This is a genomic window from Nostoc sp., assembly GCF_036917515.1.
Classification (GTDB): Bacteria; Cyanobacteriota; Cyanobacteriia; order Cyanobacteriales; family Nostocaceae; genus Nostoc.
Genome location: NZ_JBALDE010000238.1, coordinates 1 through 54335, shown reverse-complemented (window position 1 = coordinate 54335; position 54335 = coordinate 1). Strand labels below are relative to the sequence as shown.

The following is a 54335-nucleotide window of genomic DNA, read 5'->3' as shown; positions in this document are numbered from 1 at the left end:
ATTAACCAAACCAATTATTGCATCTATTGCCCGAAGGCAATATATTTTAGAGGCACTATCTGTAGCCAGCTTTTAGAGAATTGGTATAATTGTGCTGACAATCCCCATAAAAGCAAAAAGATAACTAGTTTGTTAAGGACCCCAATTTAATTGCTGCTTGGACCATAAAGCCAAAACCCAAGACCAAAGGCTGCCCCGATTACACCCATGCCACGAGCTCGATTAGCTGGTGTGGTAATATCTGCTATGTACGCCTGAGCAGTGGCAATATTCCCTGACATAATCTCCGCAAGACTACGAGCAATAAACAAAATCCATAAGGAGTTGGCAAAACCTAAGCCTGCGTATGCAATTACCGAACTGAATAAAGTCAGCAATAAAATCGGACGGCGACCGTAGCGTTGGCGCAGCCCGCCGCAGGCATCGCTAAATCTGCCCCGTAATGGTGCAAATAAGAACTGCATTAAAGAATAAATAGCTATAAGTAGAGTCGCTTCATTAGATTTTGCAGCAAATTGTTCAGCATACAAAGGCAGTATCGGCAAAATAATTCCGAAGCCGAGTAAGTCTATAAATACAGTCAAAAATAAGACGAATATAGCCCTGCCATTATTTTTACTCTCCATCTGTGCAATTCCATTTTATAAAAAAGATGTGTAACTTGGATTAGTTTTAAAAACATCAGGAATGCTTGATTATAAAGAGCTATTAATTACAAACAGGAATTAGTACAAGCAAAATGTTTGAATTTCAGTGTGGTTGAGCAAAATAGCATGGAACAAACCCATGATAAAAATCAAGCCAGTAATACTACTAATGAAAGCAACTATGATTTCGTGCTTCCGTATGGCTTTTTGTATTTTAGTGTCTATGATGTTTTCTAATTCTTTGTATAACATTGAGTTGAATTTGGTTAAAGACAAGAATTATCTGGAACTTACGTTACGTACTTACATAAGTTTGAGTATGTCCGAAATCTCTAACTTATTAAATGAAAACTATTTCAATGCTGTGGGAGTGTTAAGTATGTTTACGTCGTTTCAAAACAGCACCTGAAACACCAAAAGCTAATATCACTAAGGTATAAGTTGGTTCGGGAACTGCAAGAATGCTTACCTGGTTAATAGCCAAGCCGTATTGTGGAGCAGAACTGCTAAAAACAAGTCGTGAGATGTTTGGAGTGTCACTACGAATCCCCAAGAATACTGCCGAATTATCTAATGCTAAGGACGAAATATTTGGAACTGAGAAACTACCCAATAAGTTATTGGCGTTATCAAAAGCAGCGATCGAATTTTCAATTTTTAATTTACTAGTGTCTACAGCTATCTGAGTTCCAGCACCAAAAACTGGCTGGGCAAAACTAATCGAAAAAGGCCCACCGTTCCCCTGAATATCAGGATCAGGAGTATCAGGAGGAAGAGGGATAAAACCTGTTGGGTCTATACCTCCGAAGAGAATAAAATCACCTAGACCGAAGTTACTCCGAATGCCAGGTGAAGGTAAAGTTTGAAAAATAAATGGTGGAGTAATTTGAGGCTTATTAGTTGGAGTTATATTTATATCCAAGCCTAAACCACGTTGCGATGTTGCTGAAAAAGAGTTAGGTAAAAAAGCAGAAAAATCAGGGGTAGAGGGATTAAATACTTTACCTAAACTTTCCCAATTAACTTGATCATTGGCTCCTAAACCAGCGCGCTCAGTTACTAAAAATGTAGCAGCTTTAACTGGTAATGGGAGAACTGTTATTATGGCTGTGATTGCTGAAAAATATTTTACAGATAACTTAAATAATCGATTGCTCGTAACTCCCACGAGGTTTACTCCTTAATTTTTTAAGATAATATCATCAAAATGCAACAATTAAATATTCATGATGAGACAATGCTTTGCTCAGATCAAGAGAGTTAAAGCAACTGCGATTATCAAGTCGACTGCTCTGAAATTTGTCATTATTCTCTCCAGCATCAATTAGGTTATCTCCAAGACTAGTAGAGATATTGTCATTACCTTCATAAGCAAAAATCCAATAGTCATGACTAGGAAACACCAATAAATCATCATTAGGAATACCAATAATAATAGATATGAAATATTCCTTGATAGTTTTGTATATCAAATATACTTGATATTTGTAATCCTTACATATTACAAATATCAAGTATATAAATTTCTGATGAAATATACCTCAAAACAGTTAATCCTATTTTATATCTCTGGTGAGAGAAAAATACAATAATTTATTTACTAAAATTATTTAATTTCTTCAAGGCTTTCAAAAAAGCGAGGACTATTGTCTTGGAAATATGGGGAAGCAATAAAATATAGGACTGATACAGCAGATTTCAACTTCTCTACGAACACAAACAGCGTGTTGCAGACAGAGGCTACGTCTACGTCAGGTACAAAAATACCCTACCAGCGCGATGCTCGCACACACCCGAACTCAACTCTTAGCGCACTGGTTAGGCAGGCAATGCCCGACTTGTTCGCGCTTCCCATTATGAAAGCAAGTGGGGTGAGGGTTGAATTCGGGTATACTTCCAACAAATAGATTATCCAATATTGTGGGGTATTTTTTTTGTCAGTCCCCTATGGCAATTTATAACTACCAACACGTAGAGTTAACTGACCTTGGCGCGGGTTATGGCTGAATATAAATGCACCTTCTTCACTTTCCCCACTAGATAAAAAGTCGATCTGTTGCTCTCCTGTTTCTGTAACTTTGCCGTTAATCAGTAACTCAGCCATAATCTGAACTGACTCAGCTGTGTCTCCTCCACTATTGACAACTTCAAAAGGAACATAAAACTGACCATTAATTTCTCGAATTGTTTGTTTTTTAGTAACAGAAAGGATCGGAGGTTGATTTTTTTCGTTCAGCCAAGTGTAGCCTACTAGACTCACAATGATTGCTAGGATGAATGAGGCGATGCTGAATGTTATCCACTCAGCTATTGAGCGCTTTGGTTGTTGTTCCGTTTTAGTCATATTGCTAACCTTCCGGCTGCACCACCAATAGTTGCAGGTAAACCCAGTATCAATGTATGATCTAACCACATTGTCCAGGGGTCGCTAAAAGTTAATTTTTGAAAGAACCATAGCATAAAAGCGCCTGCGAGCAATGATACTAGGTAGGACATAATGGTTTCGCTTGATGGCCGTTGAAAAATTCCCTTTTGGTCTTTACGTTTTTGCTGGTTAGAAAAACCTGCCTGAAATACAATGCCATAAGAAATCAGCAAAGATGCGGCGATCATTGCCAACTCCCAAGGTGGAGAGGTTGCGGCTGCAAGCATAGGGATTTCATCTGTGGGAGCAATATTAAATGCAATTATGGTTGCACCAATCAGGGTTCCACCCACATCAGCAAAGGTGGCGTGTAACTCATCACTTTTGTTCTTGGTTATGCTATTTTCGCGATCGCTTCCTTGTCCTTTTCCATTACTGTTTTCAGTATCTCCCAACAACTGATTCGCTAATGCTACACCGAGAGCAAAGGGCACACTTTCAAAAATGATTTTACCTAAAGACTCCCTTAAGGAGGTTTCTAGTGTCAATTCTCGCAATAGTAATAGCACAAAAGTAGAACAAGCTAGTCCGATCGCGATCGCTTCTACCGTATCCATTGCGGTTTGAGCAGCTAGCCAGCTATATCTGCGTTTGCGAAAGCCTTCTATCTGATTGAGCAAGTAAACCACAATAAACATTAATGCGATCGCCATCATTATCAGTTGTGCTTTTGCCAGCGATCCAATCCACCAAACCTCCATTGTGTACAGCAAGGGTATGCCAAACAAAAAACCTCCACAAGCACCTCGAATGATGTCATTAATCTCATTTTTCCAGATATTTTTTTGACTTTTTGTTGGCACTCCTTTATTTTCCTTTTATTTAAATTTTGCTTTAACTTATAGTTCATTTATTTGGGAAAAAACTATTTTTTTAATATATATAAATTTTATTTATTAGATTGTTATATTTTGCATTATGTGCTACAATTTAGATCGGCATCTATCTTAAGTTAATATAATTTACCAAAATATTCTATCGATTGATGGAAGTAAAAAACAATACACAACTGTTAGATTATTTAATAGCTTAGGGATTTCCAAGTAATAAAATAACTCAAATATTTTATTACTTGTAGGATGAGTGTCTTACCCGTGCTGGGAAATAGGCGGGCTTTTCGACCCACTTTGCAAGTAGTAGTAACTTAATTTTTGGAGTTCCCTGAATCAACTACAAGCCGGAGATAAAAATCATGAGTGCCGAAAAGAGAATAGAAGCAACTGCAAAAAATATTGAAGGAAAAATTCAAGAGGTTGTGGGTGAATTCACAGGTAATCCACAAGATAAAACTGAAGGACAAGCAAAGCAAGCTGAAGCCCAAGTTGACCACACCGTAGAAAATATTAAAGACGAGCTGAAAAAAGCTTTAGAATAATTTCGCTTGTTTAGTACAAATAGCGATTTTAGCGATGAGTGACTCCTAAATTTGTAACTTTAATTACTCCACTTTCTATAAGTTAGTGGGGTTTTTTATGGCGTAAAAACGCTGATTTTTTAGTTGTCGTTTCCATTTGTACATTAACTAATTATTTGTCAATTTCACAAAATATTGTCATAGATTATAAAGATCTAAAACTCTGACATAGCAAGGATTGTGTCAGGGTTTTAAATATTTAAGACAGTTATAACCATATAAGCCAACATTCACTAATTAGATGTCAAATACTAGAGATTTCACAATTTAATTGTCACTTTCCAGAAACTTGGAAAAATCATAATTTTTCATAAATTAACAAATTATTTGTCAATTTATTACTATAATACAATTATACTACAAATACTATACTGCCCAATTCTATCGCCAACGCCGCTTTTCTAAGCGATTTCCAGGTGGAACACACAAGTCATTAATTGATGTTGCTGCATCAATGACAAGCAGTTTTTGTAAAAAAAATAGGCGAACGCTAAGTTTTAAGGTTTTGTTTGCACTTAAGTTTCACAACGAAAACTAATCTAAATTTCAGATCACCACAGGCACATTAACAATTTGAGCAAACACCTGCATAAACAGTTCAATATCCAATACGCTTGGGTTAGCGCCAAAAACCTTAAACGGCGTAGGTTGGGTTGAGGAACGTAGCTTGCTTCCCGTTCGCGTAGCGTCTCCAAAGGAGAAGGGTAAACCAACATTTCCAGAGCTTTGTTATAGCCGTAGCCACATAGGTTAGGACAATGTTGATTGCTAAAAGCCTTGATTTCATGCTTATTTATACTCAGCACGGGCTAAACACCCCGCTACCGCTAACAGCACTTTGCTATATGTTGCGCTTTGCTTAACCCAACTGACAATTTTTCTTAACTGAACTGTATTGGTTCAGGGTTGAGGTTTTTATAGGTGTCGAAAAGATTAACCGTCCCGCCGATGGACTGGATAAGATTGCAGACCAAAGACAAGTGCAGCATTTTCTTGATCGCAACGCTGCGGAGCAAGTTGTAGGCTTTATCTTTATATAGACTATCGGAACTGGGAGAACCTGGTTTGATAGAATACATGGCGTAGAGATAGATCGGAATAGTCGATAACTCCACCTGAGCTGCTTGTTGAAGCAGGTCTTTAAGTTTTTGACGATCTTCATCACAAAGACTCATTTGTTTTCCTCTCTAACTTTTCATAATTTTGTCAGTTTGTATCAGTATTTACGAATAATATTAGCTAGATTAATAATTTGTCCTATTAGAGTATTTACCAAATATCATCAAAATTGGTAATTTGACAAGATGAAAGCATGAATATTTAAGTAATAAATAATTTGTTAAATCATTCTTAGTAAATTATTATTCTATCGACTCATTAAAGCACCTTTATTTACAATCCAACAAGAACATAAATGTCATATATTTAACTCTGCTCTAACGTTTCTTGAGTTCTTTTTACACTAACTAGTCTTTCTGTCAAGTTATAAATATCATAACTTTGACTATGTAATAGGCTATTTATAAACTCAATCTCAAGATAGGTAGTTAATTTAAATTGTAATCTAAAATACTGATTTAATAAGTAATATACATACAATCAATTGCTCTAAAGACTTATTGTATGGACTTAGCAGCGTTTTTAATAAAAATATGAATTTTACAAAAAGACAACTTTTATACAAATGTATATACAAATAATCTTTATGACATTGTAAAAAAAATCGGCGTTAAAAAAATCAACCTATATAATGAAATATTAAATCAGCAAACAGCTTACAAATAAGTAACTTTACAGCTTTTACAAAACTAAACATAGATGTATTTTATCATGCCGACCTACTTATCTTCAAAGTTATAATACATATCTATTGACAAATAAACTAGTCTGTAAGACATTAACTAAAAATATATGACATTCATGTGCTTGTTATGTCTCATATAAAAGTGCTTTAATAAACTGCTAAAGCAAAGGTATTTGCAAAATTGCTCTAAAAACTTATAACCGAGGTATAAAAGTTTTACTTCGCTTAAGACTGTTCAAGACTCAGTTGTACTTACGAATTAACTAAAAAGATACATAGCTTTGTAATTAGACCCTTAAGCAAATCATCACCCTCTAGAGCTGCTTGACCAGGGCGATCGCCTTATGTCAATAAAATAATTTCTTCTCAATAAGCTGAGAAATAGTCGCATTTATTGCTGCTTATTGACACAAGTATAATAATTACTTTGAATTTAGAGAACTAATCCAATTCAGAGCAGTTTTATGGAGCAGCAATTAGCATGATAACCCGGCAAAAATTGCTTTTGATAATGCCCGATTAGACTTTTATACAATCATCCCTTACTTAAACAATTTTTCCAATGACAAATCAACTTACGCATCACAAAATTATTCTCGACACCGACCCAGGTGGAGATGATATCTATACTTTCCTGTGGCTTCTTAGCTTGGTAAAAAGAGAACTCGTGGAACTTGTCGCTGTTACTTCCGCAGATGGCAATGTTGCTGCTAAATGCACGTTCTCTAGTGCTAGCCAGATTTTAAATTTAGCGGGATTCCCACATATTAAAGTGGGTCGCGGTGTGCTTGCAAAAAGAGAAATTATAGAAGATGCCAGCCATATTCATGGGTCGGATGGGATGGGCAATCTTTCTCATACTTTACCCCCTGCCACGCACACTTTTGAGGACGCTCCTTACTCCGATGAACTGATTATCGATGAGTTGAACGCTGCTCCGGGTGAAATTACTATTGTAGCGATCGCACCCTTGACCAACCTTGCAGCAGCGGAAACAAAAAGTCCTGGCATCCTGAAAAAAGCCAAGGAAATCGTGATTATGGGGGGTGCTTTCTTCTGTCCTGGTAATGTGACTCCCCATGCTGAATTCAATATTTGGTTTAATGCTGAAGCTGCTCAGACAGTATTTGATAGCCGAGACAATATTGTTGTGTTGCCGCTAGACGTGACCCGACGCTTAATTTTCACGCGAGATATGGCTGTGGCAGTCACTCACGCGAATCCAGAGAGTAAACTTTCTCAGTTCTTGATAAATCTTTGTGAGTTTATGATTGGTACAGCCTTGGGTTATCGAGAAACAGGAGGAATTTCAGGTTTCCTTGTTCATGATGCGGCAACATTAGGATACCTGTTTTATCCAGAAACCCTGATGTTGAAAAGAGCAAAAGTCTGGGTTGAAACAAAGGGACAGTGGACACTAGGACAGACATTGATTGATAGTCGTCCTGCCACGAAAACAGCAGCAAATGCCTGGGTAGCGTTGCAAGTAGATGAAGGCAAATTTTTTACTAGCTTCATTGAAGATTTGAAGCACCTATTCATAACTACTGATATTTAAGCATCTCTTATAAAGTCGCTACCTCTTGATTTTAGGTTAGTAGTTAGTGGCTATTATTCACTAGTTATTTCACAAATGTTACTACTGGCGATCATAAGAAGGAACTTATTCAAACATGGAATTATTTAAGCAACTAATTTTCTATTTAACATTTGCTTCACTTGGATTTGCTATTACAGACGTTTATCTGCGGGCTAACAAGCTCTGGAAGCGCAAGCATGATAAAACGGTTGCTGAGAGTATTTCGATTGCGGCGATGTTGATAACTTCTTGGCAACCTCTCCTCCAACTGAACAGATAATTCAATTATAGGACTTGATTAATATACTAATTAGGATTGATAAAAATATTTCTGAACCAGAAAGACTGATTAATATTGAACTGAATGGAATGTTTCGGCGTTATCTTAAGTATGACGAAATTTCCGAGGTTTTTTATACTATTGTAATTCCTTAAAACGAGAAGCAAGAACAGGCGACCGCTCAAAAATTTTCTGATTTGACCCGTTACAATATTGTTGAAGGATTTGTCTACCGTAGCCAACCTTTTTACTCTAAGGAATTTGCCAAAATTTTTAGTAATTAATATCGGGCGCTCAATCTATTTAGCATTGTGACGAAAATGCTGTAAGTTTTTCTACCGTCTAGATTAATAAGTTTGAAAGCTATTTACCCATTAAATGACTCTATTTTCTAGAGTAATATTTAATAGTTTTAATCTGCGGTACACTTGCTATTTTTAAATCAAAAAAAGATTAATTTATTAGTTTTATAAAGGTAAAAGATGAATTTCCGATAAACTCTGATCGCGATCGCATCCTCCAAGGTGAACGGCAAGCCGCTTCGATGCTGGAACTATATCAACAAATTTTAGACCAAGGACAGGTGAGAGCAGTTGATAATCAGGACGAACGAGAATTGATATTATCAGGGTTATTAGTTAAAGAACAGAATTATTTAAAAATCCACAACCGCATTTATGAATTAATTTTTAACATCTGCATCGGTAAGGGGATATGCTCTTCCCTGATGCCCATCTTCAATCAAAGTACGAACTGCAACGGCAGCAATATCCCGCACATCAATAAAACTTGTTCTACCATTACCAGCCCGAAGAAGCAATTCACCACGAACTTTGATGTCTTCTGTGTGTGTGGTATTAACCCAAGTTACGGGTTATTAAGTTCAGACACATCACAATAGAGCGATCGCACACAACAAAGTGGCGTGGCACTACGTGTCACTGCGCTTTCAGCTTGATTGAATATTCAGTTACTTAAATTATTTTAAGTTCTTAAAATTACTCACTCTCTGAAAGCTTGGTTAAGTGTAAAAGCAAAAATAAATGCTTATAACTTCAGTAAAAACCCCTTGTAGGTGACTGCATGTATTGATTTCAGGAAAATAGAGGTAATACTACTAACCTAAGTTGCGGGTTATCTAGCTGTGGATACTTTGCACTTGAATAGTCGTGCGATCGTTGACGACGAAGTAGCGGTTGTGCATTGTGCAACCGTCGCTTCAACTAACTCTAAAACACAAATACTGAATGAGATTAAAGCATTATATTTTACTCATTCAATAAATGCTTGTTTCAAAGTAAAAGCAAAAATGAATGCTTCTAACTTGAGTAAGAACCCTTTTCAGGTACAAGCATGGATTGACTTTGGAAAGATACAAGTGATGCTACTAAATACCGTTTCAATGTAATGTCGAGTACATTGCTTGATATACTGATTGCACGGCTCATCCTGACGTTTAGAGTTCATTTTCCGCATTACTTTCAACTTAATCTGAGATGAGTCAAAAAGGTCATCTTCAGCATGATAATCTGTATAGGCAGCATCACTATATACTTCACTACCGAATGGTAAATTTAATGGTAAAGCGTTTAACGCACGCACATCCGAAGCACTACCAGGCATAAATACAAATTCAACTGGAATACCATTTTTTGTAGTTAATAGCTGAACTCTCACCCCATAGAAATAGCGTTTTTTAGAGGCAATGTAACCCCTATATTCCTCGGACTTTATTAACTTGACGTTAAAAATCCGAATATTATCACACATTAGTACAGGAAAGGAGTCCAAAAGATACTCAGTACAATTACTGCTTTGTTTGAGAATCATACCTATTTGATGAAATAAATCGTTAATTAGCATTCCGACATTGTGTAATCGCTGATTAAATCGTGATTTTTCTAACATAGATGGGATTAAGTTGTGGTCTTTTATATAGCTACAAGCATTGCTATGATTACCATGAAAGAATATTGCTGCAACCAATGCCGTTGTAATAATTTCTGCATCACTCATCACACGACGAACATCGTCTTTATGCCTAATCGCCTTCAGCAGGTCATCAGTGATAGCATAAATTGTAATTATTTCGTTTAGCATTACCCCTCCCAATTTTTCCTCTGGAGGGGATTTTATTATTTATGCAACGCCATCTAAACACCTGCAACCATAACTAGCAACTTGGGTTATTAACTAGAAGTCTATGAACAATAAGCGTTTACTGACGCTGATTTTGGCATTATTAGTAATTGCTATTTCTTGGTGGAGAGTAATGACGGTACAGGCGTCTCTTACAGTAAAGCAAATGATCTGTGATGGTGTGCCGCTATTATACATAGTGTCAGAGAATGCAAAAAATGTACCTGGTGTTTTAATAGCACATGGGTATGCAGGTTCTAAGCAGTTAATGCTTGGGTACGCCTACACGTTAGCAGATGCAGGTTACGCAGTTATAGTATGGGACTTTGATGGTCATGCAGCTAATACTAAACCGTTGGGAAAAAATTCACTTCAGCAAAATCTTGATGTTGCTTATGAAGCACTTATAAAACAACCAGAGGTAGATAAATTGCGTTTAGCTACTTTAGGTCACTCAATTGGTAGCGGTGCAGTAATGTCTGCTGCTATCAATAATGTCAATCGTTATGCGGCAACCGTAGCTATTTCTCCTACAAGTGCTTCAGTTACACCAAAAGCTCCCCCTAATCTGCAATTGCAAGCAGGAAGCTGGGAAGGTAGATTTATTGCGAATGCAAAGCGGTTGCTTAAAACCGCAGGTGGAGAAAATAAAAATTTATTTCAGGGCAAGGGAAGAGAACTAGTAATTATTCCTAATGCTGAACATATTACAATTTTGTTCCGCGATCAAAGCCACCTTGCTGCTAGAAATTGGCTTGATGCTACTTTTGGAATCCAGCATCAAAGCAGCTATGTTGATTATCGAATGATTTGGTACGTTTTACACTTATTAGCGTGGTTAGTAATACTAGGAGCAATTACTCCGGTTTTAAGTACTTCTTTCCTCCCTAGTAAGGTAGAACAGCTAAAAAGCTGGGCAGGTTTGTTAATAGCGCCTTTGATCGCAAGTGGTACGCTTTTAGTAGGTAATCGACTCGGTGATATTGATAACTTAGGTGGAGTTTTAGTAGGCACAGCAATAAGTATTTGGTTTGGTGCAGCAGGATTAACTTGGCTTATGATTATGTCACGAATGCAACAACCTACAGTTAGAGGTTTAGGAATCGGCATTATTCTATTCATAGTGTTATGGATTAGTTTCGGAGCGATGGCTCAAGTAGTGTGGTTACAGTGGTGGCTAACTGGGATACGTTGGCAGTTGTTTCCTATACTTGCACTTGTGAGTTTTCCTTGGTTTTTAGCATCAGGTATAGCCCAACAAAATCTCTTGTTTGGAGAACGTGTTTTGTGGTGGCTAGGACAAAGTGTAGCCTTAATTGGAGGTTTTATTTTAGTACTTTACTTGCTACCAAATCTTGGATTTATTTATCTTTTACTGCCTTTGTTCCCTATACTTATAGCTATTTTTTCATTTACTTCTAGCTTATTTAACGAATATTGGAGCTATGCCATCGGTAATGCTTTATTCTTTGGATGGATGTTAGCAGCAACTTTTCCTCTAGCAAGCTGAAACTATGATAAATTTTGTGGTAATTCTTAGTCAAACAGAAACTGGATCTGAAGAAAGTGACAACCAATGAATGATCGCTGGTAAATCATCAACTCACTCTGAAGTTGTATTTGTATTGTTTAACTGCTTCATAACCGCCTCTGTGATTCGTCCATGCCTTTGCAGACTAAACTTTCAGGCTGCTATTTGTCCAATATCTTTTCTTTAGGAGCAAACCTATCAGTTAAATTAAGCCTTGGTGTAATTGAAAATATTGTAAAGTATAGAATTGTCCTAAGTATTGCCCTACGCAACTCCCCCTATGACTACCGCACCCCTAAGCTGGGAAGAACTAGAAACCCTCACGGATTATCAAATAGATACCGTCAATGGTCTTACCAACGCTAGAGCCAGGTTGCGCTTGTTTGGTCAGCCGGAAGCTGATGTGCGGGTAACGTTGTACCGCGATAACCACGCCTGGTGTCCTTACTGTCAAAAAGTTTGGTTATGGCTAGAGGAAAAACAGATCCCCTATCGGATTGAAAAAGTGACAATGTTCTGCTATGGGGAGAAAGAAAGTTGGTACAAACGTAAGGTACCATCAGGAATGCTCCCCGCAATCGAGCTAGATGGACAGATTATTAAGGAAAGCGATGACATTTTGATCGCTTTGGAAAAGGTTTTTGAGCCATTGAGCCAAGGGATGGAAGACCGCACGGTACTGACTCTACGTCAATTAGAACGACTTTTATTTGGAGCCTGGTGCGCTTGGCTGTGCTCTAGAGCAGGTTCGTCTCAACAAGAACAACGCAACCGAGAACAATTTATCGGAGTGGTGGCTAAGGTTGAGTCGGCTCTGGGCCACACCCCAAGCCCTTACTTTCTAGATAAGTTCGGCATCGTCGATGTGATTTTTACGCCATATCTCGAACGGATGAATGCGAGCCTTTACTACTACAAAGGGTACTCCCTGCGTTTGGAAAACCCTCGCTTGAGCGCATGGTTTGCGGCAATGGAAAGCCGACCGACCTACTGCGGTACCCAGAGCGACTTTCACACCCACGTACATGATTTGCCGCCTCAGATGGGGGGCTGTTGGGAAAACGGCGAAACCCAGATGCTTCTCAATAAAGCGCGGGTGGATAACGGTCCCTGGTTCGGGCTACCAGATGTTACTTATCCAGAACCCGAAAACTCCCGCATGGAAGCTCTTCAACGAACTATCAAGCACCGGATTAATATTATCCGAGTTAACCCCAGTGATGATAAATTGTTTGATCAAGCCCTACGTTGTGCTTTAACACACATGATGACTGGTGAAGACTGTGTACCTCCATTAGGATCTGATGTCGCTCTGCGATATTTGCGCGATCGGATTAATGTACCTCGAGATATGTCCATTTACGCAGCCAAGCGATTGAGGGAATCCCTGGAGAAAACCGCAGCCCTTGTGGGTGATGAGCAGCCAGACCCTATTCCCACTAAGCATCGACGAGATCAAGACCCGTTTAACTTTGTCATCAAGTAGGATTACCGCACTCATCCTGGCAGATCACGCGACTCTAATAGTGTACAGTTATCTTGGTATGAACTACCTCTAGCTCAAGCGAAGCTAGCTAGAGGTTTCTACATCCTCTAGTTCATTGACAGCAAAGTTACTTTGAGATTTTTGTCTGTATCAAAGACCTCGGCAGCCGCCCGCCGATTTGAGACGTTATGCAGATGTTGCAAGAGTTATATGTATGGACAAAGATCAACTAAAGCGGGTTTTAACGGAACGGATGGCAATCGGTCCTGGTCAGCCGTGGTTTGAGTCTAAGGTAGACCCTATCGACTGGTTCGTTCCTCCTGACTTCACGTTGAGTCAAATTTTCTTTACACAACAAACCGCTTGGGCGCTTGTGTGCGCGCTGGATGTATATGCGAATCCCTGTTGCCTTTGTACGCCTCGGCTTGCAGCCGAATGGTATCGACGAGGGCGCTGGGTGACGCTTCTAGACATCGACCCGAAGTTTGGCGAATTTGCGGAGTTTTTCCCTTATGATTTGCGGGAGCCGCAGCCGATTAACCGGGAATTTGATGTGATTATTGTTGATCCCCCGTTCTTTATCCCTGAGCCAGTGTCTCAGGCGATCAATGTTCTGACTGGGGATCGGCGACCGGATCTGTTCTTAGTGTTTGCCGTCGAACACGAAGCCAAACTGCTGCGGCTTTTTGCCGAGTATCGACTGCAACCAACAGATTTCAATCTGCGGCATAACAATGTAAAAGCCAGTCACCAGCCTTTATTTCGGTTGTACGGTAGTCAGCCCAATTTGCTCTATTGATCAGAACGAAAATTGACCGACTTAAGTGAAAGTCCTGGCAAGGCGATCGCTCAAACGGAGTGAGCGCCTTAGCGAAACAGAGCCGACTTCAAAAACTAAAGGCGAATGGCACGCAAGTCACAGCCATATAGTAGGCTTTCTTAAGGATGCTCCACGGGCAGAGGTCTATGGCAGGAAGCCCTAACGCGGGACTCTTGGGCAGAGGGGAAAGAACTTGTATAAGCCTCTCCTCTGCTCCCCTGCTCCCCTGCACAAGAGCTCCTCCGCAGCAACGTCAACTGGTGGGTAGTTCTATGGGGCGACGATACGACTTCAACTTCCAACAGCTATGATCAGGGATAGTTTGCACAGCAATACAGTTGAGTTAAAGATTGTTTGTAGAAATTTTATCCACGTAGAGACTAGCAATTGCAAGGTCTTTACATAGGTTATTAGTCAGGCAAATTAATTATGGCTAAATTATTAAATCATCAAGCTGGTCAGCAGCACAACCCCCGTCAGATTCTCAGTGTACAGGAATTAAGTGCTTTAAACGATCGCTCCAACTCTAAAGGGCTAGTTCAACTGGCTTTGCATCTAACTATTATGGGATGCAGTGGTTACCTGTGGGCGACAAATTTGGGCAATTGGTCGCTGGCAATACCAGCACTAGCGATTTATGGTTTTAGTATTGCTTCGATGTTTGCACCTATGCACGAATGCGTTCATAGAACTGCATTTGCTTTTCGTCGTTTAAATGATACTGTTGCTTGGTGTGCAGGTTTGCTCTCATTTTATAACAGCACTTTCTTCCGTTATTATCACAAATGGCATCACCTTTACACTCGCGTTCCCAATAAAGATCCAGAATTAACTGACCCGAAACCAAGCAACTTAGGTAAATACTTATTAATAATTAGCGGTTTACCTTGGTGGTTAGGAAAAATTCGTGGGCATTTTCGGATTGCATTCGGTCAACTTGACGATTGTCCATTTATCCCAGAATCAGCACAAGCTAATGTTATTCGCTCTATTAGATGGCAATTAGCTGTTTATGCAGCTGCGATTGCTGTTTCAATTGCAGTCGGTCAGCCTTGGTTTATACTTTATTGGCTACTACCGTTGATTGTCGGTCAGCCGATTCTACGTTTTATTCTATTAGCGGAACATACAGGTTGCACTCTTGACGCTAATCGGCTGACGAATACGCGGACAACATTAACACTCTGGCCTGTGCAATTTTTCATGTGGAATATGCCATTTCATGCCGAGCATCATTTATATCCATCAATTCCGTTCCACGCGCTGGCTGATGCTCATAAGCAGTTGAGTTTGCACTTTGCTCACATTGAACCAGGTTATATAAAAGTCAATAGGGATATTGTAACTAAATCGGGACAATCAGCAATATGACAAAATCGCCAAGTTTTCTAACGCTAGAAAACTTTAGGCTTGAGTGTGGTGCAGTTCTATCCGAAGCGAGGTTAGTGTATCAAACTTACGGCGAACTCGCAAGCGATCGCACTAATGCCATTCTCTACCCAACTTCTTACGGAGCGCAACATTGCGACATTGACTGGTTGATTCGTACTGATAGTATTCTCGACCCCAGCCGTTGGTTTATTATCATTCCCAATATGTTTGGTAATGGACTTTCGAGTTCGCCCAGCAACTGCCAAGATTGTGGTCTTAGCGAACAAGGCTTTTGGTTTAGCCATGTAGATAATGTTCGCGCCCAAGAGCAATTGTTACGAGAAGTATTTGGGATTGAACATCTGGCACTAATTTACGGCTGGTCAATGGGCGCACAGCAAGCATATCACTGGGGAGTATTATATAGCGATCGCGTCACTCGAATTGCAGCGCTGTGCGGTACAGCTCGTACCACCGATCATAATCGAATTTTTTTGCAAAGTCTGCGAACAGCGCTGACAGCTGACCCTACTTGGAATGGTAGCAGATTTGAAGCCCCTCCAGAGCGGGGATATAGAGCTTTTGCACGGATTTATGCTAGTTGGGCTGCTTCTCAAACATTTTATCGCCAGGGGATTTACTACAGGCTGGGCTATACATCTTTAGAAGACTACTTACTACGTGCTTGGGAATCTAACTACAGAAAGCGTGACCCACATAATCTGCTGGCAATGATTGATACTTGGCTACACTGCGATGTTAGCGATAACTCCATCTACCAAGGCGATTATAAAAAGGCTATGGGTGCAATTAAAGCTAAAACGCTGGTAATGCCATCCACAACAGATTTATACTTTACTCCGGAAGATTGTGCTGCGGAAGCTGCACTGATTACTGAAGCTAAATATTTACCAATCCCTTCTGTTTGGGGTCATAGAGCAGGTAATCCCTACCAAAATCCTACTGATGAAGACTTCATCCGAGTTGGAATACAGAACTTGCTGGAAGAATAACGAAATATAGCTTTGGTATGGTTCGATTTGGAATTTTTAATTGGAGCAAAGCAACTTGACTAACTCACTTTCTGAAATTGCCCGCCAAAAGAATATCCGTTATTTTTTAATTTCATTCACGGATTTGTTTGGGGTACAACGAGCAAAACTTGTGCCTGCTGCAAGCATTGATAGCATGGCAGCTAATGGTGCAGGATTTGCGGGATTTGCGGCTTGGCTAGATATGACTCCAGCAGACCCAGATATTTTAGCGATACCTGACCCGACTAGTCTATTTCAATTACCTTGGGAGACTGAAGTTGCCTGGATGCCTGCGGATCTCTACACTATGAATGGACAACCCATAGAACAAACCCCCAGACTTGTATTAAAGCGCGTCCTCAAACAAGCCCTTGAGTTGGGCTATAGCGTTTGCACAGGAGTAGAATGTGAGTTTTTTCTGCTTTCACCAGATGGTAATAGTATATCTGATTTGCGCGATCGCCAAAGCAAACCCTGCTACGATCAACAAGCCCTGATGCGCCGCTATGAAGTAATTCGCGAAATCTGCGATGCCATGTTGACATTTGGTTGGGGTGCTTACCAAAACGACCATGAAGACGCAAACGGTCAGTTTGAGATGAATTGGATGTATGCCGATGCCCTGATCACCGCAGACCGTCATGCTTTCTTTAAATATATGGTCAAAACAATTGCCGAAAAGCACGGGTTGCGTGCTACCTTCATGCCCAAGCCTTTTCCCCATTTGACTGGTAACGGCTGCCACACTCATCTATCTATTTGGGATGCAGCAGGTAAAGTAAATCTCTTTCACCAAGAGCAAGGAGAACTGGGACTCTCGCCTTTAGCTTACCAGTTCATTGCAGGCGTGTTACATTCTGCCGAGGCGGTGTGTGCTTTTTCCAATCCCACTATTAATTCCTATAAGCGAATTAACGCACCCGTGACTACTTCCGGAGCAACTTGGGCCCCTAGCACCATTACCTACAGTGGCAATAACCGCACTCATGCTATCCGCATTCCTGATGCTGGGCGCTTTGAGTTTCGTCTTGCTGACGGTGCAGCTAATCCCTACCTACTACCAGCTGCACTCATCGCCGCCGGACTGGATGGAATTGTCCAAAAGCGCAATCCTGAGCCACGTTATGACAATAATAGCTATACAGATCCGCTTCCCCTTAGTCAGGTCAAACAGCTGCCGACAAATTTATTAGATGCATTACGCTGCTTAAAAACAGACACAGTTCTACCCCAAAGCCTTGGAGAACGATTAACAGCAGCTTATTTAAAATTGAAGCACCAACAATGGAATGAATACAGTACCTACATCACTCCTTGGGAACTGGAAAATACGTTAGATTGCTAACTATAGAGATTTAATTGAAAGCGATATGCACCAAGCGCAAGTAGATTATGGAAGATTTAGCCTTCAGCTACAAGCTCAATGTTTTTCTGCTCTTGCGGTGTATAATTGTTTCTTATCTCTCCCATGCTTACACCTGACTTGGATTTCTAGAATGATGTAATAAACTGTACAGATATTAGCACTTATACACTCCAACCAACCGCGCTTGCTCAATCACATGGTCAGCGATCGCCTTCTAAAAATATCGATGAAGTCGGTTGAGAAGTCGCTCTAAATGCATATTTATATTCAGTCATCAGAGATAACTCATTTTAGTAGTACATAGGTATTATAGGGAGAGGAATATATTTAAATCTGTCTCGACAATTGAAGTAAAGGAACCGACAGCAAATGGCAATTGAAGAACTACGAAAAAACGACATGATGGCACACCTGCTTGATTCTCTTGATGCAGGTCAAGATATTGGTCATTACGGAAGGTTAGTATTTGCAATGGTGGCGCGTCATTTTTTAAGTGAATCTGAATTAATTGATTATCTTCAAAAAGACAAAGACTTCAGCTCTGAACAAGCGCGTTCAATGTATCTACAAGTGCAGGGTAAAGATTATAATCCCCCTCGACGAGAACGCGTTCTTCAATGGCAATCACAGCAAGATTTTATCATTTGCCCTAATGCCGATGACCCAGATGCTTGTAATGTCTACAAAGACTTACAGTTCCCTGAAGAAACTTATGAGCATATTTCTGAATACCACGAGCAAAAAGCTTGATACATTACCCCATCCACTCCACCCATTGGGGCGCATCTGTCATCAGTTGAGCAAATTTGCCTGGGTAAACGTCCTCGAACTCCAGTATTACGCCCCACCTTTCATCAATTGTGAGGGTACTAAGTAATTCTTTGACTGATTCAACAGAGTGTTCTACCTTTTCAATTAGGGCTTGCTGAATAAACCGAAAACCAAGATAAATCAAAAGTTTCAGGTCACAAAAGGTGAATAAGGTGGAAGGAAAAAGGGTAAAATAAGTAAAAACCTTAATGCGATTGATGGTGGAATGGGAAAAACTCAAGTAAGTCGTATCTTTGCTATTAGTCGCAATCCGATAGACCTCTGGTTAAAGAAGAGAGAAGAAACAGGAGGTTATCAGGCAAAAATAGGATATCAGCGAGGATATAATCCGAAAATCTCTGATTTAGAACAATTTCAGCAGTTTGCTCTCTTAAATGTCAGCAAAACTCAAGCAGAAATGGCACAAGCTTGGCCAGAAGAGATTAGCGATGCCTTCGGCGAGCTACGCTAACGCACAATAGGGAAAGCCTTAAAAAAAATTGGTTATACCCGAAAAAAAACTTACGGTTATCGAGAAAGGGATGAAGATAAAAGACAGGAATTTCGCATCAAAATTAGCCAAAAAGAAGCCTCACAACTAGTATACATTGATGAACCCCGAATAGATAATCGGGAAGATTATGCTTATGGATGGAATCCTAAGGGAAAAAGATTTCATGATTTCAAATCAGGTAAAAGAAACATTAGAGTTAGTATTATGAGTGGTTTATGTCAAGGAAAGTTAGTTACTCCATTGACGTTTGAAGGTTCAAGGAACATCGTTTAGTTTTTGAAAAATGGCTTGAAGAAAAACTCCTACCTCAACTTCAGTCAGCACAGACAATTATTTTAGATAATGCCACTTTCCACAAATCTGAAAAAATTCGGGAATTAATTGAATCAGTTGGCTGTGAAATCGAGTATTTGCCACCCTACTCTCCTGAGCTTAACGATATTGAGTATTATTGGTTTCCTATTAAAAATCGAGTTAGAAAATCAGAAGATACTATCGAAGATTTTCGAGAGAGAGTTGATACAGCTGTTCGTTTAGTGTCCTAATCTATACTTCGATTGCTATAATTTGTGTTTTTCTTTTGCAAGATAAAGTGACAACTTTATCTTGCAAAAGAACACTGTAAATGCAATAAATATAAAGAAAATACAACCAAGAGAAAAACAATTTATTAACTTACAAAAATCTGAAAGCATTAAAGCTTTAGCTCTCAATTTGTTTTAAATAATTTTTTGCTTCCTGGCTACGGATAAAAATGCCTATAATCTTTTACTGATAATAATTTTAACTATCTTTAATCTCGAATTGAATATCTGACATATTTTGTTTTTAGCAAACAAACCTCTTGCAAAAGTCCCTTCACGCGGTAGAATAACGAAATTTTGCAAGAGGTCTTAATCATGAAACCATTTCTTTTTGTAACCGATTTAGATGACACCCTCGTGTATCGCACCGTCGGTGATGACAGCGCTTTACCAGAACTAAATCAATTGCTGGAGAGACATCGCCAAGAATACGGTACTAAAATCGTTTATTCTACTGGGCGATCGCCTGTACTTTACAAAGAGCTACAAGCTAAAAAAAATCTTTTGCAACCGGATGCCCTCGTCCTATCTGTGGGTACAGAAATTTACCTTGATGGTACTGATACTCCAGACTCAGATTGGTCAGAAATCCTCTCTCCAGGATGGGAACGGGAAACTGTATTATCTATTACGAGAAAATATCCTGAGTTAATTCGGCAACCAGATTCAGAACAGCGTTCCTTCAAAGTGAGTTGTTTCCTAGAACAAGAAGTATCTGCGAATGTTTTACCACAACTTGAAGCAGAGTTACAAAAATCTAAATTAAATGTAAAGTTAATCTACAGTAGCGGTATTGACCTTGACATTGTACCCCATAGCAGCGATAAAGGTCAGGCAATGCAGTTTTTACGCCAGAAGTGGAAATTTGCAGCAGAACAAACAGTTGTCTGTGGTGATTCAGGTAATGATATTGCTTTATTTGCTGTAGGCAACGAACGGGGAATCATTGTGGGGAATGCCCGCAAAGAGTTACTCCAATGGCACAATGAGTATCCCGCAGACTATCACTACCTGGCTTCATGTTTTTGTGCAGGTGGAATTATCGAAGGCTTAAATTATTTTGGTCTCTTGTAATGATTAGTTATTTAAAAGGTATAGTCGCTGGTATCCAAACAATTGGCGCTAATCGCGTAATTTTGACTCTGGAAGTAAATGGCTTGGGGTATGATTTGCAAGTTCCTCAACGGCTAGCAAACCAGTTACCAGAGTCAGGAGGAGTGGCGCAAATTTTTACCCATTTCCAAATTCGCGAAGAAGTGCCCTTTCTATATGGCTTTGCTTCCCCAGCCGAACGTGATTTATTTCGCCACTTGCTGACTGTCACAGGTATTGGTGCAGCCTTAGCGATCGCACTCTTAGACACTCTGGAACTACCAGATTTAGTCCAAGCAATTATCGCTGGCAATACGCAAATCCTAATTCAGGCTCCAGGTGTCGGTAAGAAAATCGCCGAACGCATCTGTTTGGAACTGAAAAGCAAATTAGTCGAGTGGCGCAAATCAGCCGGGTTCTTCGTCGCCACAGGCGGTCCAGCACCGGGAATTCTCGAAGAAGTGCAAATGACCCTCTTCGCCTTGGGATATACTGCCCATGAGGTCAGTCACGCCCTGCATGTAGTCAGCGAAGACATCGGACTACCCAAAGATGCCTATGTCGAAGATTGGATAAAACAAGCGATCGCTCATCTCAGCAGCGAACAAGTTTAATAGTCATTAGTTATTAGTCATTTGTCATTTGTCATTTGTCATTGGTTATTCTCCCCCTACCTCCCCTGTGCTCCACTCCCCACTCCCCCTATGCCCACTGACCCTTATGCTTGGCTAGAACAGTCCTTAGCAACAATTCATCGGGCAGACTGGTATCGCTCAGTACAACCTATCAATGGTCGTCCGGGTGCAACGGTGGTTTTAGCTGGGCAAGAGGTAATTAATTTTGCCAGCAATGACTATTTGGGATTGGCTGGAGATGAGCGTTTGATGGCAGCGGCGATCGCAGCCGTCGCCGAATTTGGAACTGGTAGTACTGGTTCGAGATTACTCAGTGGGCATCGAGAATTACATAGAGAATTAGAGGAGGCGATCGCATCTACCAAACAAACAGAAGATGCCTTGGTATTTAGTTCCGGGTATTTAGCCAATTTGGGTGCAATTACCGCTCTTGTGGGCAAGCGCGATTTAATATTCTCTGATCAGTACAATCATTCCAGTCTGAAAAATGGAGCGATTCTTAGCGGTGCAGCAGTTGTGGAATACCCACACTGTGATATGGCAGTATTAAAAACTCAGTTGAACCAGCAACGGCAAAATTACCGACGCTGTTTGATTCTTACTGATAGCGTCTTCAGCATGGATGGCGATTTATGTCCGTTGCCTGCACTGTTGGATCTCGCTGATGAATTTAGCTGTATGCTGCTAGTCGATGAAGCTCATGCCACTGGGGTGCTAGGAAAAACTGGCGCTGGATGTGTCGAACATTTTGGGTGCACAGGAAAGCAATTAATTCAAGTTGGCACCTTGAGTAAAGCTTTAGGTAGTTTAGGCGGATATGTAGCAGGAAGTAGCGCCCTAATTGACTTTTTGCGGAACCGCGCACCTAGTTGGATTTATACCACTGGGCTTTCACCTGCTGATACAGCCGCAGCCTTAGCAGCGATCAAGATCGTGCAACAAGAACCGCAACATCGTGCCCAATTGTGGGAAAATATACATTACTTGAAAACTTTGCTGCAACAGTTACCTAACCTGAAATTACTGCCTTCTGAATCATCGATATTATGTTTTCAATTGCCTAATACTACAGATGCCCTCAAAGCTGGAAAACAGCTAACAGATGCTGGCATTTTTGCCCCAGCAATTCGTCCCCCCACAGTGCCCACAAGTCGAATCAGAATATCCGTGATGGCAACTCATGAAGTAGCACATCTTGAAAAATTGGTAGCAGTACTAAAGGATGTTAGCTGAAATTCAATTAAATTATAATCTGGACTATAAGGTGGTAGAAATTCCAGGATAATATTTGGCATTTCTATCTTGATATCAGCTAAAATATCTTTTCCTTTTTGGAAGCTGGCATTATCTAGTATAATCACTATTTTCGCCAAACGTTTATTGAAAGTATCAATTGGATTTTCTTGCTCTATCCATTCTTGCAATAGAAAATTATTCAAAGATTTAAGCTGCTCATAAAATACTTCTGTATTTCCTTTTTTAATTACAAAGTTTATTTTATTCTTGTCGTGATTACGTAACCCTCCCATGATATTTACCGGAGGCAGAGCGTCTTTGGCTTTGCTCTGTGATTTGTTTTCTTGTACCTTTCTTACCCCAATTTTTTCTTATCACTCTTAAACTAAATCCACTTTCGTCCCAAAACCATACCTGTAAAAGTTCTGGGGTATCTTTAGTTATTCTTAGATATTCTGATAAATTAGCTGGCATTTGTATTTAGTATTTTAAATTAGCAAAATAGTGTCATTTATCTTGATGGTTCGAGCTAAATTTTTACTTTACATATCAGATAACTAACAAATTAACCTCTGGCAAAAGAGGCTTTTAGAACTCAGCAAACATCTATCTGTAGATAAGTTACTAAAATTTACAAACTAGCTTAGGGTATGTACAGCCTCTGCAATGAGTATTGGTTTTTCCAAGAACTTTTCATGCCCCATATTCATTATTCTCAGTTATTGCGTTATGGCATCGTTGTATTAATTGTCGCACTTGCACTAGTGCTAATGTTAATGCTAGACCCCTGGTTAAGCATGAATGGAACTCTTTTCCTGGTGTTTTTTAGCGCCGTTGTGGTGAGTGCTTGGTATGGTGGTTTGAAATCAGGGCTATTAGCAACTTCTTTGTCTGCGTTACTGAGCGATTACTTCTTTCTCCCTCCAGCTTATGAGCTGAGTTTTGACTTATCTAATTCTGTGCAACTTGGGTCATTTGCATTACAAGGACTCCTCTTTAGTATCTTATGTGATGCATTAAAAACTGTTAAAAGACAGGCGGATGGAAATCTCCAAAAGCTGAGAGTTAGTGAAGAAAGATTTCGATTAGCCTTAAGTAGTTCAGATGTCGTGGTCTTTCAGCAGGATCGCGATTTGCGATATCAGTGGATTCATAATCCTCAAGGTTTAGACACTGCTGAAGAAATGTTAGGTAAGTCTGATGATGAATTATTTCCCGCCTCAGTAGCAGAGCAATTGCAAGCAATTAAGCTAAAAGTAATAGAGACTGATGTTGCAACCCGCCAAGAAGTTTATTTGACAATTGGTGGAGAAAATCGTTACTACGATTTGCTAGTTGAACCGTTAAGGGATGCAGACAATAGCATTTTAGGTATCACCTGTGCAGGTGTGAATATTACTGAACGCAAGCAGGCAGAACTAGAAAAAGCCAGGTTGCACGAAGAACTTCAGCAAGCTATTCAGCAAAAAGACGAATCTCTGGCTTTACTCAATGCTTGGCTTACTAGTTCACCAGTGGCGCTGGCTTTTGTCGATCTTGAACTTCGCTACATTTATGCCAATGAAGCGCTAGCTGCTATTAATGGTGTACCGCAAACTCAACATATTGGTCGCACCTTTAGGGAAGTACTACCAGAATGGGCAGCGCAAGTTGAGCCGATTTTTGAGCAAGTGATGAAAAGTAGGCAGCCCTTACTCAACCAAGAAGTGAGCGGTGAAACCCATCCGCCTGGGGTATATCGTTATGGTCTTGTCAGCTATTATCCAGTGTGTTTGCCGAATGGACAGTTGTTGGGAGTGGGCATTAGTTCAATTGATATCACTCAATTGAAACAAACTGAACAAGCATTACGGGAAAGTAAAGCCAAGTTTCGCAGCATAGTTGAGTCCAATATGATTGGTATTGGCTTCTGGGATAAAGACGGCAGGATTACAGACGCTAACGATGCCTTGCTGAATATGGTCGGTTATACCCGTGAAGAATTACTTGTCGGCACACTTCGTTGGCAAGACCTAACTCCTACAGAGTACGTGCCACTCGATAAGCAAGCAATAACTCAATTTCAAGACAGTTTCTTTTGCACACCATATCAAAAAGAATATATCCGTAAAGATGGCTCACGCTTGCATGTTTTGGCAGGTGGTAGCCATTTTGAAGGGACTGTAGATCGAGGAGCTTTTTTTGTGCTCGATATTACAGAGCGCAAACAAGCTGAGGAAAGACTCCGCTATATCGCCCAAATTAGCAGTTTACTTTCTACTTCGCTAGATTATGAACAAACCTTACAACAAATCGCTAAAATTTCAGTTCCCCAGCTTGCTGATTGGTGTAGCGTCGATATTTTAAATGAAGATGGTTCTATTCGCCGCCTACCCATTGCCCATACAGACCCATCAAAAGCAGAGTTGGCGCGTAAACTTCAGGAGTATGTGACAAGTGCAATTAGTAGAGTACTGCAAACCGGGCAAAGCGAATTAATCTCAGAGGTATCTGATTCGCTATTAGTAGCAAGTACTCAGAATCAGGAACACTTAGAACTTATTCGGCAATTGGGGATGAAGTCTGTGATGATTGTGCCGTTAATCGCAAAAGGGCGAGCACTCGGCACTATCAGCTTTGTCACTACAGAATCAAACCGTCGCTACGATCGCACTGACCTAACTTTAGCAACAGATATTACCCATCGTGCTGCCTTAGCAGTAGAAAATGCCCAACTTTATCGAGACATTCACCAGGCTTTAGTCCATTATGCCGCATCTCTATCTCTCCTAGATGCGCTGCTAGAGGCGGCTCCTGTTGCCGTCTGCTTTTTAGATCGAGAACTGCGATATATCCGAATTAATCAAGTTTTCGCTGACATTAACGGTTTAGCTATAGAAGAACATTTAGGACACAAATTTAAGGAAGTGTTGCCAGCGATGGCGGCTGAGTTAGAGCCACACTTACAGCGCGTGTTAGAGACTGGAGAACCCGTGCTAAATATGGAAATCAGCGGTGAGACAAGGGGACAAGCAAGACGTTACGGTTACTGGCTGGGCAACTATTACCCAGTTAATAACGCAATGGGTGAAACGGTAGGAATTGGAATTATTTTGGCAGAGGTGACAGCAGCAAAGCAAACAGAAGTTGCTTTGCGAGAAAGCGAAGAAAGGTTTCGGGCAATGTTCAATCAAGCAGCTGTTGGTATTACTCTAGTAGGGTTAGATGGGCGATTTCTGCAAGTTAATCCTGCCCTATGCGAAATTACTGGGTATAGCTATAAAGAGTTAATTCAAATGAACTTTCAGGAAATCACCCACCCTGACGACTTAGAAGTTGATTGGGAAAATGCTCGGCGAGTTTTAGCAAAAGAAATTAGTGGTTATTCTCTAGAGAAGCGCTACATTCGCAAAGATGGTTCTATAATTTGGGTAAACCTAACTTCATCAGCAGTTTGGGATGCTAACGGACAACCAATGTATGCATTAGGGATTATTGAGGATATTAGCCATCGCAAACGAGTTGAAGCCACACAAAACTTTTTAGTCGAAGCCAGCACCTTACTAGCTGCCTCATTAGATTATGAAATCACCTTGGGAAATGTGGCAAATCTAGCAGTTCCAACTTTAGCCGATTTGTGCATTGTAGATGTCTTCCAAGAAGACTGGTCAAGTAAACAAATTGCGATCGCAATTGCCGATCCCGCAAAACTAAATATTTTAGACGAAATCCGACGACGTTATCCACCTAAAACCAAAGCTAAACAGCTTGTACAGCAGCTACGGCTGGGAATATCTGTCTTTTATCCTGAATTATCTGACTCTAATCTTGTAGAGATGTCTGAAGACAACGAACATCTGCAATTGCTGCAAAGTCTGGGTATTCGTTCTTTGATGGTGATTCCAGTTCGTTCCCGCGGGCAATTATTTGGAGCAATCTCTTTTTTTACCGCCGAGTCAGGTCGGCAGTACCGACAAACAGACTTGGCTTTAGCAGAAGATATTGCTCGGCGGGCGGCGACAGCTATCGACAACTCCAGACTTTACCAGGAAACTCAACGGTCTGTCAATCGCACGATACTTTTACAAAAAATAACTGCTGCCCTTTCGGAAGCCCTAACTCCCCAACAGGTGGCTGATGTGGTGGTGAACCAAGGCATTGCCGCCTTGGAAGCTACTGGTGGTTCCGTTGTCTTACTTACTGAAGGAAATACTACTCTAAAAGTTGTGCAAGCAATTGGCTATCCACAAACGCTCACAAATACTTGGGCAAGTTTTCCGATCACAGCACCTAACCAAATAGCAGAAACAGTCAGAACTGGGCAGCCGATTTTTTTAGAAAATTTAGCAGCCATGATTGCTAAATATCCCAACTTAGCAAATGTTGTGACTGTTATGGCGAATAATGCTTGGGCTTCCATTCCCTTGATAGTAGAAGGTAAAGTAATTGGCGCACTGGGATTAAGCTTTACTACTGGACAAATATTTAATCAAGAAGACCGGGGATTTATGTTGACACTGGGACAACAGTGTGCCCAAGCGATCGCCCGCGCTCAACTTTATGAAGCCGAAAAGATTGCCAGGGCAGAAGCCGAGACAGCCAACCGCATTAAAGATGAATTTCTTGCTGTTCTTTCCCACGAACTCCGAACTCCCTTAAATCCAATTTTAGGGTGGGCAAAGTTACTCAGAACCCGCAAGTTCAACGAAGCCACTAGAATCCAGGCACTGGAAACAATCGAGCGGAATGCGAAGTTACAAACCCAATTGATTGGAGATTTACTTGATGTTTCGCGGATTTTGCAAGGTAAGGTCAGATTAAATCTCCATGCAGTTGATTTGAAAATAGCGATCGCAGCGGCATTAGAAACAGTGCGTTTAGCAGCAGAAGCTAAATCGATTCAAATTCAAACGGTGTTAAATAATGATATCGGCAAAGTTCTCGGCGATAGCGATCGCTTGCAACAAGTGATGTGGAATCTCCTCTCCAATGCCGTTAAATTCACACCTACAGACGGGCTTGTAGAAGTGCGTCTAGAGCAAGTTGGTTTAGATGCCCAAATCCAGGTAATTGATACAGGTAAAGGAATTAACCCAGAATTTTTGCCTTACGTCTTTGATTACTTCCGGCAAGCAGATGCTAAAACAACCAGAGTATTTGGCGGACTGGGATTGGGACTGGCAATTGTGCGCCATTTAGTAGAACTTCACGGTGGCACAGTTCAGGCAGAGAGTTTGGGAGAAGAACAAGGGGCTACCTTCACAGTCAAACTACCTTTGCTCAAAAATTCTGAGTTGCGAGTTAGCAGTAGTGAGGCTTCTCAACCAGAACTCAATACCGAGGAAACATTACTTGCTGGAGTGGAAATCCTGCTCGTGGACGATCAAGCTGATGTGCGAGAGTTTTTTAGCTTTGCGCTGGAACAATATGGCGCGACGGTAACGGCAGTTGAATCAGCAGATGAAGCGCTGCAAACATTAGTGCAGTCAAAGCCAGATATCCTCTTAAGCGATATTGGAATGCCCTTGATGGATGGGTATATGTTGCTGGGCGAGGTAAGAAAATTACCGCCAGAGCAAGGCGGACAAATTCCGGCGATCGCTTTAACTGCTTATGCTGGAGAAATTAACTACAACCAAGCAATGGCAGCAGGATTTCAAAAACATCTACCTAAACCCGTCGATCCAGTGGATTTAGCCGCAGCGATCGTTAGTCTCATTGGGCACACTTCACCTTCAGAGTAAATAAACTCTTCAATTCCTCTTCTTTCCTTTAGAAATTAAATATGTATTTTTATATCAAAACAGAATAAAGGTGTCAGTCACCAGAATAAAAAATTGAATTGGAGTGTGACTGGCGGATGAATAACTGGGTTTAAGAAAAGAGCTAAATCTTTTCTTTTAGAGAGGCTGCGCGAACGATTTAGCGGTCTACAATCAGTGGCAGATCTAGCCCTTTCAAGGTGACCAACGAAGATACCTTATTTCAGCGCTACCATCTTGAATCCTCTGCTCAGATTTTGGGCTTTTTTGAAGGTTGAAATCACCAATCTTCGTTCCAAATTTCATCACCTTGAAAGGGCTGGTGGCAGATCTGAATCCCCTACTGATAGCGAAGCGTTAGCAAGTCCGCGAGCGTCTTGATTCTGACCGGAGGCGGAGCGTCTCCGGCTCTGCTCCTGAATTCTGACTTCTGAATTCTTCTTCATTTTTCTTCAGAAATTTGCCGTTTGCAACTTGATGTTATAAATTGGTGCTCAGGTTTTAATCAAAGATTTATTTACCAATGAAAACCCAACAGTTTAATTCAACAACCCTAGGAAATAGACCTACCAAGACAAAAAAACAGTCTTTTCCTGGTGGGAGTATTGGTACTCCTAAAGTACCATTTCGTAAATCCCATAAAGTAGTACAACAGCATGAGTTACTTAGTGACTGGGAACACGCGAGTTAATTGAGTAACCTATCAGATATTAACTGAGGAACTATGTAAATTAAAAAGGTGATGATTTCTTTGGCTCGATTGCCATGAGCCAACAATCTGAGTATTCTCCTTCATGCAGTTCATGTGCCGGCAATAGCTTTACTTTCACAAAACCACATTTCTCATAGCAGCGAATAGCACGAGAATTGTCAACGTGCGGATCTATAACAATTTTATGAGTTTGACATTGTTCAAAAAGATAGTTGATAAATACTGACAGCATTTTTGTACCAATTCCCTTGTTCCAATAGTCGGTTTCGCCGATGAATAAGTCAATCGCATAGACAAAATCGGTTTGGTCGAGATGATACAATTGTCTATCAGTTTCCGATAATTCGTTGAGCATACAATACTGTAAATAACCAATGGGAATATTTTGATAGTAGAAGAGGCACGGAACAACTGGTTCATCTCCCTTAACCATCGGTTTGTACGTTTCTATAATTCTTTTTAAGGGAAAAGGATTATCTCTTCCTTCATAGAATTCTAAAACTTTTGCATTAGTTAACCATTTTGCCATCAGATCATAATCATACATTTCATCTTGCATGAAACGAATAGCTATTTCACCGTTTTGAATCAGCATATCTTGTGTATATATTTTTAAATCAGCGATGCAATGATATTAATACTCATAGCTAAAATGGTGGTATTGAAAAAGAAGGATAATATGCCATGTAACAGAGTCAAGCGTCTCATATCAGGTGATGTTGTCTGCACATCTGAAACTTGACTGGTCATGCCGACTACAAATGAATAATATAAAAATTCCCAGTAATCTGGATAGTTGTTATGAGGAAAATCTAAACCTCCGGTGATTTCTTCACTATGATTACGATTAATATATTTGTAATAGCTGTGTGCATATTGCACTGCAAACATCGTATGCACTAGTAACCAGGAACCGACAATAGTCATAATTGAAAGTATGACATGTAGGGTAAGCAGAATTCTTGATAACTCTTTTTTATCAGTTAATAAAAACCCAATGGCTAAAACACTGGCACAAGCCGCAGCAATCACCAGCATTAATATAGCCAAATGTCCTTCATATTCATTCTCAGCATAACGGCGAATTTTTTCTGGGTTAGCCTTAATCATTTTCCACCACGTTATAGCTAAGAAAAAGTCCATCCCAGAGTTCCAAGCGCAGAGAGTACGAGTTGGAAAGTGCAGCCAAGGCGGCATGATTACTAAAACTAATACAGCAAGTCCGACAGCAATCATCAGTCGGGGTCGGGAGTCAAAGTTTTTAAATAAATTAAGTCTCACAAATTTTGCGATCGCAGAGTTTAACTAATTCGTAATTCATAATTTTCGGTGAAACACCACATGCTCAATAAAGCTTACAGGCTATATTACACCTATATCAAGTCACTTCAAACTAGGCGATACTCAAATTAACTCAGACAATCAAATCGTTGTAATCTTGAACCTGCCGCCATTTGCCAAATCCTCAAAGCCAAAAGCGTTATTCCCTAACAATCCCGGCGTTGCATATTTGCGGGATGATTTAGCAACGCCCAAAAATTTCCCCCTGCTTACCTCAATTCATGCCACTATTCTGCAATACTCTATTCCCGAATTTCCTGTTCTCTCCCTACACAAGTAAGTTCAGGAATCAAATCGGATTCCTATATGATCCGGTAAGTATCGTCGAAATGAAGAGAGATTTATGACGCAAACAATTTCAATTAACGACTCCGGGCGCTTGCAACTCACGCCGCTAGAAATTCCATCCCGTCTGCTGTTGGGGCCAGGGCCATCTAATGCCCATCCGACAGTTCTCCAAGCGATGAATACTTCACCCGTTGGGCATCTTGACCCAGCTTTTCTCGCACTCATGGATGAAATTCAGTCGTTGCTACGCTACGTATGGCAAACAGAAAACTCACTTACCATTGCAGTCAGCGGTACGGGAACAGCCGCAATGGAAGCAACCATCGCCAATGCTGTAGAACCCGGTGATGTAGTTTTAATTGGTGTAGCTGGTTATTTTGGTAATCGCCTCGTAGATATGGCTGGCCGTTATGGCGCTGATGTGCGAATCATTACCAAACCTTGGGGACAAGTTTTCAACTTGGATGAACTCCAAACTGCCTTAAAAACTCATCGTCCAGCTATCTTAGCTCTAGTTCATGCCGAAACTTCCACCGGCGCACGTCAACCGTTGGAAGGGGTCGCTGATTTGTGTCGTGAATTTGGCACTTTGTTACTACTGGATACGGTGACAAGTTTGGGTGGTGTCCCCTTGTTTTTAGATGCTTGGGGAGTTGACCTAGCTTATAGTTGTAGCCAAAAAGGGTTAGGTTGCCCGCCTGGTGCTTCTCCCTTTACTATGAGTGCACGTGCAGTTGAGAAATTGCAACAGCGGCAAACGAAAGTTGCAAACTGGTATTTAGATATGTTGTTGCTAGGCAAGTATTGGGGCGCTGAACGTATCTATCACCACACAGCACCGATTAATTTATACTATGCATTGCGGGAAGCACTACGTTTGCTTGCAGAAGAGGGATTAGTAAATTCCTGGCAGCGGCATCAAAAGAACGTAGAATATCTCTGGGAAGGTTTAGAGAATTTAGGACTGAGTATGCACGTTGAGCAAGAGTATAGACTGCCAACGCTTACCACTGTCCGCATTCCAAGCGGGGTAGATGGTAAAGCGATCGCTCGGCAGTTACTCAACGAACATAATATTGAAATTGGCGGTGGTCTTGGCGAACTTGCTGGTAAAGTTTGGCGCGTGGGATTGATGGGCTTTAATAGTCGAAAGGAAAGTGTTGACCAACTTTTAGCAGCACTACGGCAGGTTTTGCCTAAGTAGCTTTTACGCAATCAGGTGCGTTAACAGTAGTGTAACGCACCTAATACAAAAGACGTAGGCATAGCTCCCTATAGGCATCACTCTAACATTGTTTAAGAATTAAAGAAAAGTTGATACTTTACACTTACTCTTTTTACTAATCCCAACAATTAAAGAAAGAGCAAATTAATTTTTGTAGGTCAATACAATCGCATTGTTAGTTGAAACAATCGCATTGTCAGGCGAAACAATCGCATTGTTAGTCAAAACAATCGCATTGTCAGGCGAAACAATCGCATTGTCAGCCGTTGCATTAACTAATGTAGTATTGTTTTTGGATAATATTTATGATTTCCATAGTCATTGCACTCTATCCCTTAATTCCTTCCCTTTAGCAAGGGGAGGGGAGAAAGCATAGCTTTGGCGGGAGTGGCGTTCTAGTGGTTCAATAATATTTGTTGAGTATTCCTCACTAGCTTCACTGCGAGAAAAAACCAACAACCAGCAGAGGCAAGAGTATTAAGACAGATACAATCAAAACGAGGGTTGCCGGATCGACTTTAATCTGGTTCTTCTCTGGATCGCGCATTTGGCACTCTCTCGAACAATAAATATATTACCTAAGCCTAAATGATGGTTACTTTTTTTTCCAAGCCCAATGAGGTTTAAAAGTGTAAACTTGTTTAGCCCATCAGCTTATTTCTTCCAAGGCAATTTAGTCCCCATTTCAGTTAAAGCTGAGAAGATAAGATAGAGAATGAGTAACCCAGCAGCCGCAAAGAAAGCGAGTAAATCGTTATCCATAAATGCTATTTGCTGAAACTTCGCTAATCATAGCGAAATCATCTAATCTTTAGCATTTTTTTGAGTCTGCAATCTTTGATCTTCTGAGTGCAAACTGTACCAGCCATACCAGTGACGAACTGCTAGCCAAACTGCTGAAAGCAAACCCGCTAAACTAAGAGTTAGTCCGCTAAACGGTATTAATAATCCAAAAATCGGTAGCACTGCTCCAGCAATAGTGGCGACGATCGCAGCCAGGGAAGCACTGCGGCTAGCTCCCAATCCCCATGTTAAAATTAGTAAAATGAGCGAAATTAAAGTCCAAGCCAACTGAGCATTGATAACGCGAGCTAGATAGGTCAAAGTCAACAGACAAGCAAAGAAAATACTACCAGCGATCGCAATATTTCTGAAATTCATTGGCAGCGACAAATATAACAACAGTATCCACCACAAAAATATTGCTGGTGCTAGTAACAAAAGCCGAGGAATGATACCAGTATGACGAATAGGGTCGGTGTTAGTAAACACTCCAAATGGATTTTTCACTGAAACATTATCGTCAAATTTCCAAGTAAACTGAGTACTATGTCCATCAACTTTAATCTCATTTGGTACAACACCACTAGCAAAATCAACCGGGGCAAAGTTGGCAATTGCTGTGAGGCGAAAATTAGAAAGTAACTGTCCTGTTGCGCTATAAACCCAGCGAGGCCCGCCTTGAGCCTGATAGGTAACTCGAAAGGTGGTTTCTTCGCCTGGTTGCAGCTGGAAGGGAAAGCCATAGTCTCCCGGATTGGTTTGTTGTAGCCTAGTACCGTTACGCTCTACTTTGTAGCCAGCAAGTAGTGTGTAGCCATTAGGTGGCGGTGCTTCAAAGAAAAAATTATTAATATCCTTGAGTTGGTTAACTACTTTATAATCAGCAGTGTATTCGACGCGATAAATTGAACTGCGACCTGGAACATCTACACTTTGGTCTAGCTTGACTTGAATTTGCGAACCACCCAGCGTTAAGAAGCGGCTAACCTTTCGCGTATCATTGACTTTGACTATTTTGCCATTAGCTTGCGTAGTATAAAAATATGGCTCTTGGGTAGTGTAACGGACTTGCGGAGCAGATTGTTCGAGCTTTTCACCTGCAACACTTTGGGCCACTTGAGTCACCCTTGTTTGTTCCCAGTAATGATAGCGATTGCTCAAAGTTGAACAGAGAAAAAATCCTGGTACTAGCAGAACTAATACTAGAGTTAAATGCTGTAATCCCCGCAACAGTTGGGAATAACCAACAGCCCATTCGTTAATGAATATAAATTGTTCGGGAGCAATGCGACGCAGAGAAAAACTTACCAGTGCGATCGCAACTCCCAAAGCTACGACCAAAAATACTAATAACAGTGAAGCTTTGAGCGCTTGGGTTCCAAATTGGACAAGCTCAATTGGATGCGTCAAATCGGGTAATCCGGGAATACCTTGAGCAGAAGACGACATTGGTTGATTTTTGCAGAATTTGGAGAACCAGACCAATAAAAACTCTTAAAAGTTTCTGGACAATAGTTTAAAGAAGTGCTGCGTTGGCGTAGCTAGCCGTAGGCATCGCTCTGTCCCTGACTTGCTCGACTGTAACTTGGTATAAACACCAAAAACCCGGTCTTCATGACCGGGTTTTTGAGGGAAAACAATGGGGATATATTCCCCGAAGGTTAGTTATAGAGGTTCAGTATAATATCGATGTTCTAATATTTACTACCACGCCATTGTTACCCATTCCGGAAAATTAGCTAAGAATTTTTGACTAGTCTTCTTTGATCTCCTAAAATACGGCAACCTACTGGTAGCATCAGCGTGTAGGATTGATAAATATTAATTTTCCGGCTTTTGCTGATGAACAATGCATTTGGTAGCTGGCAAGAATGGCTAACAGTATTTGCCTATCTATGTTTCACCGTCTTCATTATCTGGTGCGTGTTTACCGCCGAGAAGAATTAAAAAAGCTGCATATTATCTCACCAGGGCCTTTTTGCTCAAAGGGCAAAATAGTCCCAGCTTGTTGAACCTTGACTCGTTCGCGACAATTGTAAACCTCTGTAGGTCTTTTTATTCCATCTACGCTAACGGTTGCTCTGTATTCCCAATAATTTTTGGCACTTCGACTGATACTGAGAATGCAAATCTGGTGGCGTAGCCCGTCGTAGAAATCGTAATTGCGGCATAAAGATGCAAAAGCCGGATACATTATGGGTATAAATAATATCAAAAATAATATAAATATTACGTGTTTAATCCTGCTTATAAAAAACTGCTTAACATTATTTGGAAACATTATTAAATTTTTAAACCCTTTGAGTTGAGTCAATTTCTTTTCCTAGTTTGACAGACCAGAGATTGCAACTCTCTAGCACACAAATTACCAGAGCAACAGCAAAAAAGCTCACAATGCTTTTTGTGCTATTTTCAGCTAAAGTTTACTAAGCTAAATTGAATAATGTCCAAACACCTCCTCTACTTTGAGGGTAAACATCTAGTGCATCTGTTCATCTACCATACCCTAATACCAATTCGTAATATCCTGTGGGAAGCCGCACTTAGTGCGTCTATTTGATTGAGAAAGTTAGATTATATCTGGCTGGGTTCCCACCATTTGTATCTGTAGTCTTATTTTGGAGAATTGACATAACAACAAATGTGCAAAAAAAGCCAGTCGTAAGGACGATAAAATTGCAACCAAAAACAAATTTTGAGCAATCTGGGATTACACGCTGTTTTGCAGCAATACTGCTCTTTGGTCAAGTGTGGCTACATTTACTCCAAGGGAAAACGTACTATCGTAAGATTTTGCAACATCTTGTTACCGCTGGGCCAGATTCTATCTCTCCAGTTCTCCTTGTCAGCGGTTTTGCAGGAATGATTTTTACTATTCAGATAACGAGGGAATTAGCCCGATTTGGGGCTGTCAATGCTGTAGGAGGTGCTTTTGCCTTAGCTTTTTGTAGAGAATTGGCTCCAATTTTGACCGCTAGTATTATAGCAGGACAAGTAGGTTCTGCCTTTGCAGCAGAAATAGGTGCAATGCGAGTCACCGAGCAAATTGATGCACTTTATATGCTCAAAACCGATCCAATTGATTATCTAGTACTTCCTAGAGTAATTGCTTGTTGTTTGATGGTGCCTTTGATGACGATTTTGGCTTTAGTTACAGGCATCATCGGCGGAGTTTTTGCCGCATCAAAGTTCTACCAAATTATTCCCGAAACATTTTTAGAATCAGTCAGAAATTTTTTAGAACCGTCAGATTTATTTATTATTTTGCTAAAAGGGTTTATTTTTGGAGTACTGGTTGCTGTCATTGGCTGTAGTTGGGGTTTAACTACTAGAGGGGGAGCAAAGGAAGTAGGAGAATCGGCAACAAAAGCAGTTGTTACTAGTTGGGTATCCATTTTCATCATGGATTTTTTCCTCTCTCTACTGCTGTTCTATCAGCCTGCGTTTTGAACCCAAATAAATATTAAATAAGATTCCTAACTTCTTAAAAAAGTTGGGAATCTGAGCCAAAAAGGAATTTCTGGGTAAGCAATACTGGTTATGAAGTCTTAGCACAGGCATCACTAGCTTTTTCGGATATACTCGATCACGTTAGCGGAATTTGGGAATATATGAACTTGTAGATTAGTGCACCCAAAGCTAAACCTCCCAATGAAAAGATAGAGGCAATTGAAAAAGCTAGGCCTTCTTTAAGACCCGCTCTTTGAAAGTCTATCCTGACTAATATAGTCGCTGAAATGATCAGCAAAGTATCAAGAAATACCCCAAACCAGGTAATCATGATAAAAAACAAGAAAGCTGCTAAGACGGCAATCCCGAAAGACCTGGTATTTGATTGAAGAAAAATACTGTAGTAATATGTCATCTTTGGCCAAGGAGCGGTCAAAGTTACGATTAAAAGTAAGATAGCAACTACAGTTGCCACCCACACAAACATAGAAGCATGTGTTTCAGATATTACCCAGCCCAAAGTACTGTAACTCAGTAGTACTAGCGCCAGGGACACCCAGGGAACTCTTTTCAAAATTGACATGGGTTTATATTTCTAGTACAGAGTTAAGGTCTTATCGCATAAATTAAGTGTAGTAACTCAAGACTTTATTTTGCTTGAGGATTTGCTCAGTTTATGATGATTGTCCTTATAAAGGATATCCCAGTATCAAAGGGGTTTTTAGGATACGGGTATCAGTGAGACAACAAACTAGAAGTTTTTACAGATAAAATTATGTAGATTTAGAATATATAGCCTAAACTAGTAAGTTTAGCATCATATTTTTATAGCTTCAATCAATAGACTTTTATGCTATTCACAAGAAAGCCAAACAAGTTTGTCGAAAATTGCGGTACAAAGTAGTTAAAGATTTGTAAACTATTAGCAGCCGAGTAGCCGCGTGTCACATCTTGTTAAGGAATTATCATGAGACAACTTATTATTGCTGAACGCGTATGCCTCATTGGTCATATCGCGTCAAAAGCCTTTGGACTGGTAGGGATGCTACTGGTAGTACCTAATCCCGAAATAATTTTAAACTTATCGCAGGTAGGAGAAACTGCCATACAGTTAAGTATGGCTGGTGGCGGTGTAGTTGATATCATCTTAGGGACAATAGCTGTCTCTATTTATGCCTACCGGACATTGGGATTAGGAACTTGGCTAGCATTTATACTACCAGCTATGTTTATCTCTTTGGGAAGTGAACTACTGGGAACTAGTACAGGATTTCCATTTGGTGATTATAGCTACTTGAGTGGCTTGGGTTATAAGATTGGGGGGCTAGTTCCTTTTACAATTCCTTTATCTTGGTTTTATGTTGGGCTGTCGTCTTACTTAATTGCAAGAACTGGTTTGAAAGTGGCTCAAAAACCCAGTTTGGGTCGTCATATTGCTGCGATAGCTGTTGGTGCTTTGCTTTTCACTTGCTGGGACTTTGCCCTTGAACCAGCTATGAGTCAAACTTCTCTGCCCTTCTGGTATTGGGAACAACCAGGAGCTTTCTTTGGAACACCTTACCAGAACTATGTAGGTTGGTTTGGTACTAGCGCCCTGTTTATGAGTGTGGCAGGATTATTGTGGAGAAATACCTCGATTAAATTAGAGCGATCGCAACTCAATCTGCCCTTAGTCGTTTATTTAACTAACTTTGCCTTCGCTGCCGGACTTAGCTTGGCTGCTGGATTTTCTATTCCTGTATTACTCGGCTTATTGCTAGGTGTGATTCCGGCTGTGGCGCTGTGGTCAAGGAGTTCAACCACACCTGCTCAAGTTACTGTTGAACCAGTAACCAAAGAAGTATCAGTAGCAAAGGTTGAAGTTGCCTTGAAATAAGTTTAGAAATTAGTGAGTGAGGAGTAGGGAGTGGGGAGTGGAGGAAGAATAACTATTGCTTATTCACCAATGCCCCATACCCAATGACTAATGACTAATGACAACGCTTTGATAGTGGAAAGCGCAATTTCTTTTTTATTGCTACTTATCCAAGTACCAGCAACGGCAATTCTGTTTTCGCGCCTGTTAAAGGGGCCAAGACGCCATCCTCCAATAGAACCCCAACAACCGATACCTGAGCTTTTAGGTAGGGTTAGCATCGTTGTTCCCACGCTGAACGAGGCGCTTCGTATTAACCCTCTGTTGGCTGGTTTAACTCAGCAAAGTTATGAAGTTCGGGAGATTATGGTTGTAGACAGCAAGTCCAGTGATGGTACCCCCAACTTGGTAAAAGCAACACAGCAAAAAGATCCGCGCTTTCGCATGATAACAGATGATCCCTTACCCTCTGGTTGGGTGGGGCGTCCTTGGGCATTGCATAATGGTTTTCTATATAGCTCAGAGGCTAGTCAGTGGTTTCTGGGGTTGGATGCTGATATCCAACCGCATCCTGGTTTAGTTGCTGGTTTGGTAAAGACGGCCGAAGCACAAGGCTACGATTTAGTTTCTCTTTCACCCCAGTTCATCCTCAAATATCCTGGGGAGTGCTGGCTACAACCGGCTTTGTTGATGACTTTGCTTTACCGATTTGACCCAGCGGGGATCAATCCAGAGCAACCAGAACGGGTAATGGCAAATGGGCAGTGTTTTTTGTGTCGTCGCTCTGTTTTAGCTGCTGTAGGTGGTTATAGCAGTGCGAAGAGTTCTTTTTGTGATGATGTCACGTTGGCACGCAATATTGCTATCCAAGGTTATAAGGTCGGTTTTTTAGATGGTGCAAAGGTGCTGAAGGTACGGATGTATGAAGGAGCGATGGAGACGTGGAAGGAGTGGGGGCGAAGTCTCGATCTCAAAGATGCAACTTCTCGCTCTCAGTTGTGGGGAGATTTATGGCTACTCGCATCTGTTCAAGGTCTACCCTTTTTAATTGTCCTGACTTTTTTGTTGATTTCTCCCACACTCTCATATTCGCGCACTCCCCCACTCTTGCTGGGACTGAATTTATTCTTGTTGGTGATTCGCTTTGCGATGCTAATAGCGATCGCACCTTCTTACGATCGCACAAACGCTAAAGGCAGCTGGTTATTCTGGCTTTCCCCTTTAGCCGATCCCTTAGCTGTGCTACGAATCTTTTTATCTGCATTCCGCACTCCGCGCGAGTGGCGAGGACGCAAGTATATATAGTGGGCATTGGGGAGCCAGTGCGTTGGGCGGGCAATGCCCGACTTGTTCGCTCTTAGCGTTCCCGTTCGCGCAGCATCTCCGTTAGGAGAAGGGTAGCAACTGGCGTCATTGGGCATGGAGAAGATACAAGGTAGATAAGGAAGAGGGGGGAGACAAGGGAGCATTGGTGTCAACTTAAGGTAAAAGTTAGGTAAGAGAAAGCGTTCTAGAGTTGCCCTCATCCCCTAACCCCTTCTCCCAACATGGGAGAAGGGGAACTGGAGAATTATGCTTCCCTCTCCCAAATTGGAAAAGAGCTGGGGGTAAGGGCAAAACTCATGCAGTGATGAGATTTCAGCTTAAGTTGACACCAATGTACAAAAAAGAGACTTGTTTAATAATTCCCCCTTGTCCCCTTGTCTCCTCTGCTCCCCTGCTCCCTTACTCCTCTTCACCTCCTACTTGATCCCCACGTTCCAATTCCCAAAGAATTTGATTTCCTTCACGGCGTACCCGTGACACTATCCAGTTTCGCCAGCGCCATTGATCTCCACGACTGGTGACAGCGCTGGCGTGGACATCCATCAAGTCTGCTAACTCAGAACTGGTGATTAAGTATCCTTTTTCAGAAATTTCGTCAGCTATACGCAGAGCTTCGACCAAGCTGCGGAGTTGCGAAACCCTCATTTCTAGCGGTTTTTCATCGGTCACGGCCGCAGTTGGGCCAATTGATGGTTCCATAACGGTTATTTCTGGTGCAGAAGTACTGATTTCTTGCGGACTTTGGTTAGTTATTCGAGAGTTTTTTTCATAATCAGCTACTTTTGCTACATTTAATTCATTTTGGGAAGATAAAGATTTATAAAAATCTGTGGAAGATAATTGTTGTAGCGAAGGGATTTTGCCACTAGCATAAGTGCGAGCGATCGCATCACAACGTTCGTTACCTATGTTACCAGAATGTCCCCGGACGTATTGCCATTTTACTTGTTGGGTATTAAGTTCATCTAAGATTTTTAAAAGGTCTTGGTTTTGGACGGGTTTACCATCTGACTTTTTCCAGCCTTTATTTTTCCAGCCTTTCACCCATTTGGTAACGCAGTTAATCAGGTATTCGCTATCGGTATGAAGGGTGATGGGTTGGGCTTGTTGAGATGTTTGCAGAAATTGAAGGGCGGCGATCGCAGCTTGCATCTCCATTTTATTATTAGTGGTATGAGGGGATGCATCGCCCATTTCGTGGATTGAACCGTCGCTGAAGTAGACGACAACACCCCAACCGCCAGGGCCAGGATTACCGGTGCAAGCACCATCGGTGTATATGTTTTGAATTTTGGGTTGGGTGGACATGCTTAGAGTATCGAACCGCGAAGGTAAGAGTTATTAGCGGCGAATTTTTTTAACAATATCCAGGCTATTATACTGATAAAAACTCTTAATTCTTACTCCTGAATTCTGACTTTGGAATTCTTCTTTAATCCTAATCATCAGGCAAATTTTCCATTTATTCAGTAATTAGCGTCTGAAAATCTTCGTCACAATGATTATGCAAATGAACTACACCAGCTAGAAGTTCTACGAGAATTTCAGCTTGTTGGTTCGCAGTTAAACTAGTTAACTGTAACTGGTTAACTAATGCTTGTACTTTCAGGCATTCTGTACCTAATTCCGCAATCAAGGTACTGAGGGTTGAATTGGTGACTGCAAGAGGGCGATCGCTAATCTAGATATTTTAGTTATTATCCCAATTTTTTCCGTGCTTGTTGGATTGCCTTGTCAAAAGCACAAATCTCTTTTTCCCAATGCTTAATTAAATCTTCGTCAGGAAAATTCTTCTCTAACTTGAGTCTAATATTTTCTTAATGTTCGGTAATTCTTTGAGCTAAAGATTCAATCACCTTTTGATGGTGCTTCTTACTGATTACTCAGAACGATAAGCAACACGGAGACTTTGGATTAAAATTACTAGAGATGCGATCGCCATTAACCCGCCCCAAAACCAGTAAGGTAAAAGCAAATATCGCTGCATTTGCGCTGTATCAGAAATTCCAAGGGGGCCAGCAGAACTACTAAATAGATAATCAAGTTGATGGTACGTACTTACACAAGCTTGTACACCCAAAAATTGAATGACAAACCCTTGCGTCCAGCGAGGTGCTCTTAAAGCAATACCTAAGATTATTAAACCTAGTAAAGGAATTGCCACCAATCCAAACCAGGAACGCACCCAAATTAATGTGGACAACAGCAAAAAACTTCCTAAAATTTTCAAACAGAGAGTTGCTGCTGTAAAACTGCGGGAAGCCAGAATCAAAGCTGCACCGGCAAGAGGCGGCCCCATTGGCCCGGCTGCGGCGATTATTGCCGGGACAATTGGCCCCAACGACGACCGGATGCCATAAGTTGCGACACCAGAACCATTGCTAAAAATCTGCAACTTCTGAAACTGTCCTCCTAATAGCAGTGCCATTAAACCGTGACCCATTTCATGAAACCAAGTTGCCAGAATTGTAAATGGGTATAATATATAATCCCCTCCTGGTACTTGCCACAATAAAGCAGTTGCGATCGCTGCTGCAACTAGCCAGGTTAGCCCCATACGTTCAACAACTGGCGGGGCTTCTTTGGTGAGCAAGGGTTCAAAATTTTTACTTGGTTGCCTCATAGGTCACTCATTGGCAGTGTATTTCCATCCATCCTAGTGTAATTATTCAGGTAATGGAGTTGCTGGGCAATGCAACAATTCGTACCTCGAAGCGAAGGCTGTCAGCCCCTGCGGTGAATTCAAAATTCAAAATTCAAAATTCAAAATTAATGATCCCCATAAATAAATTTAGGGGCTTGTACCTTTTTCTTTCTGGTCAACTATGGCGCTATCAAGAAAAAGTAGCCATATTCAGAAGTAAGCGATCGCAATGTACTTGGCCATAGCACTGAAGAATCTCACTAACCAGGCGTGGGACGAGGTAGACTAAATTTACGAGCATTGCTCATTGGTGTGCCTCTACCATATGTTGCAAATGACATTCCTTAACTATAATTCATCCCAAACTACAGGAAAGGAATAATCTGAAAATGCCGATAAATCACGATTTTCACTACGAGTTTCTTCATCTAGAACTTTGACAACTTTGTTATAAATGTCTTGTGCTTGTTGGAGGGAATCACCGATGCTGGTTAATCCCACCTTGCCAAACTGCGAAAGGCAACCCATAAGATGAAACACTGTACCCGTTTCTGTACCACTATCGAAGTGTAGTCTGTGGTGAGCGATGATATCCATCAAATCATTGGGTAATAATCCCTGATAGCGCTCTTTTTGGAGATTATCAGTGGCAACATAGTATTTTGGACGACCTTGTTGATTATAAAATAAACCCGTGGAAAGGTCATAGCGGCCATTCGTTAATAATTTCAAGGTCATGAATGGATGAGTTGTACCGCCTTTACGTAGGTTGATTTCGATCGCCTGCATATCCCACTCTCCGTTACCCTTGTCAACGGCAATAAAATCTAGTCCAAATCGCTCTAAAGTGCCTTTCTCTGCTAGTTTTCTGCCGACTTGAAGTCCCAATTGCTGTAATTGCAATCGATATCTTTCATCAGCAGGAAAACGACAACCAAGGTAAATCTGACCGTCTGGGCCTCCAAGAATTTGGTCATGAGTTGAAAGGATTTCCACTTCACCATTAGGTGTGATCTGTCCTTGGACGCTGGGCGATCGCTTAATTTCTCCTTCCACAAATGCTTCAGCGATTGCCCCTAACTCAGGCATTTTTACCAAAAAACTATCCCAAGTTTCTTGTTTTGCTTGAAAGCGCATCGTTGATAAGCGATCGCTAATTGCTGCTATCCTTTCGGCATGAGTACCAATGTTTGGTGCTAAATTCTCAATCGGTCTAAGATCCAGCAATGCATTCCCCTCTCCAGAAATGCCCTCGTTAAGTTTTACTACTACTCGTTTTAATGCTGGTTGACGTTCCCACAAATCAACGGTAGCTTCTACCAAATCTGTGTGGTTCCAAACTTTTTCGCTGCCATCTGGATGCGGTATTCCGCTTTCTTTGAAGATTTGCCGACTGCCACTTTTTGTTCCCCAAATCTGTAAATTTGGTGCAGCAGCATACAATGGTACACCTAATTTTAAAGACAATTCACCTTCCCAGTAGGAAGAGTTGTAACAGATCATAAATGATTTGTCTAGCCTCAAAGATTGATGAATCCGCTCTAGCAAGCGAGGACGTTCTAAAATCTTTTGACTCAGAGGCTTAAAGGAGGAATCGTAAGTAGAAAGTAGCAGTAAGCGATTGCGAGCATGAGAAAAGGGAATTCCTGGCAACAGTTGCAAATAATAATCAATGATACTAGGATGCAGTGGTACTGATGTTACGTAAATCAGTCGAGTCTGGGGATTCTGCAACCGGATCAAGGAGAATAGTAATCTTTCTTCATAATGCTCGCAGCCTTCGATCTTTTGGAGTTCGCCCTGGTCGATACTCAGGGAGGGAATAATTAAAATATCTGCTTCACTATTGTCAAATAGTTCGCTTGTTTTCCAGCGATCGCGCAGGGTTAATTGTAAGTGCCGAAACTTTTCAACTTGTTCTAACTCAGAAATATTTAATGTTGCCATAACCCCTGCCCTCTAATGATCTCAATGTAGCGCACCACGTAGCCTTTTGGAAAATGTATACTCGCTGTGTCAAGATTCAGGTAGTTTTGTAAAAAATTTCCGGAAGTCTGCAAGGATAAATCAAACTATCCCAACCCGCAGTTCGCCGAATTCTTTAATTTCTTTTCCGTCTTAAGGTTGAGCTAATTGCAGCTTACTTTACCTCTAAAGAATGATAAAGTACAGCAATATAATAGCTAACTTGTAAAGCAGATGAAAAAGATAAATTCTTGATCACATGAGAGTTGTGTACTTATTTTTCACTATCAGATGTGAGTATAAATAATCTAAGTTGCTTACAGTTACGAGGAATAAGTAAGTTTGGCAAACATCCAGGATATAAATGCTTAAAATTGCAAACTACTAGTGAGAGTCAAAGCAAAAAATAAACCTTGGGTTGAATTCTTCGATCCAAGGTTTGGTTTTGAAATGGGGAATGGAAGAGATGAGAAAAATGGGGTATAAGCAATGCCCTGTGCTCCATTCCCAATACCCAATGCAATATACAATTACCAAGACAAAACCTATGGCTAAATCAAAAGAGAAAAAAGAGCAAAAATTGCAACCGCCACAGCAACAAGAAGCACCAGGTGTTGAATCAGAAATGACACCAAAACCCAAAGCAGATGATGCTCAGTATCGGGGTAGTGGTAAGTTACAAGATAAAGTAGCATTGATTACAGGTGCAGATAGTGGTATTGGTCGTGCTGTTGCGATCGCATTTGCTAAAGAAGGTGCAGATGTGGCTATTCTTTACCTTAACGAACATGATGATGCCAAAGAAACAAAAAATTTGGTAGAAAAACAAGGGCGTCGTGCAGTAACCATCGCAGGTGATATTGGCAATGAAACTTTTTGTCAGCAAGCCATCCAACAAACAGTTGGTGAATTTGGCAAACTCGATATTCTCATCAACAACGCTGCCGAACAACACCCGAAAGAAAGTATTGAAGAAATCACTGAAGAACAACTAGAACGGACTTTCCGCACTAATATCTTTTCAATGTTTTTCATGACTAAAGCTGCACTCAAGCATTTACAAGCGGGCAGTGCTATCATCAATACCACATCAGTAACAGCTTATAAAGGTAGTCCACAGTTACTAGATTATTCCTCTACAAAAGGTGCGATCGTTGCCTTCACTCGCTCCTTATCAAAAAATTTAGTATCCAAAGGAATTCGCGTTAATGCTGTCGCACCAGGACCAATTTGGACACCTTTAATTCCCTCAACTTTTCCCGAAGAGAAAGTTGAAACTTTTGGTAAACAAGTACCAATGGAACGGGCTGGACATCCTGAAGAAGTTGCTCCTAGCTACGTATATTTAGCTTCTGATGATGCTTCTTATGTCTCTGGACAAGTGTTACATGTTAATGGTGGAGATGTGATCAATGGTTAAGTAGAATAGTTAGCAGTTAAGAGTTAGGAATTAGGAATTATAACAGATAGATTCTTAATTTATAACTCTTAACTTTTAACTTTTAACTCTTAACTCTAAACTTATAATTCTACCCTCATGGTCATCCATTGGAGGGATGATTTAATGTGGAAATATTGATAATCTGTCTAACAGCGTACATTTAAGAAATAATAACTAACGTTTATGGCATCTCTTACACCACTGCATGGCAGAGAACTAGTAGATTGTGCTAGAGCAAATGCCCAGCAAGGAATTGAAACTGCTGCTTATCAATGTGGCTATGATCAAGACCTCAACAAATTTGCCCAAGAACTAAGACAAGCTTGTGAAGACATGAATTTACAAGTGAAAGAACTTAGCGGATTGATTACTGACCAGGACATGATACTGCAATTGGGTACTGGCGAAATCGTTGCTCCAGATACGGAATCAGAATTATAAAAGTTAAGTTAGTCATTTGCCCTACCCTGCGGGAAGCCGCAGAAGCGTCTATGTCATTTGTAGTTTGTTATTCACTAATGACTCTTTTTCATAATTTTAAAATTACTCGTGCCAAATTGAAGTAGATCAAAACGCCTACGACATCAACTGCTGTGGTGATGAATGGTGCTGACATTAATGCCGGATCTAAACGCAGATAGCGAAATAGAAATGGCAGTGCTGAACCGGAGATCGAAGCCAAAATGGAAATAGCTACCAAACTAGTGCCTACAGCGATCGCTACTTCCAATCGTCCTTGCAGAAAATAAGCCCAGACAGTAGCGATTGTACCTAACATTCCTCCCAAAAATGCCCCAGCGATCGCTTCTCGGCCGATTACTTGCAATACACCAAGCGATCGGATTTCATCAGTGTTCATCCCGCGAATCACTACTGTGGAAGATTGAGCACCCACATTACCCCCAGTACCAGTCAACAAGGGGATAAAGGCCGTCAGTGTCACCACTTTTGCTAAAATATCTTCTTGCGACTTAATAATTGTCCCAGTAACAGTATTGGTTACAAGTAAGACCAATAACCAGACAACCCGCTTTCGAGCAATTTCCAGCAAATTCATTTGAAAATAGTTGTCGCCACCCGACTGCACACCACCTAAGGCATAGATATCCTCGGTGGTTTCTTGTTGCAGAATATCAATCACATCATCCACCGTAACAATACCTACTAGAAGCTGTTCTCGATCTACCACAGGTACAGCCAAAAAATCATATCTTTGGATTAATCTTGCAACTTCTTCTTGGTCTGTATCAGTGTAGACAAACACCACATCACGGGTCATAATTTTGCCAATAATTTGCTCCGGCTGAGATGTTACTAATTCCCGCAACGATACAATCCCCGTTAAGCGCCTTGCCGCATCCATGACATAAAGATAATAAATCATCTCACTGGCATTAGCTAAGTTACGAATTTGCTCTAGAGCTTGAGATACTGTCAAGTTTTCTTTCAGGGAGATTAACTCTAACGTCATAATTCGCCCAGCTGTATCAGCTTCATAACCCAATAGTTGGGCTGTAGCTTGACGTTCTGCTGGACTCAGTTGTTCTAGCAAGCGATTGACGACTTTTGCCGGTAATTCATCAAATAACCTAGCTCGGTCATCCGGCGACATTTGATCGACAATATCGCAGACTTCCTGACTTTTAAGTTCTTCTATTAACCGTTCTTGAACACTGTAATCGAGATATTCATAAACCTCTATAGCCTCATCCTTAGAAAGCAAGCGAAAAGCTAAAGCATGCATCGCTTTTGGCAAACCCTCAATCGCCTCGGCGATATCCGCAGGCTGCACGGGTACGAGAATAGATTTTGCTCCCTGCAAGTCTCCTGCTTCCAGGAGCATTTGCAGCTGAGTCCGCACTAAATCTCGCAATTCCCTGCGTGAGAGATTCTGGATGGTAGAGTTTAAATTGTTTGTCTCAGTCAAAGTCCACTTTCCTCAGCCAGTTTAAACAAGGTTGCTGCCCTTAGTCTAGGGGAAAGTGGGAATATGCAACGTCAAACTTGTAATTTTTCTGAGTTGGAGTAAATTGAAAACTTTTGTAAATCAATGAAAAAGTAGGGTTTAGGACGCTGACAATTCTTTGCTCGTGGCGTCTGGTTGGCGTAGCCTCTCATGGAGAAGAGAAACTGTCGCGTAGCGATTCGCAGGATAATCCACTCGCAACAAGTTCCCTAGCTTAAATGCATGAATGGTGAGGCTTTTGCAAAAGTTTTTGCTCCACTGATTTGAGGTTATTACTATATTTCTGCTGGTTTTGGTAAGAAGGACATAAAGTAATAGTCAAGATGAAGTATAGATAAATATTAATTTTTCAAATCTTTAAAGATGAAAATTTTTCTTGACCCGATTTTTATATAGTTAATAAATCTGTAGAAAAATACATTAAATTATCTGGCAATTTGGCAATTTTTATTTAAAGATCACCAAAACTTTTCTATTCCTTTAAAAAAGGATAGCTCAATGTGAATATTTAAACAAAGTCTTATAAACAAGATAGACATAACAGTGCAATCTATTGTCAAATATGTAAAAGTAAAACTAATACTTAAGTAATCTATGTAAAGTTATTGTGTTTGACTAATTACGTATGTGACTACTTTTATTGGGCATTGCTTGAATCAACGAATACACATCTGCATATCAATGAGATTAGAGGCTCTCAAGAATTCAGAAAATTGTTGAAATAAAACAAATATCAATATATTCTTCAACTAATTATTCATAATTAGCAATTACTAAATATATATTTATAAGTCAATCAATGATTAGCTTATTAATATATTGATATCAAGCTTTATGATACATTATTTGTTGAAAATATTCATATAAAACTGATCATGAAATATTAATTATGGCATCAAATCAAAACTTATCAACATCTGTAAGTCCAGTAATTACTACTAAATCATCTCTAGAAAGTATTGATCCGGGACAAACCAGTATTTCTACTCGGTCTAGCCTACTCTCTCAAGGAGATGGACTCAAGGCAGAGTATTACGACAACATCGACTTCACCAACCTGAAGGTAACTCGTACAGATGCGACGGTGAACTTTAACTGGCGCGCTGGTTCTCCCGATTCGTCGATAGATGCAGATACTTTCTCAGCGCGGTGGACAGGTCAGGTAGAAGCCAAGTACAGCGAAACTTACAAGTTCTACACCACTGCTGATGATGGTGTACGACTATGGGTGAATGGTCAACAAATCATCAATCAGTTTATCGATCAACCTGCTACCGAATCCAGTGGCTCGATCGCATTGGTTGCAGGTCAAAAGTACGATATTAAACTTGAGTACTATGAAAAGCAAGGCAATGCCGTTTCTCAACTGCGTTGGTCAAGCACTTCTCAGGCTAAGGAAATCATTCCCCAGTCCCAACTGTATAGTAATGTCAGCACACCTAGTAGTGGCAATGGACTCAAAGGAGAGTACTACGACAACATCGACTTCACTAACCTGAAGGTAACTACTACAGATCCGACGGTGAACTTTAACTGGCGCGCTGATTCTCCCGCTCCGTCGATTGATGCAGATACTTTCTCAGTGCGCTGGACAGGTCAGGTAGAAGCCAAGTACAGCGAAACTTACAAGTTCTACACCACTGCTGATGATGGTGTGCGACTGTGGGTGAATGGTCAACAAATCATCAATCAATTTGTCGATCAAGCTGCCACTGAATCCAGTGGCTCGATCGCATTGGTTGCAGGTCATAAGTACGATATTAAACTTGAGTACTACGAAAAGCAAGGCAATGCTGTTTCTCAACTGCGTTGGTCAAGCACCTCTCAGGCGAAGGAAATCATTCCTCAGTCTCAACTTTATTCACCACTTCTTCAGACCACTATCACCTTAGGCTCGTCTTCGATGACTGTGAACGAAGGCAGTGATAATGCTACCGTTAAAATACTTAGAATTGGAGATTTGAGTGGTACATCTTCAATTAAGTATGCGACTATCGCTAATACTGCTACAAAAGGAGTTGACTATGGGAATGAAGGTATTGAAAGTGCTGGAACACTGACTTTTGCACCAGGACAAAGCAGCATGCAGGTATCCATTCCGATCAATGATGATTCCTTGATAGAAGCAGATGAAACCTTTAATTTTGTCATCGATCAGGCAGAGGGCGCAACACTAGGAGTCCAAAGAACTCTCGCAATTACAATTCAAGACAACGATGGCTCTGGCCTCGATTTCAGTCAGCCAGTAGTTAATGAAAGTGACGGTACTGCTAAGGTGACAGTTACACGGGGCAATGCTTCAGCGGCTGCTAGCGTGAACTACACAACCCAAGATGGGACTGCTAAAGCTGGATCTGATTACAAAACTGTATCTGGAAACTTGAGTTTTGCAGTAGGACAAACCAGTAACACAATTGCTATCCCCATTATTGATGACAACGTTGGGGAATCAAATGAAACATTTACTTTGAAGTTCAGTAACCCAGTTGGAGTACAGCTAACTAATCAACAAACAAGTATCACTATTATTGATAATGACTCCGGTAACTTTGCTTTAGATACAGTAGCTTCTGGTTTGAATCAACCTACAGCTTTTGAATGGGCACCTGATAGTAACACCATGTTCATTGCCCAGAAAAATGGGGTAGTGCGAGTCATGAAAAACGGTAGCTTATTATCAACACCATTTACTGATATTCGCGGACAGGTAAATGATACGCGCGATCGCGGTCTATTAGGCATTGCCGTACATCCAGATTTTGGCAAAAGTTCAAACGGCAACAACTATGTTTATCTGTTGTATACCTACGATCCACCAGAAACTAGTGTAAACAATCCTAATAATAATCCCAATAGCACATTGGACGATCCCGATCAGAATGGGAATCGTACTGCACGCCTTAGTCGCTTTACAGCTGACCCCAACACTAATTACACTACTGCAATTGCTGGCAGCGAAGTTGTACTACTCGGCACAAATGGCACTTGGGCAAATATCAGCCACCCAGATGGAAATAGTACAAATGTTTCACTTGGCTATGCACCATCAGGAATTCTCAACAAAGATACTGGTAAGCCGTTTACCAGCTTGCAGGATTATCTTAATAATCTCGATAAAGTCCAAAATATCCAGAATTTTATAGCCAATGATAGTGAATCTCACTCAGTTGGTTCTGTGCGTTTTGGTACTGATGGTTCTCTATTTGTGAGCTTAGGAGATGGTACTTCCTACAATGGGATAGACCCGCGAGCAATTCGCGTCCAGGATAAGAATAATCTATCCGGCAAGATTTTGCGGATTGACCCGATTACTGGTAAAGGCTTATCAAGCAATCCTTTCTACAACGGTGACGCCAATAGCAATATTTCCAAAGTTTATGACTTAGGTCTGCGTAACCCCTTCCGTTTCACAATTGATAAAAAGACCAATACCCCCTATATTGGCGATGTTGGCTTCGGTAGTTACGAAGAGGTGAATGTCGGAAAACCAGGGGCTAACTTTGGCTGGCCATTCTATGAAGGTGGCCTTGATGCAAATGGTAATATCGTCAGTCTGAAACAACCATCTTACGCTAGTTTAGATGCAGCAAAAGCCTTCTATAGTAGTGGCTCATCTGTTACAGAACCATTGTACACTTACAAACATTTTGGTTCTAATTCGATCCTTGTAGGTGACTTTTACACAGGTAATACTTTCCCTGATATCTATCAAAATGCCTTATTCATTGGTGATTTCAGTCAAGGAACTATCGATGCTTTGATATTAGATAGTAAGGGCAAAGTTACCTCAGTTAAGCAGTTTGCTTCCCAAAAGGACAGGCCTAATCTAGGACTGCCTACACAAATCACTACTGGCCCTGATGGTAATCTGTATTACGCAAACTTGACCGGAGGCGAGATTGATCGTTTCCGACCTGTTTAGAGATAAATACAGTTTAGAATCAGCAACAAAACCCTGATGTAAAGACGCGATAAATCGCGTCTTGAAAGAGCAATTATCCTTAACCCAAACGTATTGGTTTAGAGATGACATAAAAATTATCAGTTATCAGCGAACAGTTATCTGACCGTTCGCTGATTTTGCTTAAGATAACTTTGTCAGAAATCCCAACAATTTTTTGGTATTTGATGTTAGGAGTGTTCGACGATAAGCATCAGCTGCTTTTTTAATCGCTTCGGCTTGAGTGGGATAAGGATGAATTACACTGCTTAACTTGCTCAAACCAATCTTATTCACCATTGCCGTAGTTACTTCTGAAATCATCTCACCCGCATGACTGGCAACAATAGTTGCACCAATAATTTTATCAGACCCTTTTTTATGGTGGATTTTGAGAAATCCTAACTCTTCACCATCTGCGATCGCTCGGTCTACACTACTAAAAGGGATCTCAATTGTTGTCACCTCAATACCCAATTTCTGCGCCTCGTGTTCGGATAACCCTACGTGAGCAATTTCTGGGTCAGTATAAGTTACCCAAGGCATCACCAAACTACTAAGTTTCGAGCGTCCCAAGCCAAAGGGAGAAAACAGGGTATTTTTAATTACAATTTGCGCTGCGGCATCAGCAGCATGGGTAAACTTCCAATTCATGCAGATATCGCCAGCTGCATAAATTTTGGGATTGGTCGTCTGCAGGTAATCATTTACCTTTACACCTTGGTGCTTGTCATATTCCACCCCCACTGATTCTAAATTCAAACCTTCCACATTTGGCGATCGCCCCGCACCGACTAAAATTTCATCGACTGTCACCGAATCTCGATGACCATTAGAAGAAAAGTAAAGCCGTTTCCCCTGGGTGACAGTTACCACTTCTTCCAACTTGGAATTGAGTACTACGCGAATTCCTTCTCTAATCAAAACCTTTTGGAGAATTTTAGCAGCCTCAGCGTCTTCTTTATTCAGGAGATGAGAACCGCTATGGAAAACTATCACCTCAGAACCCAAACGGCGGAAAGTCTGCGCTAATTCGCAACCAATGGGGCCGCCACCAATCACCGCCAAACGTTCCGGTCGTTGAATTAAGGAAAAAACCGTCTCATTGGTTAGATAACCCGCCTGTTCAATTCCTGGAATCGCCAGTTGTGTAGCTCTTGTGCCAGTTGCAATCACAACTTTTTTAAATTTGAGGGTTTTGTCGCCAACTTCCACGGTATTTTTACTCGCAAATCGACCGCTACCCAAAAAGACATTGACACCCAAGTTTTGAAACCGTTCCACCGAATCATTATGGCTGATATCAGCCCTGATTCGCCGCATCCTGCCCATAACTTTGGGAAAATCAACATCAATATTATGTTGGGGAATATTAACTCCCAAATCTTTAGCATCCCAGATTTCGCCAACAACGCGGGCAGACCGAATAATAGTTTTAGATGGTACGCAACCAACATTTAAGCAATCTCCACCCATGAGATGCTTTTCAATCAACGCCACTTTTAAACCCAAATCCAGTCCCGCTGCACCCGCCGCTACCACTAATCCCGCCGTACCAGCACCAATTACTACCAAGTCGTAAACGTCGGCAGGTTGAGGATTAACCCAATTTGGCGGATGGACGTGAGACACCAACTTTTGATTATACTCATCCGTTGGGCGAACTGTAACGATCTCGAATTCCGAATTGGTCATTGGCAAAACCTCTTTTAAGAATTGAAAATACTAAAGTCAACTGCCTTTTAAGGGAATTCAAAATTAAAAATTCAGAATCCCGATAAATTTAGGCGGCTCAATCTTTTATTTATGCTTGTTTAATAATGAATACAGCCTTTGAATTGTTTTGTCCGTTTGGGAATTGACAGATACGATTGAAGCTTTCCTGTATAAACGTTTCAGCAATAGATAATTTACTCAGCTTCGCCAATCAAAGTAAATGCTGCCCATTCTCTAGGATGGCGATACTTTTTCATTGTTGACAGCATAGCATCTCGCAATGCAACAGCTTTATCAGGGTTTCGCCGCAGATTTTGATAAAACTCCGTCATCAGCAATGCTGTAGAATCATCTGACACTGCCCATGAAGAAACAACTACACTGGGTGCGCCGGCACTAATCAAAGAGCGAGACAAACCGATAACACCATCGTTCTTGATATCTCGTCTGCCAGTATCGCAAGCACTCAGCACTACTAAATCAGCATCAAGTTTCATATCAAAAATTTCACCGCTTGTCAGCAATCCATCATCTTGACCAGAGGGAGCAAGGGCGATGGCTCCTGGTACGCCTAAGCCTTTAAAATCATCCAATAGCCCGTGGGTTGCCAAATGCACCACGTCAACCGAATGCATTAATTGCTTCACAAGAGTTTCAGTAGCTTTACTACTAGTTAATGCTTGAGTATTCAGTATTTTGGCAATTTGCAGTGCTTCTTTTTCTGCACCTGGTAGCGGTAACAACTGCTGAGGCATTGTCGGATTACCGACTACTAATACAGGACGATTTTTTATTGCTTTGCGCTTGTTTATTTTTTGCTGATGGGTCAACTGCAAAACTTGGATAGCAGGTGTGGTAAGAATAGTATGTTTTTCGATTAGGTATTTGCCGGACTCATCTTGCAAAGCTGGGAAGGGAACGAAAAATAACTCGGCTTGGGGGATAAAAATGACACGGGTATTTGGGTCTTGTGGTAAGTTATCCCTCTTTTGTTACTTTGGGTAAAGAAAAAACAGCAATCTTATTCAACTAATAATAGGAAAACTGATTGGACTCGCCCGAAAATCATTCATAAAGTTACGGTTATAACGTTTTCGACTCCCTGCTGGCATCAACACTCCATGATTGGAGCGAATTGCTACAATAAACTCTAGTTGTAACTTTTCTAAACATCT

The 54335-nt window shown here is 40.9% G+C and carries 41 protein-coding genes and 3 pseudogenes; 23 read left to right on the top strand and 21 right to left on the bottom strand.

Going from position 1 to position 54335, the window contains the following annotated elements; genetic code table 11:
• Positions 1-146: 146 nt before the first annotated feature.
• From V7K89_RS31235 to V7K89_RS31220, 4 genes are all read right to left on the bottom strand, one after another.
• Positions 147-626, bottom strand: coding sequence for an MFS transporter (locus tag V7K89_RS31235; RefSeq protein ID WP_335194296.1), 480 nt, complete (start codon positions 624-626; stop codon positions 147-149).
• 394 nt (positions 627-1020) lie between these two features.
• Entirely contained in the window at positions 1021-1815 is a 795-nt protein-coding gene (locus V7K89_RS31230; protein WP_335194294.1) for a hypothetical protein, read from the bottom strand.
• A gap of 777 nt (positions 1816-2592) precedes the next feature.
• Entirely contained in the window at positions 2593-2991 is a 399-nt protein-coding gene (locus V7K89_RS31225) for a TIGR02588 family protein (protein WP_335194292.1), read from the bottom strand.
• Positions 2988-3875, bottom strand: a complete 888-nt coding sequence (locus V7K89_RS31220; RefSeq protein WP_335194290.1) for a TIGR02587 family membrane protein — start codon at positions 3873-3875, stop codon at positions 2988-2990. Before V7K89_RS31220 ends, V7K89_RS31225 begins: the two co-directional genes overlap by 4 nt.
• Positions 3876-4264: 389 nt before the next feature.
• On the opposite strand from V7K89_RS31220, the gene V7K89_RS31215 reads away from it, so the two are divergent.
• Entirely contained in the window at positions 4265-4447 is a 183-nt protein-coding gene (locus tag V7K89_RS31215) for a CsbD family protein (RefSeq protein ID WP_335194288.1), read from the top strand.
• Positions 4448-5367: 920 nt separating this feature from the next.
• Here V7K89_RS31215 and V7K89_RS31210 read toward each other — a convergent pair.
• Positions 5368-5661, bottom strand: coding sequence for a ferritin-like domain-containing protein (locus V7K89_RS31210; protein WP_335194286.1), 294 nt, complete (start codon positions 5659-5661; stop codon positions 5368-5370).
• A 1191-nt stretch (positions 5662-6852) separates the two neighbouring features.
• Between V7K89_RS31210 and V7K89_RS31205 the strand changes: the two genes are divergently transcribed.
• On the top strand, positions 6853-7848 hold the full coding sequence (locus V7K89_RS31205; RefSeq protein ID WP_335194284.1) for a nucleoside hydrolase: 996 nt from the start codon (positions 6853-6855) through the stop codon (positions 7846-7848).
• 845 nt (positions 7849-8693) lie between these two features.
• Positions 8694-9050 carry a hypothetical protein gene (locus V7K89_RS31200; protein ID WP_335194283.1) on the top strand — a complete coding sequence of 119 codons (357 nt, stop codon included), beginning with the start codon at positions 8694-8696 and terminating at the stop codon, positions 9048-9050.
• Between the two features lie 371 nt (positions 9051-9421).
• Here the strand turns inward: V7K89_RS31200 and V7K89_RS31195 are convergent.
• Positions 9422-10249, bottom strand: a pseudogene (locus V7K89_RS31195) (IS982 family transposase).
• Positions 10250-10352: 103 nt separating this feature from the next.
• Here V7K89_RS31195 and V7K89_RS31190 point away from each other — a divergent pair.
• The 8 genes from V7K89_RS31190 to V7K89_RS31155 all read left to right on the top strand — a co-directional run bounded on the left by V7K89_RS31190 (position 10353) and on the right by V7K89_RS31155 (position 18646).
• Entirely contained in the window at positions 10353-11798 is a 1446-nt protein-coding gene (locus V7K89_RS31190) for an alpha/beta hydrolase (RefSeq protein ID WP_335194279.1), read from the top strand.
• 301 nt (positions 11799-12099) lie between these two features.
• On the top strand, positions 12100-13305 hold the full coding sequence (locus V7K89_RS31185) for a glutathione S-transferase family protein (protein WP_335194277.1): 1206 nt from the start codon (positions 12100-12102) through the stop codon (positions 13303-13305).
• A gap of 214 nt (positions 13306-13519) precedes the next feature.
• Positions 13520-14104: a hypothetical protein gene (locus V7K89_RS31180; RefSeq protein ID WP_335194275.1), complete on the top strand. Its 585-nt coding sequence runs from the start codon at positions 13520-13522 to the stop codon at positions 14102-14104.
• Positions 14105-14129: 25 nt separating this feature from the next.
• Positions 14130-14288 carry a hypothetical protein gene (locus V7K89_RS31175; RefSeq protein ID WP_335194273.1) on the top strand — a complete coding sequence of 53 codons (159 nt, stop codon included), beginning with the start codon at positions 14130-14132 and terminating at the stop codon, positions 14286-14288.
• A gap of 266 nt (positions 14289-14554) precedes the next feature.
• The gene (locus tag V7K89_RS31170) at positions 14555-15496 is read left to right on the top strand and encodes a fatty acid desaturase family protein (RefSeq protein WP_335194271.1); all 942 of its coding nucleotides are present in this window, start codon (positions 14555-14557) and stop codon (positions 15494-15496) included.
• A complete protein-coding gene (locus V7K89_RS31165; protein WP_335194269.1) occupies positions 15493-16509 on the top strand; it encodes an alpha/beta fold hydrolase in 1017 nt (338 codons plus the stop codon). The genes V7K89_RS31170 and V7K89_RS31165 overlap by 4 nt, the downstream gene beginning before the upstream one ends.
• A 55-nt stretch (positions 16510-16564) precedes the next feature.
• The gene (gene glnT / locus V7K89_RS31160) at positions 16565-17875 is read left to right on the top strand and encodes a type III glutamate--ammonia ligase (protein ID WP_335194267.1); all 1311 of its coding nucleotides are present in this window, start codon (positions 16565-16567) and stop codon (positions 17873-17875) included.
• Between the two features lie 390 nt (positions 17876-18265).
• Entirely contained in the window at positions 18266-18646 is a 381-nt protein-coding gene (locus V7K89_RS31155) for a hypothetical protein (protein WP_335194265.1), read from the top strand.
• Between the two features lie 4 nt (positions 18647-18650).
• Here the strand turns inward: V7K89_RS31155 and V7K89_RS31150 are convergent, their stop codons facing one another.
• A complete protein-coding gene (locus V7K89_RS31150) occupies positions 18651-18851 on the bottom strand; it encodes a hypothetical protein (RefSeq protein WP_335194263.1) in 201 nt (66 codons plus the stop codon).
• 81 nt (positions 18852-18932) lie between these two features.
• On the opposite strand from V7K89_RS31150, the pseudogene V7K89_RS31145 reads away from it, so the two are divergent.
• The 4 genes and pseudogenes from V7K89_RS31145 to bioF all read left to right on the top strand — a co-directional run bounded on the left by V7K89_RS31145 (position 18933) and on the right by bioF (position 22764).
• Positions 18933-19765, top strand: a pseudogene (locus V7K89_RS31145) (IS630 family transposase).
• A 354-nt stretch (positions 19766-20119) separates the two neighbouring features.
• The gene (locus V7K89_RS31140; protein WP_335194261.1) at positions 20120-20878 is read left to right on the top strand and encodes a sucrose-phosphate phosphatase; all 759 of its coding nucleotides are present in this window, start codon (positions 20120-20122) and stop codon (positions 20876-20878) included.
• On the top strand, positions 20878-21510 hold the full coding sequence (ruvA, locus tag V7K89_RS31135; RefSeq protein ID WP_265269913.1) for a Holliday junction branch migration protein RuvA: 633 nt from the start codon (positions 20878-20880) through the stop codon (positions 21508-21510). The genes V7K89_RS31140 and ruvA overlap by 1 nt, the downstream gene beginning before the upstream one ends.
• A gap of 90 nt (positions 21511-21600) precedes the next feature.
• Entirely contained in the window at positions 21601-22764 is a 1164-nt protein-coding gene (gene bioF / locus V7K89_RS31130) for an 8-amino-7-oxononanoate synthase (RefSeq protein ID WP_335194259.1), read from the top strand.
• Here bioF and V7K89_RS31125 read toward each other — a convergent pair.
• Together V7K89_RS31125 and V7K89_RS31120 are read right to left on the bottom strand one after the other, a co-directional pair.
• Positions 22710-23060: a transposase gene (locus V7K89_RS31125; protein WP_335194257.1), complete on the bottom strand. Its 351-nt coding sequence runs from the start codon at positions 23058-23060 to the stop codon at positions 22710-22712. The genes bioF and V7K89_RS31125 overlap by 55 nt on opposite strands.
• Positions 23044-23241: a hypothetical protein gene (locus V7K89_RS31120; RefSeq protein ID WP_335194255.1), complete on the bottom strand. Its 198-nt coding sequence runs from the start codon at positions 23239-23241 to the stop codon at positions 23044-23046. Before V7K89_RS31120 ends, V7K89_RS31125 begins: the two co-directional genes overlap by 17 nt.
• Positions 23242-23462: 221 nt before the next feature.
• On the opposite strand from V7K89_RS31120, the gene V7K89_RS31115 reads away from it, so the two are divergent.
• The gene (locus V7K89_RS31115) at positions 23463-28490 is read left to right on the top strand and encodes a PAS domain S-box protein (protein ID WP_335194253.1); all 5028 of its coding nucleotides are present in this window, start codon (positions 23463-23465) and stop codon (positions 28488-28490) included.
• 749 nt (positions 28491-29239) lie between these two features.
• Here V7K89_RS31115 and V7K89_RS31110 read toward each other — a convergent pair.
• Positions 29240-29815 carry a GNAT family N-acetyltransferase gene (locus V7K89_RS31110; RefSeq protein ID WP_335194251.1) on the bottom strand — a complete coding sequence of 192 codons (576 nt, stop codon included), beginning with the start codon at positions 29813-29815 and terminating at the stop codon, positions 29240-29242.
• 17 nt (positions 29816-29832) lie between these two features.
• Entirely contained in the window at positions 29833-30501 is a 669-nt protein-coding gene (locus V7K89_RS31105; RefSeq protein WP_335194249.1) for a DUF1345 domain-containing protein, read from the bottom strand.
• A 403-nt stretch (positions 30502-30904) separates the two neighbouring features.
• Between V7K89_RS31105 and V7K89_RS31100 the strand changes: the two genes are divergently transcribed.
• Positions 30905-32053: an alanine--glyoxylate aminotransferase family protein gene (locus tag V7K89_RS31100; protein WP_335194247.1), complete on the top strand. Its 1149-nt coding sequence runs from the start codon at positions 30905-30907 to the stop codon at positions 32051-32053.
• Positions 32054-32878: 825 nt separating this feature from the next.
• On the opposite strand, the gene V7K89_RS31095 is transcribed toward V7K89_RS31100, so the two are convergent.
• Positions 32879-34306, bottom strand: coding sequence for a hypothetical protein (locus tag V7K89_RS31095; RefSeq protein ID WP_335194245.1), 1428 nt, complete (start codon positions 34304-34306; stop codon positions 32879-32881).
• 478 nt (positions 34307-34784) lie between these two features.
• Positions 34785-35051: a hypothetical protein gene (locus V7K89_RS31090; protein WP_335194243.1), complete on the bottom strand. Its 267-nt coding sequence runs from the start codon at positions 35049-35051 to the stop codon at positions 34785-34787.
• Between the two features lie 482 nt (positions 35052-35533).
• On the opposite strand from V7K89_RS31090, the gene V7K89_RS31085 reads away from it, so the two are divergent.
• A complete protein-coding gene (locus tag V7K89_RS31085; RefSeq protein WP_335194242.1) occupies positions 35534-36307 on the top strand; it encodes an MlaE family lipid ABC transporter permease subunit in 774 nt (257 codons plus the stop codon).
• Positions 36308-36443: 136 nt separating this feature from the next.
• Here V7K89_RS31085 and V7K89_RS31080 read toward each other — a convergent pair whose 3' ends face one another.
• Entirely contained in the window at positions 36444-36890 is a 447-nt protein-coding gene (locus tag V7K89_RS31080; RefSeq protein WP_335194240.1) for a hypothetical protein, read from the bottom strand.
• Between the two features lie 384 nt (positions 36891-37274).
• Here V7K89_RS31080 and cruF point away from each other — a divergent pair, with 384 nt between their 5' ends.
• Both cruF and cruG read left to right on the top strand, forming a co-directional pair.
• Positions 37275-38183, top strand: a complete 909-nt coding sequence (cruF, locus tag V7K89_RS31075; RefSeq protein WP_335194238.1) for a gamma-carotene 1'-hydroxylase CruF — start codon at positions 37275-37277, stop codon at positions 38181-38183.
• Between the two features lie 90 nt (positions 38184-38273).
• Entirely contained in the window at positions 38274-39467 is a 1194-nt protein-coding gene (gene cruG / locus V7K89_RS31070) for a 2'-O-glycosyltransferase CruG (RefSeq protein WP_335194236.1), read from the top strand.
• Between the two features lie 420 nt (positions 39468-39887).
• Here the strand turns inward: cruG and rnhA are convergent, their stop codons facing one another.
• From rnhA to V7K89_RS31050, 4 genes are all read right to left on the bottom strand, one after another.
• Entirely contained in the window at positions 39888-40796 is a 909-nt protein-coding gene (gene rnhA, locus V7K89_RS31065; RefSeq protein ID WP_335194234.1) for a ribonuclease HI, read from the bottom strand.
• 154 nt (positions 40797-40950) lie between these two features.
• Entirely contained in the window at positions 40951-41124 is a 174-nt protein-coding gene (locus tag V7K89_RS31060; protein ID WP_335194232.1) for a hypothetical protein, read from the bottom strand.
• A gap of 243 nt (positions 41125-41367) precedes the next feature.
• Entirely contained in the window at positions 41368-42111 is a 744-nt protein-coding gene (locus V7K89_RS31055; RefSeq protein WP_335194230.1) for a M50 family metallopeptidase, read from the bottom strand.
• 369 nt (positions 42112-42480) lie between these two features.
• Entirely contained in the window at positions 42481-44079 is a 1599-nt protein-coding gene (locus V7K89_RS31050) for a peptide ligase PGM1-related protein (RefSeq protein WP_335194228.1), read from the bottom strand.
• Between the two features lie 565 nt (positions 44080-44644).
• Between V7K89_RS31050 and V7K89_RS31045 the strand changes: the two genes are divergently transcribed.
• Both V7K89_RS31045 and V7K89_RS31040 read left to right on the top strand, forming a co-directional pair.
• Positions 44645-45517 carry an SDR family oxidoreductase gene (locus V7K89_RS31045; protein WP_335194226.1) on the top strand — a complete coding sequence of 291 codons (873 nt, stop codon included), beginning with the start codon at positions 44645-44647 and terminating at the stop codon, positions 45515-45517.
• Between the two features lie 204 nt (positions 45518-45721).
• Positions 45722-45979, top strand: a complete 258-nt coding sequence (locus V7K89_RS31040) for a hypothetical protein (protein ID WP_335194224.1) — start codon at positions 45722-45724, stop codon at positions 45977-45979.
• Between the two features lie 88 nt (positions 45980-46067).
• Here V7K89_RS31040 and mgtE read toward each other — a convergent pair whose 3' ends face one another.
• Entirely contained in the window at positions 46068-47465 is a 1398-nt protein-coding gene (gene mgtE, locus V7K89_RS31035) for a magnesium transporter (RefSeq protein ID WP_335194222.1), read from the bottom strand.
• Positions 47466-48393: 928 nt separating this feature from the next.
• On the opposite strand from mgtE, the gene V7K89_RS31030 reads away from it, so the two are divergent.
• Positions 48394-51426: a PA14 domain-containing protein gene (locus V7K89_RS31030; protein WP_335194220.1), complete on the top strand. Its 3033-nt coding sequence runs from the start codon at positions 48394-48396 to the stop codon at positions 51424-51426.
• A gap of 162 nt (positions 51427-51588) precedes the next feature.
• Here the strand turns inward: V7K89_RS31030 and V7K89_RS31025 are convergent, their stop codons facing one another.
• Both V7K89_RS31025 and V7K89_RS31020 read right to left on the bottom strand, forming a co-directional pair.
• The gene (locus V7K89_RS31025) at positions 51589-53139 is read right to left on the bottom strand and encodes a mercuric reductase (protein ID WP_335194218.1); all 1551 of its coding nucleotides are present in this window, start codon (positions 53137-53139) and stop codon (positions 51589-51591) included.
• A 215-nt stretch (positions 53140-53354) separates the two neighbouring features.
• Positions 53355-54119 (bottom strand): annotated as a pseudogene (locus tag V7K89_RS31020) (CHAT domain-containing protein); the annotation flags it as partial.
• Positions 54120-54335: the final 216 nt, after the last annotated feature.

Coding starts and splice junctions, on each gene's coding strand:
- V7K89_RS31040 (WP_335194224.1), top strand. CDS start 45,722: ATGGCATCTCTTACACCACTGCATGGCAGAGAACTAGTAGATTGTGCT.
- cruF (WP_335194238.1), top strand. CDS start 37,275: ATGAGACAACTTATTATTGCTGAACGCGTATGCCTCATTGGTCATATC.
- V7K89_RS31180 (WP_335194275.1), top strand. CDS start 13,520: ATGGACAAAGATCAACTAAAGCGGGTTTTAACGGAACGGATGGCAATC.
- V7K89_RS31090 (WP_335194243.1), bottom strand. CDS start 35,051: ATGTATCCGGCTTTTGCATCTTTATGCCGCAATTACGATTTCTACGAC.
- ruvA (WP_265269913.1), top strand. CDS start 20,878: ATGATTAGTTATTTAAAAGGTATAGTCGCTGGTATCCAAACAATTGGC.
- V7K89_RS31185 (WP_335194277.1), top strand. CDS start 12,100: ATGACTACCGCACCCCTAAGCTGGGAAGAACTAGAAACCCTCACGGAT.
- V7K89_RS31165 (WP_335194269.1), top strand. CDS start 15,493: ATGACAAAATCGCCAAGTTTTCTAACGCTAGAAAACTTTAGGCTTGAG.
- V7K89_RS31190 (WP_335194279.1), top strand. CDS start 10,353: ATGAACAATAAGCGTTTACTGACGCTGATTTTGGCATTATTAGTAATT.
- V7K89_RS31235 (WP_335194296.1), bottom strand. CDS start 626: ATGGAGAGTAAAAATAATGGCAGGGCTATATTCGTCTTATTTTTGACT.
- cruG (WP_335194236.1), top strand. CDS start 38,274: ATGACTAATGACAACGCTTTGATAGTGGAAAGCGCAATTTCTTTTTTA.
- V7K89_RS31025 (WP_335194218.1), bottom strand. CDS start 53,139: ATGACCAATTCGGAATTCGAGATCGTTACAGTTCGCCCAACGGATGAG.
- V7K89_RS31225 (WP_335194292.1), bottom strand. CDS start 2,991: ATGACTAAAACGGAACAACAACCAAAGCGCTCAATAGCTGAGTGGATA.
- V7K89_RS31115 (WP_335194253.1), top strand. CDS start 23,463: ATGCCCCATATTCATTATTCTCAGTTATTGCGTTATGGCATCGTTGTA.
- V7K89_RS31100 (WP_335194247.1), top strand. CDS start 30,905: ATGACGCAAACAATTTCAATTAACGACTCCGGGCGCTTGCAACTCACG.
- V7K89_RS31045 (WP_335194226.1), top strand. CDS start 44,645: ATGGCTAAATCAAAAGAGAAAAAAGAGCAAAAATTGCAACCGCCACAG.
- V7K89_RS31050 (WP_335194228.1), bottom strand. CDS start 44,079: ATGGCAACATTAAATATTTCTGAGTTAGAACAAGTTGAAAAGTTTCGG.
- V7K89_RS31055 (WP_335194230.1), bottom strand. CDS start 42,111: ATGAGGCAACCAAGTAAAAATTTTGAACCCTTGCTCACCAAAGAAGCC.
- V7K89_RS31210 (WP_335194286.1), bottom strand. CDS start 5,661: ATGAGTCTTTGTGATGAAGATCGTCAAAAACTTAAAGACCTGCTTCAA.
- V7K89_RS31200 (WP_335194283.1), top strand. CDS start 8,694: ATGCTGGAACTATATCAACAAATTTTAGACCAAGGACAGGTGAGAGCA.
- V7K89_RS31205 (WP_335194284.1), top strand. CDS start 6,853: ATGACAAATCAACTTACGCATCACAAAATTATTCTCGACACCGACCCA.
- bioF (WP_335194259.1), top strand. CDS start 21,601: ATGCCCACTGACCCTTATGCTTGGCTAGAACAGTCCTTAGCAACAATT.
- V7K89_RS31120 (WP_335194255.1), bottom strand. CDS start 23,241: ATGCCAGCTAATTTATCAGAATATCTAAGAATAACTAAAGATACCCCA.
- V7K89_RS31140 (WP_335194261.1), top strand. CDS start 20,120: ATGAAACCATTTCTTTTTGTAACCGATTTAGATGACACCCTCGTGTAT.
- V7K89_RS31155 (WP_335194265.1), top strand. CDS start 18,266: ATGGCAATTGAAGAACTACGAAAAAACGACATGATGGCACACCTGCTT.
- rnhA (WP_335194234.1), bottom strand. CDS start 40,796: ATGTCCACCCAACCCAAAATTCAAAACATATACACCGATGGTGCTTGC.
- V7K89_RS31110 (WP_335194251.1), bottom strand. CDS start 29,815: ATGCTGATTCAAAACGGTGAAATAGCTATTCGTTTCATGCAAGATGAA.
- V7K89_RS31095 (WP_335194245.1), bottom strand. CDS start 34,306: ATGTCGTCTTCTGCTCAAGGTATTCCCGGATTACCCGATTTGACGCAT.
- V7K89_RS31080 (WP_335194240.1), bottom strand. CDS start 36,890: ATGTCAATTTTGAAAAGAGTTCCCTGGGTGTCCCTGGCGCTAGTACTA.
- V7K89_RS31215 (WP_335194288.1), top strand. CDS start 4,265: ATGAGTGCCGAAAAGAGAATAGAAGCAACTGCAAAAAATATTGAAGGA.
- V7K89_RS31030 (WP_335194220.1), top strand. CDS start 48,394: ATGGCATCAAATCAAAACTTATCAACATCTGTAAGTCCAGTAATTACT.
- V7K89_RS31125 (WP_335194257.1), bottom strand. CDS start 23,060: ATGGGAGGGTTACGTAATCACGACAAGAATAAAATAAACTTTGTAATT.
- V7K89_RS31170 (WP_335194271.1), top strand. CDS start 14,555: ATGGCTAAATTATTAAATCATCAAGCTGGTCAGCAGCACAACCCCCGT.